This window comes from Rhodoferax saidenbachensis, assembly GCF_001955715.1.
Taxonomy (GTDB): Bacteria; Pseudomonadota; Gammaproteobacteria; order Burkholderiales; family Burkholderiaceae_C; genus Allorhodoferax; species Allorhodoferax saidenbachensis.
Genome location: NZ_CP019239.1, coordinates 1,926,732 through 1,982,302 on the forward strand (window position 1 = coordinate 1,926,732; position 55,571 = coordinate 1,982,302).

The following is a 55,571-nucleotide window of genomic DNA, read 5'->3' on the forward strand; positions in this document are numbered from 1 at the left end:
ATGTGCTCGATTCGGACGACTACTACCAGTTCCAGGGCGGCATGGCGGTGGCCGTCCAGGCCCTGACCGGCGAGGCGGCTGCGCTGTACCACGGCGACTTCAGCGTGCCCGGCGCGCCGCGCATCCGCACGCTGGGTGAAGAGGTGGCGCGCGTGGTGCGCTCGCGCGCCGTCAACCCCAAGTGGCTGGAGGGCGTGCGCCGCCATGGCTACAAGGGCGCGTTTGAGATGGCCGCCACGGTGGACTACCTGTTTGCGTTTGACGCCACCACCGGCGTGGTGGGCGACCACCAGTACGCGCTGGTGGCCGATGCCTATTTGCACGACGACACGAACCGCGCGTTTTTGCAAGAGCACAACCCCGGCGCGCTGCGCAGTATTGGCGAGCGCCTGCTCGAAGCCATGCAGCGTGGCTTGTGGGAGGCGCCGGGCGACCAGCGCGAACGCATTGAAGACCATTTGCTGGCGCTGGAGCGCCGCGTGGAAGAACACGGAGAAGGACCTTTGGTATGACGACTTCTACAAACAATATTTCTCTGGAACCCGCCACGCGCGCGGCTTTTCCCTTTACCGCGTTGGTGGGCCAGCCGCAATTGCAGCGGGCGCTGCAGCTCGCCGCCATTGACCCCGGCATTGGCGGGGTGTTGATCAGCGGCCCACGCGGCACGGCCAAGTCCACCGCGGCGCGTGCACTAGCGGCGCTCTTGCCTGGCGCGCCGTTTGTGACATTGCCGCTGGCTGCCAGCCTGGAGCAACTGGTGGGCACGCTGAATGTGGAAGACGTGCTGCGCGACGGCCAGGTGCGCCTGGCGCCCGGTCTGGTGGCGCGTGCGCATGGCGGTGTGCTTTATGTGGATGAAGTTAATTTGCTGCCTGACGCGCTGGTGGATGCACTGCTGGACGTGGCCGCCAGCGGCGTGAACACGGTGGAGCGCGATGGTATTTCGCAGCAACACGCCGCACGTTTTGTGTTGGTGGGCACCATGAACCCGGAGGAGGGCGAGCTGCGCCCGCAGCTGCTGGACCGATTTGGCCTGTCCGTGGCGCTGGCCAACCCGGTGGATGCCGCACAGCGCACCGCCATCCTGCGTGCGCGCCTGGGTTTTGATGAAAACCCCGCAGCCCTGGCGGACCAACATGCAGAAGAACAACGTGCCTTGAGCTCTGCCCTGGTAGCAGCCCGAGCCGCATTGCCGCGTTTGACTTGGTCTGACGAAGTTTTGAATCACGCGGCAGCCTGCGCGATTGAAGCCGGTGTGGACGGCATGCGCGCCGATCTGGTGATGCTGCGTGCCGCGCGTGCGTTGGCGGCACTGGAAGGGCGCAGCGAAGTGACCGTGGCGCACGTGGACGCCGTGGCCGAACTCGCGCTGGCACACCGCCGACCCGAAGGTGGTGCTGCGCAGCCGCCAAGCACCACCAGCGCACCGCAGCAGCCCCAACAAAACCCACAGCGCCCGCAAGACCAGCAAACCGCTGCCCCTGCGCCCCAAGGCGACTGGGGCGCAATGCCCGCCCAGCCCGAAGGCACCACCAAGGTCCAAAAAATCGCCGGGTGGCCGCCAAAAAAAGCCTAGGCCACCCCAGCCGCCGCCCGCGCAACGGGCCTGGCAGCTGGCGGTGGCCTCCACCCCAGACCTCTTCTACAACCACTGCGCCGGGCGCACGGCAGCGCAGTGCCTCCATTGCCTGGCTTCCCACCGTGGTGGCCAAAGGGCCGGCGCCCCTGCACCGCGAACATCTGCGTCGCCAGCCCGTGGCACTGCGTGCCGGTCGCCTGCACTGCATCGTGCTGGACACCTCGGGCTCCATGCGCCAGCGCGGCCGCCTCGCGCTGGCCAAGGGCCATGCGGCTTTCATGATTGAACAGGCCGCGCGCCAGGGCGACGATGTGGCTCTGCTGTGTTTTGGCGGGCAGGGCGTGGAGCTATTGCTGCCACCCGGCCGCGCGCGCGCCTCCGGTAGTCAGCGCCTGCGTCCGGTGGGTGGTGGTGGTGGCACGCCGCTGGCCGAGGCTTTGGCCCAGGCCGACCGCCTGTTGCAGCGCACGTTGCGAATCGGCGGTCCGACCGAATGCTGGCTCTGGCTACTGACCGATGGCCGCACGTTGGAGCAACCGCAGGCGCCTCTGACGCCGCAGCACCTGGTCATCGTCGACTTTGACGACCCTAAAAAGAACCTGGGCCGCTGTGCCGCCTGGGCCACGCGCTGGGGCGCGGAGCACCAGCTGGCGCTGGCCTGACCCATCCATTGAAAAATACATCCATGTCCGATACCGAAATCATTGTCTGCACCACCTGCCGCCCGCCCGGCGCTTCACGCGAGCTGCCAGCCGAAGGCCTGGCCCTGTTCGAGGCTGTGCAGGACGCGCTGCTGAACTGCGAGCTGGACACCGGCGAGCACAAAGGCCTGCAGGTGCGCGGCCTGGCCTGCATGAGCGGCTGCTCGCGCGCTTGCACTGTCACACTGCAAGCCCAGGGCAAGTTCACTTATTACTTTGGCGATCTGGCGCCCGATGCCGAGACTGCCGCCCAGGTGATTGCCTGCGCGCAGTTGCATAAGCACAGCGCCGACGGCAACCTGGCCCGTAACAGCCGGCCCGAACGCCTGCGCAGCGGCATCCTGGCGCGGCTGCCACCGATCCTGGCCAGTACCGCCTGAGCGTGGATTTTCACGCCCCGATTTTTTCACCCGTAACCCAAAGGAGATAACGATGACCGATCCGACGACTTTGACCCACAGCCCCTCTGAGGGCGCCCATCTGACCCTGTCCCTGGTGGGCCCGCTGCTGGCGGCTGCCGCACTTGGCCTGGTGGTGCTTTACGGCGTAGCCTTTGCCGAGAGCCCGCTGGCGCACAACGCGGCGCATGACGTGCGCCACATCACCGTCAAACCTTGCCACTAAGTCGGCAATTCAAGGAGATTCCCATGGTTTTCCAACGATTGATCTGGTCGGCGCTGGTCGCCGCCGTGGTGGTGGGCAGTGTGCAAACCGGCGTGCAACGCTGGCAGGCAGCGCCATTGATTTTGGCGGCCGAGGTGTACGAAGAGCAGAAGGCAGAGGCACCTGCACCGGCGGAAGCGGCTGTTCCGGCAAATGCGGTTGCCGCCCACGTGCATGCCGATGCGGCAGCTGTGCACGAACATGAGCACGACGCCGCAAATGCGTGGGAGCCCGAAAACGGTGCCGAGCGCATTGGCTGGACCTGGGTGGCCAACACCCTGCACGCCTTCAGCATGGCGTTGCTGGTGTTCGCGGTGATGGGTGTGTGGCTTTATCAGCGCGGTGGTGTCGTCGCGACCCTGCGCCTGGCGGGCTGGGTGGCTGCTGCTGGTTGGCTCAGCTTTCATTTCTGGCCTTCGCTGGGTCTGCACGCGGAAGTGCCCGGCATGGAGGCCGCGCCCTTGCACGCGCGCCAGGTCTGGTGGGTGCTGGCGGTGGGCAGTGCGGTCTCTGCCTGCGCCGTAGCCGGTTTTGCCCGTGGATCCTGGCGTTGGCTGGTCGCTGTTGCGCTGTTGGCCGTGCCGTTTGTGGTGGGGGCACCGCAGTTGCAGGGTGATGCGCTGGCCGGCTTTGGCCCCGAGGCGCATGCCGCGCTGGAGAAACTGGGCACGCAGTTCATCTGGGCCACCACCTGGGTGTCGTTGTCGTTCTGGGTCAGCTTGGGCCTGGTGGGCGGCTTGGCGTTTCAGCGCTGGGTACGTCCAGCCCTGCTTGCGGTGCTGGAGAGCGCGGGCGCAGGTACTGCGGGCACGGCCAACGCCGCCTCGTAAAACACGGCAGCATCGGATATGACCCCGTGGGCCCTTTCCATGGCAGTGGCCCTGCCAGTCGCGCTGGCGGTTGACCGCTGGTGGGGCGAGCCGCCGGTGCGCCTGCACCCGGTGGTGTGGATGGGGCACGCACTGGGCGGGGCGGGGCGCTGGGTGCAGCGCCACACCGTGCAGCAGCCGGACACCGTGGATTACAAGGCTTTTTGGCTTGCAGCCCTTATGTGGTGTGCGCAAGCAGCTATTGTTTTGGTAGCGGCTGGCGCGCTGCAGTGGCTGTTGCATGGTTTGCCATGGTGGTGTGCCGGGCTGTTGCTGGGCCTGCTGCTGAAACCCCTGCTGGCCTGGACCATGCTCAAGAGCGAGGTGCAGGCGGTGGAAGACGCATTGGGCCAGTCGCTGGCTGACGGGCGTGCGCGCCTGGCCTGGCTGGTGAGCCGCGACGTGGCGCAGCTCACCGACACCCAGGTGCGTGAGAGCGCCATCGAGTCGCTGGCCGAGAACCTCAATGATTCCGTGGTGGCGCCGATTTTCTGGTTTCTGTTGCTGGGCCTGCCGGGCGCGGCGCTGTACCGCTTTGCCAATACGGCCGATGCCATGTGGGGCTATCGCGGACTCTACAAAGGGCAGAACTGGGAATGGGCGGGCAAGTGGGCCGCGCGGGCCGACGATGTGCTCAGTTTTATACCTGCACGCATCACGGCGGTGCTGTTGCTGCTGGCCGGTGGTACCAAAGGTTGGGCACGGGCGTGCCGTTTGCCGGCCGAAGCGAGGCAAACCCCGTCGCCCAACAGCGGCTGGCCCATGGCGGCCATGGCGCTGAATCTGGACGTGGCGCTGCGCAAGCCCGGCGTTTATGTGCTCAATGCAACGGGGCGTACTGCGCTGGCCGCTGACACGGCATCCGCTCTGGTTTATGCGTCCAAAGCGGTTCTAGCCCTTGTGGTGCTTGCGCAAGCAGCTATGGTTTTGATAGTGATTGGAGGTGCGGTGTGAAAGCTGTACCCCGTATCCATGGCGGGCCGGACGCGCTGGGCGCGCCGTTGTATGACTTTTCCACCAACAGCAACGCCTGCGGCCCGTGCCCGCAGGTGCTGGCTGCTGTGCAGGCGGCCGATGCCACGCGTTATCCCGATGCTGGCTACACAGCAGTGCGTGCCGCGTTGGCAGTTTTCCACGGCGTGGCGGCCTGGCGCATTGTGTTGGCGGGCAGTGCCAGCGAGTTTATTTTCCGCATCACGGCCTGGGCTGTGCAGCAAGGCGCGCGCAGCGTGTGCCTGCCTGCGCATGCCTATGGCGATTACGCCCATGCGGCGCGGCCCTGGGGTTTGGATGCGCTGACGGATGTTGATGCCGCGGCGCTGGTCTGGGCGTGTGAGCCGTCCAGCCCGCTGGGCCAGGCGCATGGCCAGTGGCCTGCAGAGTTAAGCCATGTGGTGCTGGACAGCGCCTACGCGCCGCTGCGCCTGAGTGGCGCATCCAGCCTGAACGATTCGCAGCGTGATGCGCTGTGGCAACTGTTTTCCCCCAACAAGGCACTGGGCCTGACCGGCGTGCGCGCGGCTTATGCGATTGCACCGCACGATGCCGCGCAGGCCGTGCAGCAGCTCGACGCGCTGGCACCCTCGTGGGTGCTGGGCGCACACGGCGTGGCGATGCTGCTGGCCTGGACGCAGTCCGACACCCAAGCCTGGTTGCAGCAAAGCCTGCACACCTTGCGTGGCTGGAAGCGGCGGCAGGTGGAGTTGCTGCAAGGTGCGGGCTGGGAAGTATTGCCTAGCGACACGCCGTTTTTCTGCGCTCGCCCCCCGGTAGATGCGGTTGCCCTGTGTGCCCGGCTGCGCACGCAAGGCATCAAGCTGCGCGACACCACTTCGTTTGGCCTGCCGGGCCAGGTGCGCCTGGGTGTGCTGTCACCGCAGGCGCAAGATGCGTTGCTAGCTGCTCTGACAAAGAACACCACTCTGACCATGGAAACCACCTGATGACCGCCAAATGTGTGATGGTGCTGGGCACGACCAGCGGCGCGGGCAAAAGCTGGCTCACAACCGCACTGTGCCGCTACTACGCGCGCCAAGGCTTGAAAGTCGCGCCGTTCAAGGCGCAGAACATGAGCAACAACGCGCGGGTGGTGGCGTCTGAAAACGGCCAGGGCGAGATTGGCTCCGCCCAATACTTCCAGGCCCTGGCCGCCAATGCCGTACCCGATGTGCGCATGAACCCGCTGTTGTTGAAGCCTGAGCGCGACACGCATAGCCAGGTGGTGCTGATGGGGCAGGTGAGCGCGGAGCTCAGCGCCATGCCATGGCGTGGCCGCAGTGCCCACGTCTGGCCACAGATCGCCGCGGCGCTCGACGCATTGCGTGCTGAGAATGATGTGGTGGTGATAGAGGGCGCAGGTTCTCCGGCCGAGATCAACCTGCATGCCAGTGACATCGTCAACATGCGCGTGGCGCTGCACGCCAATGCAGCATGTCTGCTGGTGACCGACATTGACCGTGGCGGTGCGTTTGCGCACCTTTACGGGACCTGGGCGTTGTTGCCCAAAGAAGAGCGCGCACTGATCAAAGGCTTTGTGCTCAACAAGTTCCGTGGCGATGCGGCGCTGCTGGCGCCCGCGCCGCAGATGCTGCAGGACTTGACCGGCATTCCCACGGTGGCCACGCTGCCGATGTGGTGGCAGCACGGTTTGCCCGAGGAAGACGGTGTGTTTGATGACCGCAGTGTGACCAAGGGCGCGGTGAATCTGACGGTGGCTGTGATTGCCTACCCACGCATCAGCAACCTCGATGAATTCCAGCCACTGAAGAACATTCCGGGTCTGCGTTTGCAGTGGGTGCGCAGTCCTTCCGAGCTGGCGGGTTTGAAGGCTACCGACTGGATCATCCTGCCGGGCTCCAAACACACCAGTGGCGATCTGGCCTGGCTGCGTTCTCAAGGGCTGGACGCGGCCATTGCACGCCATGCGGAGCAGGGTGGTGCGGTGTTGGGCGTGTGTGGGGGTTTGCAGATGCTGGGTGAGGCATTGATTGATCCGCATGGCATTGACGGTAATGCACCGGGCCTGGGACTGTTGCCGCTGGTGACCGTGTTTGACCAGGATAAGACGGTGCGGCATACGCAGACCCGTTTTGGTCTCGGCGTTTCTTCTGGCGTCAGTGGGCCCCAAGCCGGGGGGCTCATGGTGCCAAATGCGCACAAATCGCCCCCCGACTTGGGGCCCACTGACGCTGGCCAACGGGCTGGTGGTCCTGCAAGTCCTTGGGCATCCTTGGCGGGCGTATCGGTCAGTGGCTATGAGATTCACCACGGCCAGACCCAACAACACGTGGCTATGGCCGCTGCGGGTGATGTGGCCCACGCTGTTTTGCCCGATGGCCTGGGCTGGTGCAACGCCTCTGGCAATGTGCTGGGCTTGTACCTGCACGGCATGTTTGAAGACGCTGCGGTGTTGCAAGCCCTGTTTGGCGCGCAGCTCGGCGGCGCCGTGCCCACGCTGGAGACCGTGTTTGACGGGCTGGCCGACTACATCGCAACGCACTTTGCCCCCGGTGTGTTGCAAGATTTTGTGAACTGATTTTTGAAAGAGACTGCTATGACTACTTTTTTGCCCACCCTCGCCAACATTTCCGACGCCACGCTGAACGACGCGCTGCACCACACGCTCAACAACAAGACCAAACCGCTCGGTTCGCTGGGCCGTCTGGAAGACCTGGCCCTGGCGATTGGCCAGATCCTGGGCAGCACCGCCCCGGTGCTGGAACAGCCGCAGATGGTGGTATTTGCAGGGGACCATGGGCTGACGGCGCGCGGTATTTCGGCCTTTCCGAGTGACGTGACCTGGCAGATGGTAGAAAACTTTTTGGCGGGTGGCGCGGCGGTCAGCGTGTTGGCGAAGCAAAACGGCATTGCGCTGACGGTGGTGGATTGCGGTGTGAAGCGCGACTTTCTGGCGGGCCTGCCTGCAGGGGCGCAGCGCACGGGCTTGCAGGTGCGTAAGGCGCAGGGCGCTGACCTGGGTACAGCGGATTCGTCGGCCCAGGCCGCCATGACTGCAGCCCAGCGGGACGAGGCTTTGCAACATGGCATCGACCTGGTGAAGGCTTTGCCGGGCAACGCGCTGTTGTTGGGCGAAATGGGCATTGGCAATACCTCGGCCGCCTCCTTGCTGCTGTCGCGCCTGGCGGGTCTGGACATTGCGGTGTGCACGGGTGCGGGCACCGGGCTGGATGTGCCCGCAGTGCAGCGCAAGACCGAGGTGTTGCGCGAAGTGTTGGCGCTGCATGCCAACGCCACCGCACCGCTGGATGCGCTGGCCGCCTTCGGTGGTTTTGAGATTGCGACCATGGTGGGCGCGGTGTTGCAGGCCGCGCAGGAGCGCCGCGTGATTGTGGTGGACGGCTTTATCGCCACGTCGGCGGTGTTGGTGGCGCATGCGCTGCAGCCGCTGGTGTTGCAGCGTTGCGTGTTTGCGCACCGCTCGGGCGAGCGCGGCCATGAGTTCATGTTGCAGTACCTCGGTGTGCAGGCGCTGCTGGACTTGGGCTTGCGTCTGGGCGAGGGGTCCGGTGCGGCGCTGGCCTGGCCGCTGCTGCAGTCGGCTTGCACCATCCTGCGCGACATGGCGAGTTTTGCGTCGGCTGGAGTCTCGGAAAAATCGGCATCTGCCACCACTGTTTGATGTTCTCCGCCTTGCTTCGCCTGCCCGTGCAGTTCGTGCGCCACTACCTGCTGGCGCTGCAGTTCTTCACGCGCATTCCGGTGACGGGGCGGCTGGCGGAGTGGGTGGGCTTTAGCCCGGCCATGCTCCGCGCCAGTGCGGCGCATTTGCCGGGCGTGGGATGGTTGCTGGGCGGGCTGCTGGCCGGACTCACCGCCTTGCTGCTCAAGGGCCTGCCCGCCAATGCCTTTGCGCCGCTGGTGGCTGCCGTGCTGGGCACGCTAGTGGGCGTTCTGCTCACCGGTGCTTTTCACGAAGACGGACTGGCCGATGTGGCCGATGGGCTGGGCGGCACGCTGGACCGGGAGCGCGCGCTGGTCATCATGAAAGACTCGCGCGTGGGGGCCTTTGGCGCCATCGCCATCACGCTGGTCCTGCTGACCAAGGTGTCGCTGCTGGCGCTGTTGGGTGCCGTGAGCACCACGACGTTGTGCAGTGCCTTGTTTCTGGCGCATGTGGTGTCGCGCACCTGGCCGCTGCTGGTGATCCGGCTGCTGCCGCATGTGGGCGATGCCGCAGGCTCCAAGTCCAAGCCGCTGGCAGACCAGATCAGCGGGAGCAGCCTGTCCATTGGCTTTTTATGGTGTTTTGGGGCTCTAGCCCTCGTAGCGATTGCGCATCCAGCTATTAAAGTTGTAGCAATTGGGAGTGCGGTGCTGGCCTCTGCGCTGGCTTTTGTTGTGCTATGGCGCTGGTTTGCACGGCGCCTGCAGGGCTTCACGGGAGACTGCCTGGGTGCCACACAGCAGCTGTGTGAGCTGGCGTTTTACCTGGGCTGGGCGTTGGCGTTATGAGGACGGGGCCGTGACCTTGTGGCTGGTGCGCCATGCCAGGCCGTTGGTGGACCCAGGCGTTTGTTACGGTGCGCTGGATGTGGCTGCCGATGCCGCAGAGACCCAACAGGCGGCCCAGGCGCTGGCTGCCGTGTTGCCGCAGGGCCTGACCGTGCACCACTCAACGCTACAAAGATGTGAGCAGCTTGCGCAATCTCTGTGCGGGCTGCGGCCCGATTTGATACCCAAACCTGATACGCGGCTGGTGGAGATGGACTTTGGTGAGTGGGAGGGCGTGCCCTGGGACCACATCCCGCGCGCCGCGGTGGATGCCTGGACGGCGGACTTTGGTGACCACCGCTTTGGCGGTGTGGAGAGCGCCAACGCCGTGCTGCAGCGTGTGGCCTCAGCCTGGCAGGACACATGGAACCAGATGGGCGAGGGGGACGCGGTGTGGATCACCCACGCCGGGGTGATACGTGCCGCAATGCTGATTTCACAGGGCGTACCAGCGGTGCAGGTGCCGAGTCAGTGGCCGCGTCTTGCAGTGGACTGGGGGCAGTGGTGCTGCCTGGCGCCAACCCGCCCGGGAACTGCGCCAGATTAGCCAGACCAGCGTCCAGCTCCACGCGGTTGCGGCCCTTGGCCTTGGCACGGTACAGCGCAGCGTCGGCGCGTGCCAGCAGCATATCCACGGAGAGGTCTTCCGGCACCAGGGTGGTCAGCCCCATGCTCACGGTGAATGGGGCCACGCTCTGGGCGTTTTGCACGGACAGGCGAATACGTTCGGCCACACTGGCGGCTTCCTGCAGGCTGGTTTCGGGCAGCAGCAGCACGAACTCTTCGCCCCCCATGCGGCCAAACTGGTCGTGGCGGCGCAAATGCCGGCCCACCAGGCGCGCAAAGTCCAACAGTGCCTGGTCGCCGGCCAGGTGGCCGTGGCTGTCGTTGATGCGCTTGAAATAGTCCAGATCCATGGTCGCCAGCGACAGCGAGCGGCCGTGGCGTTGGCTGCGCTCCATCTCGGTCTGGGCCACGCTGTTCCAGGCGCGGCGCGTCAGGATGCCGGTGAGGGAGTCGCGGCTGGCGAGTTTTTCAAACTCTTCGCGTACCCGTTCACTGGCCAGCAGCACAAAACCGATCAGCGTGAGCAAGGTGGCGGCAGTCTGGCTGGCATTGAGCAGCGTGTTGAAGGTGTTGTCGGCAAACAGTTGGCCATTCATATAACCGCCAAAGTGGCCTATCGTGCGTGCCACCCAGGTGCTGGCATTGCCTAGCAGGGCCAGCACCAGGAAGCGGCTGGCAAAGCGGTATTTGCTCTGGCGCATCAATGGCCGGGCGCAGGCCAGCAGGAACAGGCACATGGTGGCGCTGACGATCAACGAGCGGGCTTCATAACTCGGCTGCACCATCAGGTACCAGGCCAGCAGCACCAGTGAGAAGACCAGTACCTGCATCCAGCGGCTGGTGTGGGTGGGGACGCCCAGAAAGCGGCGGGTGCCCAAAAGCCACTGCACCATGCCCAGCATCATCAGCCCGTTGCCCACCACCACCGACCAGAACGGTGGAAGTGTTCCGCGGCCGGTAATCAGCAGCACGCCCACAAAAGCCCAGCACGCACCTTGTGCCCACCAGCCCAGCCCGCGGATGGCAGTGGGATAGTTGCTGCGCATGGCCAAGAGCACCATGGCCATCAGCGGCCCCATGCAGGCCGTGATGATCATGATGGTGCGCGAGTCCAGATTCACGTGTGTGGAGCCTTGTCGTTCAGCCTAACAAGGCAGAAATATCGCTGAAGGATTCAGCGCTGGGAATGTCGGCCGACAGCTTCTCGATATCGAGCTTGAGCGCCTGGACGATCGGCGTGGGCAGGGCGCTCAGGTCCTGGATCGCCGGTGACGGGTCATCGGCCATCAGGCCGGCCAGGTGCAACACGGCACCCAGACGCGAGAAGGTGGCGGCTTGCATGGGCGCGCCGCTGGCGTGCAGGCCGCGCACCAAGGCGTCGGGGAAGTCCCAGCGTTTGGCGATCTCGGCGGTGATCTGGCCTTCGTCAAAACCCAGCAGGTCACGCTCACGGCGCCAGCGCTCACCCGGTTGGCTGGGCAGGGCCTCAATTTCTTCCAGCAGCACCGTGCTTTTCTGGGCAATCGTCAGTTGGCCCAGGCGCAGCATCATGCCGCTGAGCCAGGCCTGCTGCTCGTCAATGCCCACGTGGCCGGCCAGCCACTTGGCATACCCGGCGCTGACCATGCAGTGGCGCCAGAACTCCAGGCGGTTCAGGGGTGGCGGCATGACAAAGGCATTGGCCAGGCAGATCGAGAGGGCGCGTGCGCGTACCTGCGACATGCCGACCACACTCATGGCACTGTCCAGGCTGTTGACGCTGCGCGACAGGCCAAACAGAGCGCTGTTGGCAATGCGCAAGAGCGTAGCGGTGAGGGCTGGGTCTTTGGCAATGACGTTGCGCACGCTGGTGACGTCAGCGTCTTCGTCATTGAGCGTGCGTATCAACGCGTGGGCCACCTCGGGCATCACCGGAAGCTTGACGGACTGCAAAAAGGGGGCAATGTCGGCCATGGTGCGGGTAAAAAAGGGAGCGGTGGCCGGGAAATGTTATTTCGGTGCGGGAGTCTTGAGTTTAAAGCCACAAACCTTTTCCACACCGCACTGCCAGCACAAAGGTTTGCGCGCCTGGCACACGTAACGCCCGTGCAGGATCAGCCAGTGGTGCGCATCGACCATGTAGGCCTTGGGTATCCGCTTGAGCAAACCCATTTCCACGGCCAGCGGCGTCTTGCCCGGCGCCAGCCCGGTGCGGTTGCCCAGGCGGAACAAATGCGTGTCCACCGCCATGGTGGGCTCGCCAAACGCCACGTTGAGCACCACATTGGCCGTCTTGCGACCCACGCCGGGCAAGGCCTCCAGCGCTTCGCGGGTGCGCGGCACCTGGCCGCCATGCAGGTCCACCAGCATCTGGCAGGTCAACATCAGGTGCTTGGCCTTGCTGCGGTACAGGCCGATGGTCTTGATGTGCTGTTCCAGCCCTTCCACTCCCAGGGCCAGGATCTTCTGTGGGGTGTTGGCCACCACAAACAGGCGGCGCGTGGCCTTGTTGACGCCGACATCGGTGGCCTGGGCCGACAGCAGGACGGCAGCCAGCAACTCGAACACCGAGGCAAATGCCAGCTCGGTTTGCGGGTGCGGGTTGGCGGCCTGGAGCGTGGCGAAGAAGGTCTCGATGTCGGCAGGCGTCATCAGGCCGTTACGTCCATGAAGCTGCTGGTGTCTGGCAGTTTGCTGCGCATCCAGTCCATGTCCAGCATCAGGGCGGCGATCACCTCCTTGGGCAGCTCATCGACGGCGGCGATGCCGGCGTGGTCGGTCTCGGCCAGCAGGCCTGCCAGATGGACCACGCCGCCCAAGCGGGAAAACGCCTGGTCGGTGATGGGATCGGCCGAGCGTTGCAGGGCCTGCACCATCTGCATGGGGAAATTCCAGCGGCGTGCCAGTTCGGCGGTGATTTGGCCTTCGGTAAACCCCAGCAGGCGCTGCTCGCGCTGCCAGCGCACACCGGGCAGGTGGGGCAGTTTTTCAATTTCGTGCAGGGTGACCGGGTCGGCTTGGGCGATCAGCAGTTCGCCTAGACGCAGCATCATGCCGGTGAGCCATGCCAGTTGGCCATCGATGCTCAGACGCGTGGCCAGCCACTGGGCGTAGCCTGCGCAGGCCATGCTGGTGCGCCAGAATTCCTTGCGGTCCAGGTCGGGCAGGGACGGAAACGATTCGCTGAGGCAGGCGCCAAGCGCCAGCGTGCGCACCTTGGCCATGCCGACCATGGTGATGGCATCGTCCAGCGTGCCCACCCCGCGGGGCAGGCCGAACTGGGCGCTATTGGCCAGGCGCAGCAGCTTGGCCGAGAGGGCCGGGTCCTGGGCAATCAGGTCACGCACCTGGCCGACGGAGACGTCATCGTCACTGAGCGTCTGGATCAGCGCATGCGCGACCTCAGACATGGAAGGCAGTTTGACGGACTCAAAAAACGAATCAAGATTGGCCATGGGGTCTCCGGGAAGGTGTATCGGTGCAATCGGTGACAATTTACCCCAAAGACCGCCGCCCGAGCGCCCGGGTTTGTGCGGGGCGCACCTATTTTTTTTGCCCGCATTTTTGAAAGCCGCATTCCATGCAATTTGCCGATCGCCTCAACGCCATTGAAACCTCCGCCATCCGCGAACTCTTCAAGCTGCTGGGCAAGCCCGGCATCATCAGCTTTGCCGGCGGCTTTCCCGACCCGGCGCTGTTTGATGTGGAAGGCATCCGCGAATCCACCGCCGCCGTGCTGGCCAGCAACCCTGGCCCGGTGCTGCAGTACGGTGCTACTGAGGGCTACCAGCCACTGCGAGAGCAACTTAGCGTGTTCATGAAAAACAAGGGTGCCACTGTGGCGCCAGACGGCCTGATCGTCACCACCGGCAGCCAGCAGGCGCTGGATCTGATTGGCAAGACGCTGATCTCCCCCGGTGACAAAGTGATTGTGGAGGCTCCCACCTTCCTGGCCACCATCCAGTGCTTCCGCCTGTATGGCGCCCACCTGATTGGTGCACCGATTGATGCGGACGGTGTCAATGTGGACAAGCTGGAACAGCTGATCGAAGAGCACAAACCCAAGCTGGTGTACCTGATTCCCACCTTCGGCAACCCCAGCGGCGCGACCCTGAGCCTGGCGCGGCGCAAACGTATTCTGGAAATCGCAGTGCGTACCGGTACCGTGATCGTGGAAGACGACCCGTATGGCGAGTTGTACTTTGGCGATGCGCCACCCGCCAGCCTGCTGGCCCTGAGCGACAGCGTGCCCGGCAGCCGCGACTGGCTGGTGCATTGCGGGTCTTTAAGCAAGATTCTGAGTCCCGGCCTGCGTGTGGGCTGGATGATTGCGCCGACCGAGCTGCTGGCCCGTGCCACCATGTGCAAGCAGTTCAGCGACGCCCACACCAGCAATCTGACGCAAGCCGCTGCGGCCCACTACCTCACACTGAACCGTCTGGACGGCGCGCTGGCCGTGGTGCGCAAGACCTACGCCGAGCGTGCGCGTGTCATGGGCGAATCGCTGCGCAGTGCGCTGGGCGATGCCATCACCTTCAACGCGCCGCAAGGTGGCATGTTCTTCTGGGCACGGCTCACGGGCGCGCAGGGCAAGGAAACCAACGCCACGGTGTTCGCCCAGCGCGCCATCGAGAAGCTGGTCGCCTTTGTGCCCGGTGCGCCGTTTTACGCCCACGACGCGGATGCGTCCACGCTGCGCCTGAGTTTTGCCACGGCCGATGTGGCGAAGATTGAAGAAGGCGTGGCCCGCCTGGGGCAGGCTTTGTGAAACTTGGCTGGACCGACATTCAGCGGTCTGACCAAGCCAACCGCGGCCTGGGGACTACCCTGGCCTTCGTGGCGGGTGCCATCAACGCGGGCGGCTTTCTGGCGGTGGGCACCTATACCTCCCACATGACCGGGGTGGTGTCGTCGGTGGCCGATAACATGGTGTTGGGCCATTGGATAGCGGTGCTGGTGGGTGTGGTGTCTCTGATGGCCTTTGTGGGGGGGGCGATGACCACGGCATGGATGGTGAACTGGAGTCTGCGCCGCAACCTGCACAGTGCATTTGGCCGCCCGCTGCTGCTGGAGGCGGCGCTGTTGCTGGTTTTTGGCGTTTTTGGCTCGGCCATCAATGTGTTCGGCGCTGCCTTCGTGTCCTTGACCGTGCTGGTGCTATGTTTCATCATGGGTCTGCAAAACGCCGTGATCACCAAAATATCCCACGCTGAAATCCGCACCACCCATGTCACTGGCCTGGTCACAGATCTCGGGATTGAACTGGGCAAGCTGGTCTATATCAATGGCCGGGACAACACCGGCGTGCGCGTGGAGGCCAACCGGCGCAAGCTGGGTATCCACCTGCAACTGATTGCGGGTTTTTTTGCCGGTGCCCTGTGTGGTGCGCTGGGCTTCAAATGGGTGGGCTACAGCACGACATTGCCTTTGGCTCTGGTACTGGTCTTGCTAGCTTGGCGCCCGGTGGCCTACGACTTTGTGCACTGGTGGCGGGGCGCGCCATAACACTGGGGCCTGCCGGGTTGCCTGGTCTAAAAATGGGACTTCTCACCGCGCCTGTGCAGCACCGCCCAGACCTCGCTACAGTGGCGTCTACTCCTCTGGAATTCACATGACCAAGCCTCTCAAAATCGATTTTGTTTCCGATGTGTCCTGCCCCTGGTGCGCCATTGGGCTGCAGTCCTTGCAAACCGCGCTGGGCCGCCTGGAAGGGCAGGTGCAGGCGGACATCCATTTCCAGCCGTTTGAGCTCAACCCCAACATGGGCCCCGCTGGCCAGGACATCACCGAACACCTGAGCGAAAAATACGGCTCCACACCCGAGCAGGCCCAGGCGGCGCGCGAGAACATCCGCGCACGCGGTGCAGCGCTGGGTTTTGAGTTCGCCATGGACAAACGTGGCCGCATCTACAACACCTTTGACGCGCACCGTCTGCTGCACTGGGCGGGCGAGGTGGACCCCACGGGCGCCAAGCAGATGGCTCTGAAGAAGGCCATGCTCAAGGCCTATTTCACAGATGGCAAAGACCCGTCCAAACACCTGACGTTGGTCTCACTGGCGTTTGAAGTTGGCCTGGATTCTGTCGCGGCGCAAGCCGTCCTGACCACGGGGCGTTATGCCGACGAAGTGCGCGAACAGGAGCAGTTCTACCAAAGCCAAGGCATCCACTCGGTGCCGGCCATCATCATCAATGACCAGCACTTGATTTCTGGCGGCCAGCCACCCGAGGTGTTTGAGCAGGCGCTGCGCCAGATTGCCGCCGAATAGGACATGAGCGCCATGCGCATGGACCGCCGCCACCTCTTGCAACTGGCGGGCAGTGTGGCCGGCACGCTGTGGCTGCCGCGCAGCGCCTGGAGTCAGCCGCGTTTTGAGTCCGACCCGTTTGCGCTGGGTGTAGCCAGCGGTTCGCCCACCCATGATTCGGTGGTGTTGTGGACACGTCTGGTGCAGCCGGATGCGGCGGCTCTGGGCAAAGCCGACATCACCGTGCGCTGGGAGATGGCGCATGACGCACAGTTCAAACAGGGCTTGCGCACAGGCCAGGCCACTGCGTCTGCGCAACTCGCCCATTCAGTCCACGTGGAGGTTCCCGACCTGGAGCCGGACCGCTGGTACCACTACCGTTTCATGGTGGGCCAGGCGGTAAGTGCGACCGGGCGCACGCGCACGTTCCCCGCGCCCGGCACCGCTGCCAAAAAGTTGCGCCTGGCCTATGCCTCCTGCCAGCACTGGGAACACGGCCACTACAGCGCCTACCGGCACATGCTGGAGGAGCAGCTCGATGCGGTGCTGTTCCTGGGCGACTACATCTATGAATACGCGGGCACCAGCAAGGCTGTGCGTCCCGTTGCGGCAGGGACGGCCATCACGCTGGACGAATACCGCGCACGCTATGCACTCTACAAGGGCGATGTGCACCTACAGCGCATGCACGCTGCCTGCCCCTGGCTCATGACCTGGGACGACCACGAGGTGCAAAACGACTACGCGGGCACTACTCCCGGCAGCCGTGGCCCGGACGTGGCCGACTTTGCCGCGCGCCGCGCTGCCGCCTACCAGGCCTATTACGAACACATGCCCCTGCGTGCCCATGTGTTGGGCCGCGCATTGGCCGGGCTGGCGCAAGGCGCCGAATTGCGGCTTTATGGGCGCATTGCCTATGGCGATCTGGCCACCCTGTACCTGCTGGACGACCGGCAGTACCGCGACCCCCAGGCCTGCACCAAAGGCGGCGTGTACGGCGCTGGCACCGTCAACCCGGCCAGTTGTGGCATCTGGAGCGACCCGCGCCGCACGCTACTGGGCGCTGCACAGGAGCAGTGGCTGGATAGTGCACTGGGCCAGGACCGGGCGCGCTGGAGTGTGCTGGGCCAGCAAACGCTGTTTGGCCAACGCGACTTCAAGAGCGGGCCCGCGCAGCATTTGTCCAACGATGGCTGGGACGGCTACGCCCCGGCCCGCACCCGCCTGACGAACAGCCTGCAGCGCCATGCCGTGGCCAACCCGGTGTTCCTGGGCGGCGACATCCACGCCAACTGGGTCGGGCAGGTGAAAGCCGACTACGCGCGCCCTGACAGCGCGGCTGTGGGCGTGGAGTTTTGCGGCACCAGCATCACCTCGCGTGGTGGCAGCAACGAACATTTGCCCGAACTGCTGGTAGAAAATCCGCACTTTGTTTTTGCCGACCGCGAGCGCCGCGGCTATGGTGTGGTGGAGTTCACCCCCCAACAGCTCACCACCACGCTACGCACCGTGACTGACGTGACCCGGCCCGATGCCGGCATTGAAACACTGGCCCAGTTCACTGTGGTGCAGGGGCGTACCGTGCTGGAAAAACATTGACCCCGGAAACAGACACACCATGCCCGCTACCGAATTGATCGTGACCTCCGCCGGAAAAATTGCCGACAAGGAACTGCTGGTCCCCACGGGAAAAGAAGGGCAGTTTTACCCCCATGTGCAGGACTGGGTGACCGCCAAGCTCAGCGCCAAAACCCCGGTGAAAGACATCAGCAACAAGGTGCTGGTCAAAGGCATCAAGCAGTGGTCCGTATTTGAGGAAAAGTCCGGTGGCAAGACCATCCGGACGGTGTTCAAAATTACCTAGGGTCTGTCTCAGGCCTGATTGCTGGCCGACATACTGCGTTCCTGCGCGTCGATAAAGGCTTTGCGAAATTCCATGGGGTTGGAGATGCCCGGGATCGGTGTTTGGGGCGTGCCTGCGCCAGAGATGACAAGGGAGCCGTAGTTGAAGATGCGCCCCATCACACTCTGGTCCACCTGGATGGATTCGATCTTTTGCAGGTTCATCTCTATGGTGCGCCGGCTGACCAGGCCTACCTTGGAGATGACGCGTTTGTTCGTGATCGCGAGCTCGGTGGTCTTGTATTTGATGTAAACCGACAGCAGGATGATGAGACCCACGACGATGGGGATCAGCACGATGCCGAAGAAGATCCACCAGCCCAGGGGCCACAGGCTGGTGTGCCCCAGGTACACAACTTTCTCATTGTTGGTCAAAGCGCCATCGACATAACTGCTCATTGCATCCCCCTGGTTGGACGCTATCGGACAAGCGTTTGAATCGGATTATGTCTTGGCCAGCAGGTCTGAAACGGACCGCTCAACCCGTCCGCAGCACATCCTCAAAGCGCTGCAGCTCTTCCTGCAGCGTGCCCCGGCTGCGGAAATGGCGGTTGGCTTTGCTGTACCAGTACTCGGCATCCTCCAGATCACCTTCTTGGATGTGCAGGATGCCGTGCAACCAGGCGGCCAACTCGGAGCCATCCTCCTGCACGAGGTCGTGCGCCTCGCGCCAGCGGCCCGCACGCATGTGCGCCAAGACGTCGTGAAGCAAGGTCATGAAGAGTTCCTTTGAGTGGCTGCAGCGGATTTTTCAGGCCGCTGCAATGTGGCTAAGCAAACTGTCAAAGCTGCCATACAACGCATTGCCACGCAGCAGCCGGCTGCCATTGTCATCGGTCACGATCAGCGTTGGCACACCTTGCGCATCAAAGCGCTGCATCAGCCCTTGTGCCTTGCGGATACGTTCGGCGTTGGCGGCCAGGAGTTCTGCGTCACCCGCCACCAGGCGGTCCGCGGCAGCAGCCAGGCCCATGTCGCGCAACAGCTTTTCCACCACGGGCACGGCGCTGGTATCCAGCGCGTGGACATAACGGCCTTCCTGCAAGACCTTCAAGGCCTCCAGTTCACGCTCCGGTGTAGTCAACGCCACGGCCGTGAGTGCCAATGTGGTGGTGGCCGAATCAAAGCGGCTACCGGGTTTGCCCAGCACCTGCGTGCGGTAGGCCTCAGAGAAGCGCTGGCCGGTCAGCTTTTCGATGCGCACGTCGTTCGACCACGCATAGTCCGCAAACGCGGCGTCTAGGGTGCGCCCACCGCTACCTGCAAACAGGCCCGTTGGCGCCAACTCCAGTTGGATGCTGGTGTGTTGTCCCAGTTGCTGAACTGTGGGGGAGGCACCGTAGCACCAGCCGCACAGTGGGTCGAACAGGTAGGTCACGGTGGTGTGTGTCGGGGTGCTCATGGTGTTATCTCCTTACTGGTTCATTGTTACCACTTCATCTCGCCCTTGTTGACCTTGGCGCCAATGTCCAGCGACAGCGCACCATCGGTCACCTGTGGGTAAGACTGCTTCATCGCGTTGATCAGCTCGGCGCTGTTTTTGCTGGCGGCCAGATTCTTCTCAAATGTGAGCAGGTAATCTTTGGTGAAACCAATCGTGCTCGCATCGACCTTGGTGCCCGCCTTCATGTGGCCGGGAATCACCAGCTCAGGCTTCAGCGCAGCCATCTCGTCCAACTGCGCCACCCAGGCGGCGCGCTCAGCAGCGCTCTGCGTATCCGCAGTCCACACATGCATATTGCCGAACACGCCGATGTTGCCGACGATGGTTTTGATCGATGGAATCCACGCATAGGGCCGGTGTGCCAGCAGCCCTTGGGTTCCGCGGATCTCAATCGTCTGACCTTCCAGCGTCAGCGTAGTGCCGTCCAGCGCGCGTGGGACCACGGGTTTGCGCGGTGCATTGGCGCCCATCTTGGGGCCCCAGAACGCGACCTTGCCTGCCAGCTTGGGCGACAGCTTCGCCAATACCGCGGGCGTTGTCACCACATCGGCGTTGGGGAAAAATTCTTTCAGCGTCTCCACGCCAAAGTAGTAGTCCGGGTCGGCCTGGCTCACGTAGACGGTGGTGAGCTGTTTGCCGCTGTCCAGCACATTGGCCGCAATGCGCAGCGCATCGGCGCGGGTAAAGCCGGCGTCAATCACCATGGCTTCCTTCTCGCCCACCACCAAAGTGGAGTTGACGTTGAAGCTGTTGCCGTCGGCGTTGTAGACCTTGACGGTGAGCGGCTGGGCGGCCTGTGCGCTGGTGAAGGCGATGGCGAGGGATGCGGCGAGTAGGGTGGTGCGGATCATGGGGAACTCCAGTAAGGTGGGTGGTGAAAAGGAACGCTCTTGGCGCTGGAGTGAACTTTAGTTTCAATATCCGCGCAGATAAACCCGATAATTCGGCCATTACTGTTTCATAAATTGAGCAAATCATGGACCGATTGACTGCCATGCAGGTGTTTGTGGAAGTGGCCCAGAGCGGCAGTTTCAGCGCCACGGCCGACAAGCTGGACATGTCGCGCGCCATGGTGACGCGCTATGTGGGCGAGCTGGAGCAGTGGCTGGGCGCTCGTCTTTTGCAGCGCACCACGCGCAGCGTCACGCTCACCGACGCGGGTGAAAACTGCCTGCGCCGCAGCCAGCAAATGCTGGCGCTGATGGAAAACGTGGAGGAAGAAACCCACAGCCACGACGGCGCTTTGCGCGGGCAGTTGCGCATCACTTGCAGCATGTCATTTGCCTACGCGCAGATGGCTGCGGCCGTGGCCGTTTTTTTGAAGCAGTACCCGCAACTCAAGATCGACCTCAATGCCAGCGAGGGCGCGCTGAATCTGGTGGAGGCGCGCATTGATCTGGCCATCCGCATCAGCGCGGAGCCCGACCCTACGCTGATTGGGCGCGTGCTGGCACCGTGCACGTCGGTGCTGGTGGCGTCCCCGGACTACTTGCGTGCGCAGGGCACGCCCCAGCTACCCGTCGACCTGGCCGCGCACCGCTGCCTGAGCTATGCCAACTTTGGCAAAAGCGTGTGGAAGTTGCAGCGCGGGGACGCGCACGCCGAGGTGAGTGTGGGCAGCCATTTCAGCGCCAACGAAGCCACGGCTTTGCTGCAGGCCGCATTGGCGGGCGGCGGCGTGGCCCTGCAGCCCACCTACTTGGCCAATCCGCATCTGCGGGATGGCCGCCTGAACGTGGTGCTGCCAGACTGGAAGCTGCCCGATATGGCGATTTACGCGCTGTACCCCTCGCGCAAGCTTTTGTCACCTGCGGTGCGCACATTTCTGGATTTTTTGGTGGAGCGGTTTGCCAAGGTGCCCTGGAATTAAACGCATTGGTGCGCAGCGCTGTCACACAATGGGGTTGCCAAACGTCTAGCTCTCCATGAACGACGCCACCACCACCTTCAACCGCCTGCGCCCCCGGCTGCAGGGTATTGCCTACCGCATGTTGGGCTCTTCGGCCGAGGCGGAGGACGTGGTGCAGGATGCCTGGCTGCGCTGGAACGCGGCCGACACGGCGCAGATGGACAGCACGGAGGCTTGGCTGGTGTCCGTGACCACACGCCTGGCGATTGACCGGCTGCGCTCGGCCAAGATCCAGCGCGAGCACTATGTGGGCACCTGGTTGCCCGAGCCCCTGATGTCGGATTCGCCTGTTTCTCCCGAGCAACTGCTGGAGCGGGTGGACGATGTGTCGGTGGCATTCATGACCTTGTTGGAGCGCCTGGCACCCGAGGCGCGTGCTGCGTATTTGTTGCGCGAGGTGTTTGATGCCGACTACGGCGAGGTGGCCGAAGCCCTAGGCAAGACCGAGCCCGCCTGCCGCCAACTGGTGCACCGTGCCAAGTTGCAACTGCAGGACCAGCGCCCGCGCTACACGGTGGCGCGCGAGACCCAGCTGCGGTTGCTGCGCGGTTTTGCCGACGCGGCGGCGCGTGGCAATTTCCATGTACTGAAGGATATGCTGGCCGACGATGCGCAGTTGATTGGTGACGGCGGCGGCAAGGTGCCCAGCTTTGGTGTGCCGCTGGTGGGCGGGGCGCGCATTGCGCAGTTGTACCTGGCTACATTCCTGCGTTTCCCCGGTGTGGTGCGGTTTGAGGTGGTGGTGCTCAATGGGCAGTGGGGCTTGCTGCGCTTCATTGACGGTGTGCTGGAGTCGGCGCAGTCGTTGGAGACCGATGGCGCGCGCATCGTGCGTATCCACTCCCAGCGCAACCCGGACAAGCTGGCCCGCATTGCCGCCACGCTGGGCCGCGACTTGGTTGTCACAAAGGAATCGCCTGAAACGTCTTGAGTGTGTACATCCCGTACAGCAACCAAGGCAACTCAAAATGAACCAAGCCCGTCTCCCCTGGACCACCATTTCCCCCAAGTCTTACCAAGCCATGGCCAGCGTCGGCGCCAGCATCGCCAAGTCATCCATCGGCCCCGTGCTGATGGAGCTGGTCCACACCCGTGTATCGCAGATCAATGGCTGCGCCTTTTGCCTGGACATGCATGTGCGCGACCTGCGCAAAGCCGGCGAGGGCTGGCAGCGCATCAACAGCCTAGCCACCTGGCGCGAAGTCGGCCTGTACAGCCAGCGTGAACGCGCCGCGTTGAACTGGGCCGAAAGCATCACCCGCCTGTCAGACAACCACAGCAGCCGCGATGCCGATTTTGAAGAACTCAAAGGCCAGTTCAGCGATCAGGAGATCGTCGAGCTGACATGGGCGATTGCACAGATCAACACGTGGAACCGCATGGCGATCGGCATGCAGGCGCCGGTGGTTGAAAAGGCTATTGATTGACAGCAGACGCTGCCTGGTCTGCATCCGGTGCCCGGTAGACCAGCACCTTGAGTGCGCGGTCTTCCGACACGTCCGCAAACACGGACGGGTTGGACACGCGCTCTACAAATGACAGCTCCGGCGCCAGTTCCTGCATCGCGTCCCGCAGGAAGCCGACGCCCAACTCGGGCGCGTTCAGGCACAGCAACACGTGCCCGCCATGCATCAGCAGGTCGGGCAGGCGGCGCATCAGGCGTGCATAGTCCTTGGTGGCCACAAAGCTGCCCTTTTGGTAGCTGGGTGGGTCCACGATGATCAGGTCATAGGGCCCGCCGCGCGTGATCTTGCCCCAGGTGCTGAAGATGTCATGCGGCAGAAAACTGGCCCCGGCCCTGAGGCCATTGAGCTGGTGGTTTTGCTGCCCGATGGTGATGGCGCCGTGGCTCATGTCCACATTGACCACCTGTTTCGCGCCTGCCTGCAGCGCCACCACAGAGAACGCACAGGTGTAGGCAAACAGGTTGAGCACGCGGGCACCCGGCTGGTTCGCCACGTGCGTGCGCACCCAGCGCCGGCCCTCGGCCATGTCGGGGAAAAAGCCGTGGTTTTGCCCCTTGAGCAAATGCAGCAGGTAACGCGCGCCGCTTTCGGTCACCACATGCGGCGTGGGTACTTCGCCCGCCATGAGCCGGGTTTCGGTCTGACCTTTGCTGCGGCATTGGTAGACCCAGTTCAGCGTTTGCCCCGGCGCCAGTTGCTCCAGGCGCTGCGCCAGGGCGGTGTGGACCGCGGCCAGCTCTTCTTCCGTGGACGGTTCAAAACTGGTCAGTACCCAGACTGGCGGGAAGGCATCCAGCACCCAATGCTCACAGCCCGGGTACATGCCACCGCGGCCGTGGAAGATGCGCTGGGCGTCGGTGGCCAGCTCCATCTGGGCGATGGCGTTCAGCAGGGCTTGCATGGGCGGTGGGGTCCGGCGTTCAGCGGGGGCTCAGTGCCTGCAGTGCGGCAACCTGCGCGCGCAACATGGTGTTTTCTGCCTCCAGCGCGGTGACGCGGGCTTTGAGCTGCGTGACTTCATCTGTTTCTGCACCATCAACGTCATCAGCCTTGGGGCGTTTGCGGGTGTCGCGCACGCGTTTGGCGGCTTGTTGCAACTGTTCTTTGCCGCCCATGGCTGCCTCCACTTGTTCCTGCGCGGGCAGGCTGGACACGGCCGCGGCGGCGTTGATGGAGATCACGCCCGATTTCACGGCGGCCACCACTTCGGGGGTTGCCTGTTTCTGGATCTTCTCGATCATGACCACCTGGCTGCTGCTCAAGCGGGCCGCTTTGGCCAGACCTTCCCGGGTTTTGATGGAGGAGGGCGCAACTGCTTCGGTCGCACCCTGTGCTGCTTCTGGTGCAGCAGCGTCTGCGGCGGGTGTGGCTTCGGTCTGGCGCGCCTTGTCCGCCAGAATCTCGCGCTTGCGCAGGGCCAGCACGCCGCGCTGGAAGTCCGACACACTGCGCCGCCCCAGATGCTGGTCAATCATCCACAGGTGTACGTCTTCGATGCTGTGGAAAAGCGTGCTTTGCAGCGTCTGGAAAGGAATGCCGTGTTTCTGGCAGATGCCGTACCGGTTGTGGCCGTCCACCAGCACATCGCCCCACAGCACCAGCGCATCGCGGCAGCCCTCGGCCAGCAGGCTGCGCTCCAGCGCCTCGTGTTCCTCGGGTGTCAGGGGATCAATATAGGCTTTGAGGTCTGCGTTAACAACGATGTTCATGTCCGGGGTGCGAGGTGCTGGCAAAGGGCGTGATTGTGCCAGCCTATCAATCGGTATCTGTAGCCTGCTTCTGGCCCAATTGGTAGGGCGTCATGACATTCGCGGCCACCATGTCCAGCGCGGGCTTGGTATTGCCTTGTTTGTCGCTCCAGACCTTGGGTGTCAGGCTACCGGTCAGCGCGACCGGGTCACCATCCTGCAGGGCCATGAGGGCTGCGCAGGCCTCGGGGGCGAAGGCAATCACGTTGACCAGCACCTGGTCACCATCGCCCGCGGCAGCCTTGACCTTGGCCACGGCAAACTTGCTGGCGTTTTTGCCGTCGCGCATTTCTGCGTCGCCGACCAGTTTGCCGGCTACCAGTCCATCAATCATGCTGCTTGCCCCATCGTGGAAATCAATAAACACCCATGTAATCGCGCTTGCCGACGGGCAGCCCGTTGTGGCGCAGCAGCGCGTAGGTGGTGGTGACGTGGAAGAAGAATTGCGGCTGGCCGTAATGCGACAGGTAGGCCTGCCCGCTCAGCTTCTTTTCTTTCGGTGTGCCGGGGCGCAAGACGATTTCCTTGCTTTCGCTGCCTTCGAAGGCGGCGGCATCCAGGCTGCCCAGAAACGCCAGGGTGTTGGTCAGCAGGGCGTCCAGATCGGCAAAGTTCTTCTCGTTGCCTTCATAGACAGGAACCTCCACGCCCGCCAGTCGCGCCGACACACCGCGCGCAAAGTCGGCCGCAATCTGCACCTGTTTAATCAGCGGGAACATGTCGGGGTACAGGCGCGCTTGCAGCAGGGCGTCGGGCGTGATCGATTTTTCCGTAGCGTATGCGCCAGCCTGCGCCAGGATGGTCTGGAGCGCCTTGAGCATTTGCTGGAAGGCCGGGACTGAGTGGGTGTACATGGGGCTGGTCATAAAGAGGCTTGGTTGGGGAGTGAGAAGTCGGGCGTGTGCCCGGGTTTCCAAATAAAAAAGGCCTCTGCGGTGTGCGGAGGCCTCGGCTACCTGGCGGTGGCGATAGTCTACAGCGCTCTGGAGCTTACGCAGGCTTCAGCACCTCCAGCAAGCGGTCCAGCCCGCCGCTGTTGATTGCCACTTGGGCTTTCTCGCGCACGGCGGGTTTGGCGTGGTAGGCCACGGACAGACCTGCGACGCCCATCATGGGCAAGTCGTTGGCGCCGTCACCCATGGCAATGCACTGGGCGGGGGATATGCCCAGTAGGGATGCCACTTCGAGCAGCGTGCGGCGCTTTTCATTGCCGTCGCAAATGTCGCCCCAGGGCTGGTCCACCATGGCACCTGTGAGTGCACCGTCTTTTTCTCCGAGCACATTGGAGCGCGCAAAGTCGATGCCCAGGCGCTCGCGGATGCGGTCGGTGAAGAAGGTAAAGCCGCCCGAGACCAGCAGCACCTTGAGTCCGGCTTGTTTGCAGGCTGCCACCAGCGCCGCGGCACCGGGGTTGAGCTGCAGACGCTGGTCGTACACCTGCTGCATGCTGGCCACGCTCACACCCTTGAGCAGCGCCACGCGTTTGCGCAGGCTGTCCTTGTAGTCGGTGATCTCGCCGCGCATGGCGGCTTCGGTAATCGCGGAAACCTCGGCCTTGCGGCCGGCGGCGTCGGCAATTTCGTCCACACACTCGATGTTGATCAGTGTGGAGTCCATGTCAAAGGCGATGAGTTTGTAGTCGGCCAGCTTCAGGGCTGCGGGCAGGTTCTGGACAATCAGGCCGGGGGAGATTTCGTTTGCAGGCATGTGATTTTGCTATTTATTTAGTAGCTGCTTGCGCAGTTTCTATAAGGGCTAGAGGCCATTTTTGTACAAATTTCGCTGTGCACAGGGGTTTGTTGTCCCCATTTTCTGTCCGCTTGCCAGCGCTAGGGGAGCGTGGGGAGGATTTTGGCATATGCCCCAGCCTGTAGCCCTTGTTGGACAGAGCGTGCCGTGCCCTCAGTCATCAATCGATTACTGGCAAAAAGCCTAGGGCTATGTCGGTTCGCTTTGTGGTTTGGCGCCGACGCGACCTAGAATCCACAGCATGTCCTCCCCCATTCGTTCCTCATGCAATGACGCGGCTGTTATCGCTGATGTCGTTGTGCGGGCGCGAAAAGTCGCGGGTGCGGCCTGTATGCGCCAGCCGGCCGCAGATTCTTAAGCCCGGCGATTCCCCCTTTCCTTTTTAGCGCAAACCAATAATCGCCGGGCCCCAAGCCCAGCGCGTTAGCGGCCGCCGCACTCTGTGGGCCAGGTCGCGCTTATTGGAGTGTTTTATGAATTCAGCCCTGAACGGTGAACGTGTCCTCACCGAGTTGGATTTCGCCCGCTTGCGTCTCAAAAATGGGCAATTGCCCGTTGCGCTGAAGGAGCACTGCGAGTCCGCTGACCTGGTTCCCTCGCAGGACATTCCGCTGGACGTCATCACGATGTATTCCCAGATAGAAATCGTCGATTTGAATTCGCATCGCACGCAAAAACTCACGCTTTGCTACCCCAGAGATGCCGAACCCAGCCTTGGATTCATTTCCGTGCTGTCGCCGGTGGGCGCCAGTCTGCTGGGCCTCCGTGTGGGCTCTGTGGCCCACTGGCGCACACCGAATGGCGATGCGTGCTCGGCACAGGTGTCGGCGCTTCTGTTTCAACCCGAAGCCAGCGGCGACTACACCATCTGATCGATGGCCCATTTGTCTTGTTTTGTTCCTGGCCTTTGCGCCAGGGGCCTGCATCCGTCCGTCTGGGAGTTGCCATGAACATCCAATTCATACTTGCTGTCACCGACTTTTCAACCGCGGCGGAACACGGGCTGGAGCGTGCTGCGCTGATCGCGGCAAGTCACCGAGCCCGATTGCGCATCATTTACGGAGCTGAAGTGCCCAACCTGGGTCTGTCAGATCCGTCAGCGCGCCTGCGACAGCGTGGGCGACAGCTTGCCCGGCGTCATGGCATCACGGTCGAGGCGATAGAGCACACACCGCATATGCTGGATGACGTCGTGCGGCTTGCCCGCGGCGCCAACTTGCTGGTGATGGACCCTCGACGCCATCGCGCACTGCACACTTTTTGGCGTGGTACGACGCTCGACCAATTGCTGCGGCGCGTCCAGTGCCCTATGCTGATCGTCAAGAACGCGCCTTCGGGGCGGTACCAACGTATGTTGGTCGCCGTTGACTTCACGCTGGAATCGGGAAATCTGGTGCGATATGCCAGCGGATTGGAAGCCGACTCAGCGCTTGAGTTGTTTCACGCATTGGATGCACGCTGTTCAACGGGGCGACCCCAAGACATGGCCCCGGAAGATGCCATGGCCTATTACCGAAAGCTGGGCCGTCAAGACGCGCAGGGGCGGCCGCTTCGGTTCTCAGAGAGCCTCGACACACGCAGAAATCGGGTGAGTTCGATCACCGGACGCAGCGCGCCTGCCCGAGAAATTGCAGTGCAGCAGTGCTTCGCTGCTGCAGATTTGGTCATCGTGGGCGAGAAAAGAAACGCGACGTTGGTCGATTTTTTGTTTGGCAGCATGGCCAGACAACTCATTCCCTTGGCGAGCAGTGACGTTCTCGTTTTTCCCCATGCTTACCAAGCCCCTTCAGGGGCCATCGCAAAAGAGCGCATACGCACGGTACTGAATGGGGTGCGGCTGACATGAATCCTGCTGCGGTTCCATGCGGCCGTGCGTTACGGTCATTCCCGGAATGATTGGTGCCACATGCTGCTGCAGTGGCACCCCATTGCCGCGTTATTGGCCAGTAGTCACCGCCTCTACCACGGGCTGTCCCAGGCTCTTGAGAATGTCGCGCACCATTTGCGCACGGTCTTTCACCTCGGGCAGCTCGCGCTCGATGCGCAGCTTTTCATTGCCGGCCAGCTTGATGTGTTTGTTCTTCTGGATCAGGCCGATGATCTTCATCGGGTCGATCGGCGGGTTTTTCTTGAAGGTGATGCTGATCACGCCGGGCGCCGCGTCCACCTTGACCACGCCATAGGGCTTGGCGATGACGCGCAGGCGGTGCACGTCGATCAGCGTCTGCGCCTGGGGTGGCAGCTTGCCAAAACGGTCGACGATTTCTTCGAGCAGGCTGTCGATCTGGTCGGGGTTCTTCGCCGTGGCCAGCTTCTTGTAGAACGACAGGCGCAGGTGTACATCGCCGCAGTAGTCGTTGGGCAACAGCGCTGGCGCGTGCAGGTTGATTTCGGTGGTGACGTTGAGCGGGCTCAACAGGTCCGGTTCCTCGCCGTTCTTGAGGCAGCGCACGGCCTCGGACAACATCTCGTTGTAGAGCTGGAAGCCCACTTCCAGCATATTGCCGCTCTGGTTGTCACCGAGCACCTCACCGGCACCGCGAATCTCCAGGTCGTGCATGGCCAGGTAAAAGCCGCTGCCCAGTTCTTCCATGGCCTGGATGGCGTCCAGACGTTGGGTTGCTTGTTTGGTCAGGCCTTCAATGTCGGGCACCATCAGGTAGGCATAGGCTTGGTGGTGGCTGCGGCCCACGCGCCCGCGCAATTGGTGCAACTGCGCCAGACCGAACTTGTCGGCACGGCTCATGACGATGGTGTTGGCCGTGGGCACGTCAATGCCGGTCTCAATAATCGTGGAGCACAGCAGCAGGTTGTAGCGCTGGGCGATGAAGTCGCGCATCACGCTTTCCAACTGCCGCTCCGGCATTTGGCCGTGGGCCACGGCAATGCGCGCCTCGGGCAACAGTTCTTCGAGCTTGGCGCGGCGGTTTTCAATCGTCTCCACCTCGTTGTGCAAAAAATAGACCTGCCCACCGCGTTTCAGCTCGCGCAGCACGGCCTCGCGGATTACGCCTGCGCCTTCGGTGCGCACAAAGGTCTTGATGGCGAGGCGGCGTTGCGGTGCGGTGGCTATGACGCTCAAATCGCGCAGGCCTTCCAGTGCCATGCCCAGTGTGCGGGGGATGGGCGTGGCAGTCAGCGTGAGCACATCAACTTCGGCGCGCAATTCCTTCATCGCTTCCTTGTGGCGCACGCCAAAGCGGTGTTCTTCGTCAATGATCAGCAGGCCCAGGTCCTTGAACTTGGTGTCCTGGCTCAGCAGTTTGTGGGTGCCGACCACGATATCGATGGTGCCGTCGGCCACGCCCTTGAGCGCAGCAGTAATTTCCTTGCCAGAGCGAAAGCGGCTCATCTCTGCCACCTTGACCGGCCACTTGCTGAAACGGTCCACCAGCGTCTGGTAATGCTGCTCGGCCAAGAGCGTGGTGGGTGCCAGAAACGCCACCTGCTTGCCACCGGTGATCGCGATGAACGCAGCGCGCAGCGCCACCTCGGTCTTGCCAAAGCCCACATCGCCGCAGACCAGGCGGTCCATCGGGCGCGGGCTGATCATGTCCTGGATGACGGCGTGGATGGCGGCCTTCTGGTCGGCGGTTTCTTCAAAACCAAAGTCGTTGGCGAAGGTTTCGTAGTCGGAGGGGCTGTAGCGGAAGGCATGGCCTTCACGCGCAGCACGGCGGGCGTAGATGTTCAGCAGCTCGGCCGCACTGTCGCGCACCTGTTCGGCGGCTTTGCGTTTGGCTTTTTCCCATTGGCCGCTGCCCAGCTTGTGCAGCGGTGCCTCGTCTGCGCTGACGCCGGTGTAACGGCTGATCAACTGCAACTGGCTCACCGGCACATAGAGCGTGGCTTTGTCGGCGTATTCCAGGTGCAGGAATTCCTGCAGCTCGGGTTCGCCCTGGGCGTTTTTGTTGCCCAGGTCCAGATTGACCAGCCCTTTGTAACGACCAATGCCGTGCGCGCTGTGCACCACCGGGTCGCCCAGGTTGAGTTCGCTCAGGTCCTTGATCAGCGCCTCGACGTCGCTGACCTGCTCCTGCTTCTTGCGTCGGCGTGTGGTGGGGCCAGTAGCAAACAGTTCGGTTTCGGTGACGAAGTCGATGCCGGTCTCTAGCCAGCCAAAGCCGACCGTCAGCGCGGCGGTGGCAATGCCGAATTTTTCATCGCTGGCCTCAAACTCGGCGAGCGAATCAAACGCCGGCGGGTTGATGCCGCTGGCGCGCAAGAAGTCCAGCAGACTTTCGCGCCGACCATCGCTCTCGGCCAGCACCAGGATGCGGTGCTGGGTGTTGCGCGCGTGGGTTTTCAGCGCAGCCAGCGGGTCTTCGGCACCGCGCACCACGCTCAAGGGGGGCAATGTCTCGATATCCACATAGTCCGTTCGCCCTGAGCCATCCAAGTCCGTTCGGTCTGAGCCTGTCGAAGACCTCGCGAGCCCTTCGACAGGCTCAGGGCGAACGGGGATTGGTCGGATCGCCAGTTGTGCATGCGCATTGGCGCGGGCGTAGAACTGCTCGGTACCCAGGAACAATGTCTCAGGCGGCAGCGCCGGGCGCTCGGGGTCGCCCTGCACCAGGCGGTAGCGGTCCTTGGTGTCCTGCCAGAAGCGCTGGAAGGCCGGTTCCAGGTCGCCGTGCAGCACCACGGTGGCATCGGCACCCACGTAGTCAAACACGGTGGCCGTTTCTTCAAAGAAAAGCGGCAGGTAGTACTCGATGCCGGCGGTCGCCACGCCGTTGCCCATGTCCTTGTAGATGCGGCTTTTGGTCGGGTCGCCGTCCAGCAGCTCGCGCCAGCGGCTGCGGAACTTGGCGCGTGCGTCGTCGTCCATCGGGAACTCTCGCCCGGGCAGCAGGCGGATTTCGGGCACGGGGTAGAGGCTGCGCTGGCTGTCGGGGTCAAACGTGCGGATGCTGTCGATCTCGTCGTCGAACAAGTCCACGCGGTAGGGCACGGGGCTGCCCATGGGGAACAGGTCGATCAGCCCGCCACGTACCGCGTATTCACCGGGGCTCACCACCTGGGTCACATGGCTGTAGCCAGCCAGCGTCAATTGCGCTTTGAGCTTGGCTTCGTCGAGCTTTTGCTTGACCTTGAACTGGAAGGTGTAGCCCGCCAGAAAGCTGGGCGGCGCCAGGCGGTACAGCGCGGTGGTGGCGGGCACGATGACCACGTCGGCACCGGTTTCCTTGTCGCGCTGGCTGATACGCCACAGCGTGGCCAGACGTTCGCTGATCAAATCCTGGTGCGGCGAAAACGTGTCGTAGGGCAGGGTTTCCCAGTCGGGGAACAGCGCGCAGCGGAGCAGGGGGGCGAAGAAGGCGATTTCTTCGAGCAGGCGCTGGGCGTCATTCGCGTCTGCGGTGACGATAACCAGCGGCAGACCGGCAGCTTTTTCGCGTTCGCCCAGGCGGGCCAGGAGCAGGGCATCGGCCGAACCGGCCGGGCGCGGCAGGGTAAACCGCTTGCCGCCTGTGAGTTTAGGTAAATCCATGGATAGCTTGATTTTAGAATGGGGCAAGCACCATGACTCCTTCTCCCTCCCATTCCCCCGAATCTTCATCTTCGCCAGACCGCCTGTGGGCCTTGATTCCCTGTGCCGGCACCGGTTCGCGCTCAGGTGCCGATGGCCCCAAGCAATACCAAGTGGTGGCGGGTCGGCCCATGGTGCTGCACACACTCGCAGCCTTTGCACAAGTGGAGCGTCTGGCAGGCACCTTGGTTGTGGTGTCTGCAGAGGACACCTTCTTTGACGCCGTCAATGCTACTGTTTTGGTAGCTGCTTGCGGAGGACCCACGCGGGCTGCAAGCGTTTTTAATGGCCTAAACGCCTTGCTGGAGCAGGGCGCAGCGCCCACCGACTGGGTGCTGGTGCACGACGCCGCGCGTTGCCTGATCACGCCCCAGCAGATCAACGCTTTGATAGATGCCTGCCTGCCCGATGCGGTAGGCGGCCTGTTGGCCCTCAAGCTGCCCGACACCCTGAAAAGCGAACGCGGTGGCCGCGTGGCGACCACGGTGGAGCGCCACGACAAATGGCTGGCCCAGACACCGCAGATGTTCCGCATAGCCGCGCTGCAACAGGCCCTGCTGGCCGCAGGCGACGCGGTGACCGATGAATCCAGCGCGCTGGAGTTCATGGGCCAGCAACCGCTGCTGGTGGAGGGCAGTGCGCAGAACTTCAAGGTGACCTACCGCCAAGACTTTGCGTTGGCCGAGGCGGTGCTGCACTCCCGTGGTGCAGCCTTGGGAAGCGGAGCTGAACGTAGCTGACTCTTTTCTGACTCTGCGTCGACTTCGGGGGTTTGCCCTTAGCGTTTTACCCGGGCTTTGCGCGCAACATCGGCGGGATGACGACAGACTTCATTCTCCAGACGCAAAAGCTCACCAAAGAGTTCAAGGGCTTTGTAGCCGTGGACAAGGTGGACTTGCAGGTGCGCAGGGGGTCTATCCATGCCCTGATCGGCCCCAACGGCGCCGGTAAAACCACTTGCTTCAACCTGCTGACCAAGTTCATCCGGCCCACGTCGGGCACCATCCTGTTCAACGGGCAGGACATCACCAATGAGGCGCCCGCGCAGACCGCACGGCGCGGCATCATTCGTTCATTCCAGATTTCGGCGGTGTTCCCGCATCTGAGCGTGCTGGAAAATGTGCGCGTGGCCCTGCAACGCAAATTGGGCACGTCGTTTCACTTCTGGCGCTCCGAAAAATCGCTGGACAGCCTGAACGAGCGCGCGCTGGAGCTGCTGCGTTCGGTCGATCTGGAGCCCTATGCCTACCTGCCCACGGTGGAACTCAGCTACGGCCGTAAACGCGCGCTGGAGATTGCCACCACCATGGCCATGGACCCTGAACTGATGCTGCTGGACGAACCCACCCAGGGCATGGGCCTGGAAGATGTGGACCGCATCCGCCAATTGATCAAGAAGGTGGCTGCCAACCGCACGGTGCTGATGGTGGAGCACAACATGAGTGTGGTCTCCAGCATTGCCGACACCATCACGGTGCTGCAGCGCGGTGCCACGCTGGCCGAAGGCCCGTACGCCGAAGTTTCGAAGAACCCCGCCGTGATTGAGGCCTATATGGGCAGTACGGACACCGAACTGGTAGGGGCCCACTGAATGAGTGCAACATTTTTGGAAGTACGCGACCTGCACGCCTGGTACGGCGAATCGCATGTATTACACGGCGTCAATTTCGACGTCAAAGAAGGCGAAGTCGTCACGTTGCTGGGTCGTAATGGCGCGGGCCGGACCAGCACCATGCGCGCCATCATGGGCCTGACTGGCAGCCGCAAAGGCTCCGTCAAGGTAATGGGCACCGAGACGATTGGTTTGGCCACGCACAAGATTGCGCGGCTGGGCATTGGCTATTGCCCGGAAGAGCGCGGCATCTTCTCCAGCCTGTCGGCGGAAGAAAACCTGATGCTGCCGCCTGAGCTGTCCAAAGGCGGCATGAGTGTGGACGAGATCTATGCGATGTTCCCCAATCTCAAGGAACGCGCCAACAGCCAGGGCACGCGCCTGTCCGGCGGCGAGCAGCAAATGCTGGCGGTCGCGCGCATTTTGCGCACCGGCGCTCGCCTGTTGCTGCTCGACGAAATTTCCGAAGGCCTCGCGCCGGTGATCGTGCAAAAGCTGGCCGAGATGGTCAAGATGCTGCGCGCCAAGGGCTACACCATCGTCATGGTGGAACAAAACTTCCGCTTCGCAGCGCCACTGGCCGACCGCTTTCTGGTCATGGAGCACGGCGAAATCCAACAGGAATTCACGCAGGCCGAATTGCCCGCGCGCTTGGCCAAGTTGCATGAGTACCTTGGCGTTTAACTTTTTCGTACCCATCTACAACGAGGAGACATCCATGAAACTGAAGAAACTGGCGAAACTGGTAACGGCATCCGCATTGACCTGCACCGCTGCATTGACATTCGGCACCTCCGCCCAGGCGCAAGTCTCGGGTGACGTGATCAAGATCGGCTTCATTACCGATCTGTCCGGCCTCTACGCCGACATCGACGGTCCTGCCGGTGCAGAAGCCATCAAGATGGCCATCGCCGATCTGGGTGGCGCGGTCAATGGCAAGAAGATTGAAATTCTGGTGGCTGACCACCAAAACAAGCCTGACGTTGCTGCCTCCAAGGCCCGCGAATGGTTTGACCAGCAAGGTCTGGACATGCTGGTGGGCGGCACCAACTCGGGCACGAGCTTGGCCATGGCCAAGGTCGCACTGGAAAAGAAAAAGCCGTTTCTCGCTATTGGTGCCGGCTCCTCTGCGCTGACCAATGACCAGTGCACGCCCTACACCATCCACTATGCGTATGACACCGTCGCGCTGGCCAAGGGCACTGCGCCCGCCGTCGTGAAGTCTGGTGGCAAGAGCTGGTATTTCCTGACGGCAGACTATGCCTTTGGCACCGCGCTGCAAGCCGATGCCACCACCGCGGTGACCAAGGCAGGCGGTACCGTTGTCGGCTCGGTGCGCGCACCGCTGGCGTCCAGCGATTTCTCGTCCTTCCTGTTGCAGGCACAAAGCAGCAAGGCCCAGATTCTGGGCCTGGCCAACGCCGGTGGCGACACCATCAATGCGGTCAAGGCGGCCAATGAATTCGGCCTGACCAAAACCATGAAGCTGGCCGGTCTGCTGATGTTCATCAACGACGTGCACTCGCTGGGCCTCAAAGCCACGCAAGGCATGTACCTGACTGACAGCTGGTACTGGAACCAATCGCCCGAATCGCGCGCCTGGAGCAAACGCTTCTTTGACAAGTTCAAACGCATGCCTTCCAGCCTGCAAGCCGCAGATTACTCGGCCGCGCAGTTCTACCTGGCCGCCGTCAAGGCCGCTGGTACCGATGATGGTGACAAGGTCATGGCCCAGATGCGCAAGTCCAAGGTCAACGACATGTACGCCAAGGGTGGCTGGATCCGTGATGACGGCACCATGATGCACGACATGTACCTGATGCAGGTGAAGACACCTGAAAAGTCCAACACACCTTGGGACTACTACAACGTGGTTGCCACGACCAAGGCCGAAGACGCGTTCCTGACCAAGGCCGAGTCCAAGTGCGCCTTGTGGAAGTAATCTGATCTTGAACTGAACTGCGACTGAACACGATCCCCATGGAAATCTTCGGCATCCCGATACAGGCCTTTCTGGGCCAACTCCTGCTTGGCCTGGTCAACGGCTCGTTTTACGCGATGCTGAGCCTGGGTCTGGCAGTCATCTTCGGGCTGCTGGGGATCGTGAATTTCGCGCACGGAGCGCTGTACATGATTGGCGCCTACGTGGCGTTTGTTGCGCTGGACAAATTTGGCATCAACTTCTGGTTTGCGCTGGTCATCTCGCCGCTGGTGGTGGGCGCGCTCGGTGTGGTCATCGAGCGTACGCTGCTTAAGCGCTTGTACAAGATTGATCCCATCTACGGCTTGCTTTTGACCTTTGGTCTAGCGCTGATTGCCGAGGGTGTATTCCGTTACTGGTTTGACGTATCGGGCCAGTCGTATCCGGTGCCCGATTTGCTGCAAGGCGCCACCAATCTGGGCTTTATGGTGCTGCCGAACTACCGCGCGTTTGTGGTGTTCGCCTCCGTCGTGATTTGCCTGTCTACGTGGTTTGTCATCGAGCGCACTCGGCTGGGTGCTTATCTGCGTGCTGGCACCGAAAACCCGACGCTGGTCCAAGCCTTCGGTATCAATGTGCCGATGATGGTGATGCTGACCTATGGCGGCGGTTGCGGTCTGGCTGCGCTGGCCGGTGTGCTGGCTGCGCCCATCATTCAGGTCACGCCGCTGATGGGCAGCAACCTGATCATCGTGGTGTTTGCCGTCGTTGTGATCGGTGGCATGGGCTCCATCCTCGGATCAATATTGACAGGCCTCGCGTTGGGCCTCATTGAGGGTTTGACCAAAGTGTTTTACCCGGAAGCTTCGAGCATCGTCGTGTTCGTGATCATGGCCATCGTGCTGATGATCCGGCCTGCCGGTCTGTTCGGTAAGGAAAAATAATGAGCACGGCTCCCGACAAAACCCAGAAACTTGGCCGTGTGGTGCTGTGGATCGCACTGGCATTGCTGGTGGCGGCGCCGTTCATTGGCCTGTACCCCGTCTTCATGATGAAGGCGCTGTGTTATGCCATCTTCGCCTGCGCGTTCAACCTGCTGCTGGGTTACACCGGCTTGCTGTCCTTCGGGCACGCGGCCTACCTGGGCGCGGCGGCTTACACCACGGGTTACCTGGTGCGATCGGTTGGCCTGTCGCCAGAACTTGGCATCATCGCCGGCACGCTGATCGCGGCGCTCTGCGGTCTGGTCATCGGGCTGATCGCCATCCGCAGGCAAGGCATTTACTTTGCCATGGTTACGCTGGCCATGGCGCAGATGATCTACTTCGTCTTCCTGCAGGCACCTTTCACCGGCGGTGAAGACGGCCTGCAAGGCGTGCCGCGCGGCAACCTTTTTGGTTTGTTTTCGCTGGCAAACGATACGGTTCTGTACTACGTGGTGCTGGCGGTGTTTGTGGCGGTGTTCCTCTTCATCATCCGCATCGTGCACTCGCCCTACGGCCAGGTGCTCAAGGCCATCCGCGAAAACGAACCGCGCGCTGTGTCTCTGGGCTACGACGTAGACCGCTACAAGTTGCTGGCCTTTGTGTTGTCCACCGCGATTGCCGGACTGGCCGGTTCGCTCAAAACCCTGGTGCTCGGCTTTGCCACGTTGAACGACGCGCACTGGTCAATATCAGGCGAGGTGATCCTGATGACCCTGCTGGGTGGCCTGGGCACCTTTGCCGGCCCGGTCATTGGTGCCTTCACCATCATCGGCCTGCAGGACTTCTTGTCCGACCGCGTAGGCTCCTGGATCAACGTGATCATCGGCGTCATCTTCGTCGTCTGCGTGGTTGCCTTCCGCAAGGGCATGGTGGGTGAGCTGCAGGCTTGGCGGCAGCGTAAGCGCGCTGGCTGATCGGGCTGTGTTGCCTGAAATTGCGGGTGCAACGCGCCCGTGGTTTGCGCTGACAGGTTTTGGGGCAATGACACCTGACTCATACTGTCAGATGTCCGGAAATCGACGGAATCCATGGCCCAAAAGCCCGCAGCATTGAACGGCCAGTCTTTGTGTAGTCGAGAGGTCCGGTTTGCGGCGGAAGCAGACGGCCGCGTCCGATGTGCGAATTGGTACTATCGGCCACAACCTGACTTTCATCATTCGCTATGTTTGGTATATCGAAGCCAAAGAAAGAACTCCTGCCGTCACCCGGCCGCTATTGCGACCTGGAGCCGCGTAGCCTCATGGATCGCCGTGAAACCCTAAATGAGATGCTGCGCCATTGGCAGCAGATTGAGCTCCGCGTAGCAATATATGCCTATGGCGAGGAATGCTTTTTGATCAGCGCAACCACCGGTACTGCTGAGGCTGGCGCGCCCATCAAACTTCAATTCACTGCCGCTGACTCAGATCTCGGCCATGCCATCTATGATCTGCTTCTGCAGTGTTATGCCCATCCTAAGGATGCCGCAGATGGATCTCTCAAAAATTGGGCAGTATTTGCCGCATCGGGAGCAAAGACGGGCAAGGCATTTGAGTCGAAATGCACTTATGTCACAGCCAAAACGATCAACACGGCCATCGTCGTTGAGGCTATCAGGCGATCGCCTCCTTCCGACACTTACGTCGGCCAACAGCTTTCTATCACCGGCGCTCCCGCAGTTCTCGGCTCTGCTGTAAAGAAGCTTGTTGCAACATTGAGGCTCTTAGACTCCCAAGATGCGCTCTAACATTCATTCGCAGCTTCACTGCGCGGCTTAATTCAGGCATTAACGACTGCTTTAAAGCGATGTGAAAGTCGGCTATCAGTCTGTAGATGCCTTAATCGCAAATTTCGAACGGAGGACACCATGGGACTCTTGACCTTCAGTATCAACGTCACCCTGGACGGTTGCGTCGACCACCAAGAAGGAATCGCCGACGACGAGACACACGACTTCTTCACCCGCCTTATGGACGAGAGCGGGGCGATGTTATGGGGCCGCGTCACCTACGAGATGATGGAGAGCTACTGGCCTGCAGTCGCACGCGGCGACGTGGAGGCACCGCCGGCGATGCGCGACTGGGCGGTCAAGCTGGAGGCCCAGCCGAAGTACGTGGTGTCCTCGACGAGAAAAGACTTCCCGTGGAACAACAGCCACCACATCGCTGGCGAACTGCGCACGGGCGTACAGAAGCTCAAGGACGCGACCCCAGCGGGCGTACTCCTCGGCAGCGGTAAGCTCGCGACCGCGCTGGACCGACTGGATCTGATCGACGAGTACAAGTTTCTCGTCCACCCCAGGATATCCGGTCACGGCCCGACCCTTTATCAGGGCGGGCTACCTAGTACTCGGCAGCTCGAGCTGGTCTCGTTAGCGCCACTTCGTAACGGTGCGGTCGCCATGCATTACCGGCGCGCCCGGCTAACAACGGATTGAAGCGAACCGTCCGCGGTGCGGTACGCCGCTAAACCTGAACGTTAAGGACCGCTATGGAGCGCTTTGAATGAGCGCTGGCAGTCTATTTCAAACCAATGGCGGTGCCCGTTCATGCGCTAATTGCTATTAATTTAGAAGCTACCTGCGCATATCCCATAAGGGCTGGAGCCCGATTTGTCTCTTGGTTGATAATTTGCCCCATCAAACCCCAAGAGTTTCAGAAAGACAAAAATCCATGAACATCCGCATTGGTGAAGGCTGGGACGTCCATCAACTGGTTGAAGGGCGCAAGCTTATTTTGGGTGGGGTGGAGATTCCCCATGACAAGGGCCTCCTGGGCCATTCCGATGCCGATGCGCTCTTGCATGCGATTACCGATGCGCTGCTGGGCGCTGCGGCCATGGGGGACATTGGCACTTTGTTCCCCGATACCGACGCGCAATTCAAGGGCGCAGACTCCACCGTGCTGCTGGCCGAGGCTGCGCGCCGCGTGCGGGCGCAGGGTTACGAGATTGGCAATGTGGACAGTACCGTGATCGCCCAGGCGCCCAAGTTGGCGCCGTACAAGGCGGCGATGCGGGACCGCATTGCGCAGGTGCTGGGCATCACGCCCGAACAGGTGAACGTGAAGGCCAAGACGGCCGAGAAGATGGGCCCCGTGGGCGAGGGGCGTGCCATGGAAGCGCGCGCTGTCATCTTGCTCACCAAAAATACCTGACCCGCGCCATGACTATGACCATGACCGCGACCCAACATCCCCATCTGCTCCAGCCCCTGGACCTGGGTTTCACCACGCTGCGCAACCGCGTGCTCATGGGCTCCATGCATACAGGCCTGGAAGACCGCTTCTACAACTACGGCAAGCTGGCTGCATACTTTGGCGAGCGAGCCAAAGGGGGCGTGGGTCTGATCGTGACCGGCGGCATATCGCCCAACCGGCGCGGCTGGCTGCTGCCGTTTGGCGGTACGCTCAATTCCATCTTCGATCTGCCCAACCACCGCAAGGTGACACGCGCCGTGCATGCCGAAGGCGGCAAGATACTCATGCAAATATTGCACAGCGGGCGTTATGGCTACCAGCCGTTTGTGGTGTCGGCATCCGCCAAGAAGTCACCCATCTCGCTGTTCAAACCGCGTGCGCTGACCGAGCGCGGTATCCGCTCCACCATTGCCAGCTACGTGCGCTGTGCCACGCTTGCGCAAAAGGCGGGCTACGACGGCGTGGAGATCATGGGCAGCGAAGGCTACTTGCTCAACCAGTTTCTCTGCGCCCGCACCAACCAGCGCACCGACCAGTGGGGCGGCAGTATCGACAACCGCATGCGCTTGGCCGTGGAAATCGTGAAGCAGGTACGTGCGGCCGTGGGGCCTAACTTTATCTTGATGTACCGCCACTCCATCCTCGATTTGGTGGAGGGCGGCAATAGCTGGGAAGAAGTGGTGCAGGTGGCGCAGGCGCTGGAGAAGGCAGGCGTCACGCTGTTCAACACCGGCATTGGCTGGCACGAGGCGCGCATTCCCACCATCGTCACCTCTGTTCCACGCGCGGCGTTTGCCAGCGTGGCGGCGCGCCTCAAGGCCGCGGTGTCGGTGCCGGTGATTGCGTCCAACCGTATCAACATGCCCGACGAAGCCGAGGCGCTGATTGCCAGTGGCGGTGTGGACATGGTGTCCATGGCCCGGCCGTTTCTGGCCGATGCCGACTGGGTCAACAAGGTAGCGGCCGGACGTGTGGACGAGATCAATACCTGCATTGGCTGCAACCAGGCCTGCCTGGACCACACGTTCCAGAACAAGCGCGCGAGCTGTCTGGTCAACCCGCGCGCGGCGTTTGAGACTGAACTGGTGTACCGCAAGACGGCTGCACCCAAACGCGTGGCTGTGGTGGGTGCCGGGCCGGCTGGTTTGTCCGCAGCGACGGTGGCGGCCGAGTGTGGGCATGACGTAACACTGTTCGATGGCAGCGACCGCATCGGTGGCCAGTTCAACGTCGCCATGCAAGTGCCGGGCAAGGAAGAGTTTGCGCAGACGCTGCGCTACTTTGGCCGCCGCCTGCAGATTACGGGTGTGAAGCTGCAGTTGAACCAGCGCGTGGCGCGCGAACAGTTGCTGGCGCAAGGTTTTGACGTGGTCATCTTGGCCACTGGCATCGTGCCCCGCAAACCCGGCATTGAAGGCATCAACCACACCAAAGTGGTGTCGTATTTGGATGTTTTGCAGCGCAAGGTGATACCGGGCAAACGCGTCGCCATCATTGGCGCGGGCGGCATTGGGTTTGACGTGGGCGAGTTCCTGCTGCATGACCCGGCCATCCCGCTGCCCGTGCCGGTAGACAACTGGTGTGCAGAGTGGGGCGTGGACCTGCAGGCCCAGTCCAACGGTGGGCTGGTGCAGCCCGCAGCGGCCGAACCCTACCGCCAGCTTTATCTGTTGCAGCGCAAGACCACCAAGCCCGGTGCAGGCTTGGGCAAGACCTCGGGCTGGGTGCACCGCGCCGTCTTGCAGCGCAACGGTGTGGAGATGCTGGCCGGTGTGGAGTACCGCCGCATAAACGACGCAGGTTTGCACATCACGGTGGGTGGCGTGGGGCGTGTGCTGGATGTCGACCAAGTGGTGCTGTGCGCGGGCCAGGAGTCGTTGACCGAGCTGATGCCCAGCGACGCGGAACGCCAGCAGCCCGGCATGCCTGCCTTTCACTGTATTGGTGGTGCAGCACTGGCGTCGGAGTTGGACGCAAAGCGGGCCATCCGCGAAGGTGCGGTGCTGGCGGCCAGCTTGTAGCTTGCTTGGGGCAACGCTGAAAAATTATTCCCGTTCGGGCTGAGCCTGTCGAAGCCTTGGCAGGTTCTTGCGTTGTGAAGGATGCGTTTCGCCCCTTCGACAAGCGCAGGACAGGCCAAGCGCAACGCGAACGGACTTGTTCCGCGTAATCTCAGGCGCGTACGGAGCGCTGCAGCTTGATGTGCGCCGACAGGCCTCCGTCAGATGCATTGGTCAGCACAAAGGCGCCGCCCATGCGTTGCACGGTCTTGTCCACAATCGCCAAGCCCAGACCCGCGCCGTTGGCGGCGGTGCGCGCGGCCTCCCCGCGGTAGAACGGCTTGGTCAGGTTGCTGAGCTGTTCATCGGCAACACCCATGCCATGGTCACGGATCTTGAGTAGCACCCATTTTTCATGCGACTTGGCGGCAATGCTGATGCGCGCGATACCGGTGTCGGGTGATTTGCCATAGCGCCGCGCATTCTCCAGCAGGTTGGAGATGATGCGGCCCAGCTCCACCTCTTCGGCCAGCACCAGCAGGTCGTCTTCCAGGCGCACCTGGATGCGCACATCGGGCTGGTCTTTGAAGGCGTAGATGCAGGCGTCCACCACATCGGCCAGCACCACGGTGCCGAGCTTGACGTTGTCGGGCCGCGCGTAATCGAGAAACTTGTCGATGATGGCGTCGAGCTGGGCAATGTCGGCCGCCATGTGGGCGCGGGCGTCCAAATCGGCCACGCTCATTTCAGTTTCCAGCCGCAAACGCGCCAGCGGGGTGCGCAGGTCGTGCGAGATGCCGGCCAGCATCACGGCGCGGTCCTGCTCCACCTTGGCCAGGCGTTGGGCCATGCGGTTGAAGCCGATGTTGACCTCGCGGATCTCGCTGGTGTGTACATCTTCATTGAGCCGGCTGGCAGCGAAGTTGCCTTCGCGCACATGGCTGGCGGCAAACGACAGCTCTTTCAGCGGGCGGTTGATCAGGCGCGCGATCAGGGCTGCACCGGCCAGCGACAGTGCGGCGGCAACCACCAGCCAGATCATCCAGGTGCGGCCGCCCGCGGCGTTGAACCGTTGCTGGTCGGTAATCAGCCAGTAGGCGTCACCATCGATGTCGAAGCCAATCCACAACCCGGCTTGCCCGTTGACCTGGGCTGCCACCACGGTGTTTTTGCCCAGTCGGCTGGTGACTTCACGGCGGACTACATCGGAGTCATACGGAGTTACCTGGTCGGTCGCTTCGCGCGGAACGATGCGCAAGCCTTCTTCGTCGCTCATGGTCTTGAGCAACGAGATGCGGGCAATGGCGTCGGCATGCACCAGTGCGGCACGGCTCAGGTTGACCTGTGAGGCGAGTTGTTGCGCCATCTGCACGGCACGCGGCTCGTACTCCAGCGCGCGCAGGGTTTGCAGCCAAGCCAGGATGCTGCCAAGCAGCAAGAGCGCGAGGAGAAAGAAGGTGCGCCAGAACAGGCTCAGGTCAGCCAAGGGCAGGGCGCTGCCGGCGGATGTCGGTGCTTCCAGCGGAGCTGCTGCGCTGCCCCCGAAATCCTGAACCTGGGTTTCAGTCAAGACGGAAGACCCCGGTTTCAAGCAGCGTCGTCCGGCACAAACACATAACCCACGCCCCACACGGTCTGGATAAACCGTGGCGTGGTCGGGTCGGTTTCTATGAGCTTGCGCAGGCGCGAGACCTGTACATCCAGGCTACGGTCAAACGGTTCGAATTCGCGGCCGCGTGAGAGCTGGGCCAGTTTCTCGCGCGACAGCGGTGTGCGCGGGTGGCGCACCAGCGCCTTGAGCATGGCGAACTCGCCCGTGGTCAGCGTGATATCATCGCTGCCCTTGTGCAGCGTGCGTGCGCCCAGGTCAAAGACAAACTGGCCAAACTTCGCCACCTCGTTGTCGCTGGACGGTGCTCCCGGCACTTCCTGCACCGGTTTGCGCCGCAGGACTGCATGGATGCGGGCCAGCAGTTCGCGCGGGTTGAAGGGTTTGCCCAGGTAGTCGTCGGCGCCTACCTCGAGGCCGACGATGCGGTCAATGTCTTCGCCCTTGGCGGTGAGCATGATGATGGGCGTGAGGTCGTTGGCGGCGCGCAGGCGGCGGCAGATCGAGAGGCCGTCTTCACCCGGCATCATCAGGTCCAGCACGATGAGGTCGGCGGTGTCGCGCTGCATCACGCGGGTGAGTGCCTTGCCATCTTCGGCCAGAAGCACATCAAAGCCTTCCTGGGTCAGGTAGCGGCGCAGCAGGTCACGGATGCGGGCATCGTCATCTACCACCAGAATTTTGTTGGGTCGGGAAGCCGGGTTCTGCATAGGAGTGTGAAATTTGTAACAGGCGAATTTTGCGCGGCTTGTGGCCCGTATGGACTGCAAATGAAGATGGTTTGACACAATGTTACAAATAAGCGGCTAACCGTACACTCGCTGCTCCAACAATGTGAACCGTGCCCGATCATGGGCCGTTGAGGTGTGATGTTGCGACGTATTTCCCTATTTCTGCTGTTAAGTTGTTGCCTGGTGACTGCCTTTGCACAGTCGCCTCCGCCACGGCGCGCGCAGGGTGCGGCAGACAGTGAGGCACTGCAACGCCGTGCTGCGCTTCGGGCCGCCCTGCAAAACCAGCCGGAGGCGCCCCCCAGGCCCGCCGACGGGGCAGGGCAGGGACGCCAACTCAGCCCGCAGGAGCGCCAGGCGCTGCGCGAACAATTGGCACAACAGCGGCGCGAGCCCCTGCGGACGTCTCCTTGACTTTCAGTTTTTCTGCAATTCGTTCTTCTTGTTTTTGTTTCTTTATATAGGATTCCATAGTGAAAATTGCTATCAAAATAGTAGCTGCTTGCGCTTTTCTGGTGGGGGCTAGCGCCCTGTTTGCCCAACAAGTTCCGGTGGAACTGCGCAATGTGGTGCAGCTCTCCTCCAGCGGTACCGTGGAGGTGCAGCAGGACCTGTTGACGCTCACGCTGTCCAGCACACGTGACGGCGCGGACCCTGCAGTCATCCAGACCCAGCTCAAACAAGCGCTCGACGCCGCGCTGGTGCAGGCCAAACCTTCCGTGTTGGCGGGCGCCATGGACCTGCGCACCGGACAGTTCAGCCTGCAGCCACGCTACAACCGCGACGGCAAGATCACCGGCTGGTCCGGCACCACCGAGCTGGTGCTGGAGGGGCGTGACTTTGCCCGCATTGGGGCCGCCGCTGCCAAGATCCAGACGCTGGTGATTGCCAATGCCAGCTTCGGACTGAGCCGCGAGCTGCGCGCCAAGGTGGAGGCCGAGGCCCAGCAGATCGCCATCGACAGCTTCAAAGCCAAGGGCAATGACATTGCCCGCGGTTTTGGCTTCACCGGCTACAGCCTGCGCGAAGTGTCGGTCAACAGCAATGACCAGGGCTTTGTGCCCCGCCCCCGCATGGCGGCGATGGAAATGAAAACCATGGCGGCGGATGCTGCCGTGCCCATGGAGGCTGGCAAATCGGCGGTGGTGGTTTCTGTCTCGGGATCGGTTCAACTGAAATAATGACGTCCCCGTCATAATCTCCCGACATGTCTATGCGGGAGGGACGGGCAATGGTTGTGGTGGTGCACGGTGTCTGACGCCCTGGTCCTGTGCCAGGACGGGCTGGCTTTGCTCGCCTCCCAAAGCGCCCGCCGTCCGTGCGCCTGGCAAGCGCACGTTCTTCAAAGCGGTTTTACACTCTGTTGCACGCCATGACAGACACTCACCGCACTTCCACCAGCAATCCGCTGACCGCATTACACGTGCGCCGGGTGCGCATGATGTTGTGGATGGGCGGCTATTTGCTGATTACGGTGGGCTTGTGCTGGGGCGTGTATTTCGCCATGCAGCACGAGTGGTTCATCGTGGCGCTGGATGCGCTTATGTTTGGCGTGGGTGTGCAGATTCTGGTGTGGACCCGCCGCAAGCGCACCCGCCGCGCGTTTTACCTGCTAATGGGCAGCATTTTTTGGGTGGTGTTCGGCATCTCTGCCGTCTTTGACATCCCCAGTGCGGCGGCCCCACGCTCGACCCATTTATTCCTGCTGACGCTGGCCGTGTGTGCCCTGCTGTTTTTGCGCGATGAGCGCGGTCCCCTGCGGCATCTGATGGCGGGCCTGTGTTTTATTGCCTTCGTGGCGCTGGCCAGTACCAACCACGCCTGGATTGCGGGTTACGCGTTGCCCGACACCGTGCGTGTGGGCGGTACCTGGGTCAATGTGATCTTCTCCATGGGTGCGGTGTACGCCATGGTCTACATCATGATGAGCGACGTCGCTGGGGCGTCCGAGCAGGAGACGGAGTTGCGCAAGGGCATTGCCAACGGCGAATTTTTTCTGGTCTACCAGCCGCAGGTTGCGTCGAGCGGTCAGGTGTTGGGGGCAGAGGCCCTGCTGCGCTGGAAACATCCCAAGCGCGGGCTGGTGGGGCCTGCGGAGTTCATCGGGCTGGCAGAGGAGAGCCGGCTTATCCTTCCGCTGGGCCTGCTGGCGCTGGAGATGGCCTGCGAGGAACTGGTGGCCTGGAGCCAGAAGCCCGCGCTCTCGGAGCTGACCCTGTCCGTTAACGTGAGTGCCCAGCAGTTCCACGAGCCTGACTTTGTCAACGCCGTGCGCACGGTGATGGAGCGTTGTGGCGTACAGCCCAACCGGCTCAAGCTCGAACTCACCGAAAGTTTGCTGGCCAACGATCTGGATGACATCGTGGCCAAGATGGAAAGCCTCAAGGCGTTTGGGGTGGGCTTTTCGCTCGATGACTTTGGCACCGGTTATTCATCACTCAATTACCTCAAGCGCCTGCCGCTGGACCAGCTCAAGATTGACCAGTCTTTTGTGCAGGATGTGCTGACCGACCCGAATGACGCCGCCATTGCACGCACCGTGATCACGCTGGGCCAGAGCATGGGTTTTGCCGTGATCGCCGAAGGTGTGGAAACCATAGGCCAGCGGGATTTCCTCATGGCCAATGGCTGCCACACCTTTCAGGGCTATTTGTTTGGCAGGCCGATGACGGCTAAACATTTCGCGGAGTTTGTCACCCGCGGTCCGGTGGGGTGAACCATACAGCCGCGAGATACGCCATCTGCGTCTCGGGCCATGCTTCCAGATGGGAAACGCAAGCCTATTCTGGAGCCTGCGAATAGGTTTTTTTGTAGGGCATGCTGGCCTGGACGGTGTCATACTCCGCGCCATACGCTGGAAAAAGTGCGCGCATGACGCACCCTGAGCATGTCCGAACCTACACCGTTCTCCCCAACCCTCCCACTCAGCGGGGCGGCAGCTTCGCCTGCATCGGAAAACCTGGGGCGGTTTGAGTTGCGCAAGGTGCTGGGGCAGGGTGCACAGTCCACCGTGTGGCTGGCATTTGACCCGCGCCTGGAGCGCGAGGTAGCCATCAAACTGATGCGTCCTGGCCAAGGCTCCAACGATGAGGCCGTTGCCCATTGGCTGCAGGAGGCCCGCAGCGTGGGACGTGTGAACCACCCCAACATCATTCAGGTGTTTGAGGCTGACATCCACGACCACCAGCCCTACCTTGTTTTTGAATACGTCGCGGGCAACACGCTGGACAAGATCCTGCGCGAGCGCGGCGCGCAACCTGCCCAGCAGGCCGTGGCCTGGATGATTGATGTGCTGGACGCCGTAGCTACAGCACACGCCGCAGGTGTGGTGCACCGCGACCTCAAACCTTCCAATGTGCTGGTGGATGGCGCCGGCCGCGCGCGGGTGATGGACTTTGGCATTGCCGCACGTATCCATGACAGCAGTGACAGTGGTCCGGTGCTGGCCGAAGGCACGACCGGGTATCTGTCGCCCGAGGCAGCCAACGGCGCGCAGCCTGCTGCGTCCATGGATATTTTTTCTGCCGGCGTGGTGTTGGCCGAGTTGCTGATGGGCCGGCGCCTGATCGACGAGGCTGACCCCTTCCGCGCGATCTACCGCGTGATGCACGAGCAACTCGTGCTGCCCGAAGACCTGGGCAACGAGGTCGATGACCGCCTGCGTTCCATCGTCAACCGCGCGCTGGTGCACGACCCGCGCCAGCGTTTTGTCAGTGCCCGCATCTTCCAGAGCGAGCTGGAGCAGTGGGCCAGCTCCGCCTCCAGCGATGCGCTGGAAGCGGCGGGTGCTGTGCCGGTGACCAGCGGTACGCTGGAGTTTTTGCTGCGCCGCATGCGCCACCGCAGTGATTTCCCCGCCATGTCGGATTCGGTGGTGCGTATCCAGAACATGGCCGCGTCGGAAACCGAGAGCGTGGGCAGCATCACCAACGAAATTCTCAAGGACGTGGCGCTGACCAACAAGCTGCTGCGTCTGGTCAACAGCGCACACTTCGGGCGTGGCGGCAGCATCAGCACGGTGTCACGTGCCGTGCATCTGGTGGGCTTCAACGGCATACGCAATATGGCGCTGAGCCTGGTGCTGCTGGAGCACATGCAGGACAAGGCCCATGCAGCGCAGCTTAAGGAGGAGTTTTTGCGTTCGCTCTTGGCCGGCACCATTGGCAGCGAGTTGTGCCCGGTGGTGAGCGAAAGTGAAGAGGCGTTTATTGGCGCCATGTTCCAGAACCTGGGGCGTTTGCTGGTGCAGTTCTACTTTCCCGAAGAGGCCACGCGGGTGCGCGGCATGATGCACAGCCCGCGTCAGCCGGTGACCGAGATATCGGCTTCCATCAGCGTGCTGGGCCTGAGTTTTGAGGCGCTGGGCATTGGCATTGCCAAGGCCTGGAACCTGCCCGATGAGATTCAGCGCTGCATGCGCAAACCTGCGGGTGACCCGCCGACGCGTGTGCCGCTGGACGATGGCGAGCGCGTGCGATGGATCGCGCTGGCTTCCAACGAAATTGCCGACGTGCTGTTGCACAGCGACCCGCAGGAGCGCGAAGGCAAGCTGGCCCAGGTCACACGCAAGTACATGCAGGCCATGGGCGTGACGGCCAAGGACATCCAGATCGCCACCAACCGGGCGCGCCAGAAGCTGGGTGACCTGGCCACGGCGATGGAAATCCGTGTGGCGCCGGGTTCGGCAGCGGCCAAGCTGCTCAAGGGCGGCGAGCCGCCCCCCGAGCCGGTACGCCGGGTGTCAGCGCCGGATTCAATGTCGCAGTTTGGCGGTCTGGAGTTGCAGGCTACGCCCAACGAGATGGGTGACGACCAGGATGCCCTGCAACACCGCCAGGTGGCGGAAACGCTGGCGGCGGGCATTCAGGACATCACCAACGCGATGGTGGAAGACTTCAAACTCAGCGACGTGTTGCGCATGATTCTGGAGACCATGTACCGCGCCATGGAGTTTGACCGCATCATTTTCTGCATGCGTGATTCCAAAACCGAAATGGTCACAGGACGTTTTGGCCTGGGGCAGGGTGTGGAGCGTTGTGTGAAGGTCTTCAAGACCCACTTGAAGGCGCCCACGCCCGACCTGTTTGGCGTGGTGTGTATCAAGGGGGCCGACACCATGATCAGCGACGCCTCGGAGGCGCGCATCGTGCAGCGCCTGCCCGACTGGTACCGCATGACCATCAATGCGCCGACCTTTCTGCTGCTGCCGCTGCAGATCAAGGGGGCGCCGTTTGGCCTGATCTACGCGGACAAGACGGTGCGCGACTCGCTGGCGCTGGATGACAAGGAACTGGCCTTGCTGCGCACCCTGCGCAACCAGGCGGTGATGGCGTTCAAGCAGTCAACGTAAACTGATTTGCTATTGAAAATATAGCTGCTTGCGCAGTCTATATGAGGGCTAGCGTGTAATTACGCATAAAACACTGCAGGGCGCGTGTTCTATCAACGCCCCCGAGATCGAGCCACGCCACCAGCGTGCAGCCCAACTGTCCAGGTGTTTGTGGCCCACCACGATGAGGTCTGCCTGGACCTTGTTTGCATACCCCGTGATTTCTTCTACCGACTCTCCTTTGAGCAACTGGCCGCTAGCGGTGTAACCCGCATCGGCCAGTCGGCGCAGGCCGTCGGCCAGGATTGCCTCAAACCGCTGGACTTCGCGCGCCTCCAGCTCGGGGTTGTAGAAGTTACCTTCCACCGCCGCCATGCTCATGGTGAAGGGCATCACGGCGACCAGCGATAAGGTGGCGTGGCTCCACTGCGCCAGCTCGCTGCAGTCCAGCAGGGCTTTTTGCCCGGTGTCGGAGCCGTCATAGGCAAGTACGATGTTCTTGTACACGGTGTAGCCCTCCAGAGTCTGTACAAAGCATAGCCCGGTGTCGCACACATGACAAGAGCGCTGCGCAAGTCGTATCCGGCGCTGGCAACCCCGCTGCAGCGCAGGGGAATGCCGTCCCGGAACCCTGCAGTGCGGGTTGCCTGCGAGAATCGCGGGCTTGGCACACGCCTGCACCCTGCAACCTCACCACCATGACATCCACTCCCGCCAAGTCGTCCTCTGCGGCATTGCCTAAAGTTCTCTGGCCCCTGCTGTTTGGCAACTTTGTCATCGGCACGGGCGTGATGATCGTGCCCGGCACGCTCAACGAGATCAGTACGTCGCTGGGTGTCTCCGTCGCTGTGGCCGGGCAACTGATTGCCGCCGCTGCGGCGGTCATGTGTATCGGCGCGCCGCTGTTTGCCACCTTTGTGGCGGGCTGGGACCGGCGCCGCCTGCTGGCGTTGTCCATGCTGTGGTACGCGGTGTTCCTGGGCTTGAGTGCGCTGATGCCGGACTTCGGTTCGTTGCTGGTGGTTCGCGTGCTCACCGTGGTGTCGCCGGCCATCTTCACGCCCCAGGCCGCGGCCTGTGTAGGGCTGCTGGTGCTGCCGGAGCAGCGGGGGCGCGCCATTACCTTTGTGTTTCTCGGCTGGTCGGTGGCTTCCGTGTTGGGCATGCCTATCGGCGCATTGATTGGCGGCATGTTCGGCTGGCGCAGCGCGTTTGGTTTTGTGGCGCTGCTGAGCCTGCTGAGCGCGGTGTGGGTCTGGCGCTCCATGCCCAACGGTGTGAAACCACCCGCGCTGTCGCGCGCGGCCTGGGCCGAGACGTTCCAGTCCCGCGCGCTGATGCTGTGTGTGGCGGTGACGCTGCTGTATTCCGCCGGCCAGTTTGTGCTCTTCTCGTACTTCGCGCCGTATTACAAGGCCATGCTGAACATCACGCCGCTGCAGCTGAGCCTGCTGTTTGCCTGGTTTGGCGCGTTCGGGCTAATCGGTAATATCTTCATGTCACGCCAGATCGACCGCATCGGCGCGCCGAGCGCGGTGATGTGGGGTGTGGGCAGCATGGCGCTGAGTCTGCTGATCTGGCCGCTGGGGACCAGCCTGGTGTTGGTGGCGCTGGTCATGGTGCCGTGGGGTTTGGGCTGCTTTTCATCGAACTCGGCGCAGCAGGCGCGGCTGGTGGGCATTGCACCGGCGCTGGCCTCGGGCTCCATTGCGCTCAACTCCTCCGCCATGTACGCCGGCCAGGCGCTGGGTGCGGGCAGCGGTGGCTGGCTGATCGCCCATGGCGGCATGTACTCGCTGCACTGGTTTGGCCTGGTGGGGCTGCTGGCCGCCATGGCCATGAGCTGGTGGGCGACGCGTCAGCGCGCCCACGGCACGGTTTAATAACGCTAATGTGCTACTAAATTAGTAGCTGACCGCGCATGTTCCATGAGGGCTAGGGGCCTAAAAGGCTCCTAATTTTGCTTATTGCGCTGTCCAACCACCGTCCATGTTCCAGGCCACACCGCGCACGTTGTTGCCGGCGGGGGAGCAGAAGAACACGGCCAGTGCACCCAGTTCTTCGGGGGTGGTGAACTGCAGCGAGGGTTCTTTTTCACCGAGCAATTGTTTGGTGGCCTCAGCGTTGCTGATGCCTTGTGCGGCGGCTTTTGCATCCACCTGCTTTTGCACCAGCGGGGTGAGCACCCAGCCGGGGCAAATGGCGTTGCAGGTCACGCCGGTGGTGGCGTTTTCCAGCGCGGTGACTTTGGTCAGGCCCACCACGCCATGTTTGGCCGCCACGTAGGCCGATTTTTCTGCCGAACCCACCAGGCCGTGGACCGAGGCCACGTTGATGATGCGGCCCCAGTTGGCGGCCAACATGCCGGGCAGCGCCAGGCGCGTGGCGTGGAAGGCGCTGCTCATGTTGATGGCGATGATGGCGTCCCATTTCTCCACCGGGAAGTTTTCCACCCGCGCCACGTGCTGGATGCCCGCGTTGTTGACCAGGATGTCCAGGCTGCCAAACGTCTTGGTGGCGAACTTCACCATGTCTTCAATCTCGGCGGGTTTGCTCATGTCGGCGCCGTGGTAGGCCACCTGCACGCCCAGCGCGGCCACTTCGGCCTTGGGGCCGTCCACATCCCCAAAGCCGTTGAGCACGATGTTGGCACCCTGCGCGGCGAGCGCCTTGGCGATGCCCAGACCGATGCCGCTGGTGGAGCCGGTGACGAGCGCGGTTTTGCCTTTCAACATGGTGCTTCTTTCAAAAAGGGGAAGGGGGATTGAATTAGGATGGAGTCATTATCAAACAGGCATTCAAACCATGGCTGACCCCAAGCTGAATTACCTTTCCTGCTCCGATTCTGGTGCCGGCCACCGCATGGCGTACTGGGAGTGGGGCGCGCCCGATGCGGCCCACACGGTTGTCTGTGTGCACGGCCTCTCGCGCCAGGGGCGCGACTTTGACGTGCTGGCGCAGGCCCTGGTGGCCCAAGCCGGTGGCAAGCTGCGCGTGGTTTGCCCTGACGTGGTGGGCCGCGGCCAGAGCGACTGGTTGGCCGACCCCATGGGTTACCAGGTGCCCGCCTATGCGGCCGACATGCTGGCCCTGCTGATGCACCTGAAGCCGCAAACGCTGGATTGGGTCGGCACCAGCATGGGTGGCTTGATCGGCATGGCGGTGACTGCGCATGCGGCGTCGGTAGGCATGAAAGTGCGCAAGCTGGTGCTGAACGATGTGGGGCCTACGGTGCAGTGGGATTCCATCGTGCGCATCGCCGCCTACCTGGGCAAGTCCATGCAGTTTGAATCGCTGCAGCAAGCGGCCGATGCCATGTGGTCCATCTCCACCAGTTTTGGCCCGCATACACCGGCGCAGTGGCTGGAGCTGTCGCGCCACATGGTCAAACCTGCGACTCAGGGCGGTGTCACGCTGCACTACGACCCCGCCATTGCCGTGCCGGTGCGCGCCATGACGCAGGAGATGGCGGCCGGCGCAGAGGCCATGGTCTGGCAGTTGTATGACGCGATCCAGGCCGACACGCTGCTGCTGCGCGGCGCGGTGTCTGATCTGCTCTCGCCCCACACCGCCCAGCAAATGACCGAACGCGGCCCCAAGGCACGCCTGGTGGAGTTCGCCGGCATCGGCCACGCGCCCACGCTGATTGCCGACGACCAGGTACAGGCTGTGGCCTCGTTCTTGCTGGACTAAACCCGACCCCGAATATAGAGACTCCATGAAAAGTTTGTCGGCCGAGCACCCCAGCCTGGCCCCCCCACAAGTCATTGCGGCCACGTCGGAAAACCTGCCCGAGCAGGTTGGTGCGCTGGCGCGTGCCCGCGCGTTTGCAGAGCCACTTCTGGCCAGCGAAACGCTGGACACCGGTGAAAACGTGCTGGCGCATGCCGACGCCGTGGCCGCCATCCTCAAATCCATCGGTGGCTCCGAGGCCATGCAGACGGCCAGCTACCTGGTCTACGCCTGCGACCACCTGAACAAACCGCATGAGGTGATCGCCAAGGCCTTTGGTGAGAACTTTGCCGATTTGGCGGTGGAAACCACCAAGCTGGTGCGCGTGCAACGCATGGCACGCATTGCGCAAACGGCGGCGGGCAATACAGCCGCACCCATGGCGCAGACTGCCGCTGCGCAGACCGAGAGTGTGCGCAAGATGCTGTTGGCGTTCTCCAAAGACCTGCGCGTGGTGATGCTGCGCCTGGCCTCACGCCTGCAGACGCTGCGCCACTTTGCCGCGACCAAGCTTCCGGTGCCCGAGAACCTGGCGCGCGAGTCGCTGCAGGTGTTTGCGCCGCTGGCCAACCGCCTGGGTATCTGGGAAGTCAAATGGGAGATGGAAGACCTGTCCTTCCGTTTCCTGGAGCCCGATACCTACAAACAGGTGGCCAAGCTGCTCGACGAAAAACGCGCCGAGCGCGAGGCCGCCGTGGAGCACTTGCGGCAGCAACTTGCGACCGAGCTGGCCGCGCAGGGCATCACCGCCACCGTGCAGGGCCGGCCCAAACACATTTACAGCATCGTCAAAAAGATGCGTGGCAAGTCGCTGGGTTTTGACCAGGTCTACGACATCCGCGCGCTGCGCATCGTGGTGCCCAACGTGCCTGACTGCTACGCCGCCCTGAGCTGGGTGCACAGCCAGTTTGCGCCGGTGACCGAAGAGTTTGACGACTACATCGCACGCCCCAAAGCCAACGGCTACCAGTCCTTGCACACCGTGGTGCGCGACGCAGCGGGCCAGCCCATCGAGGTGCAGGTGCGCACCCAGGCCATGCACGACCATGCCGAACACGGCGTGGCCGCGCACTGGGCCTACAAGGAGGCCGGTGCGAAGGGCTATGCGGGTAGTGTGACCGCGGCCGGTGAATACGACGCCAAGATCGCCGTGCTACGCCAGTTGCTGGCCTGGGAGCGCGACCTATCGGGCGGGCAGGATGCTGCGGTGTTTGACGACCGTATTTATGTACTGACACCTGACGCAGCCATTGTGGAGTTGCCCAAGGGCGCCACCGCGGTGGACTTTGCCTACAGCGTGCACACCAGCCTGGGCCACCGCTGCCGCGGCGCCAAGGTCGACGGCGCCATGGTGCCGCTCAACACCCCACTCAAAAACGGCCAGACCGTGGAAGTGACCACGGTGCGCGAAGGTGGCCCCTCGCGCGACTGGCTCAACCTCGAACTCGGTTTTCTGGTCAGCCACCGCGCGCGTGCCAAGGTGCGTGCCTGGTTCAACGCGCTTGCCATGGGCGAGACGGTGGCCAAGGGCCGTGAGGCGGTGGAAAAACTGCTGCAGCGCGAAGGCAAGACCGCCATCAAGCTCGACGACCTGGCCAGCCAGTTGGGCTTCAATAACGCGGAAGCGCTGTTTGAGGTGGTGGGCAAAGATGAGTTTTCATTGCGCAACATCGAAACCCTGCTGCGTCCCCCCGAACCCGCGCCTACGCAAGACGACTACATGCCGCTCAAGAAGCCGCGCGCGGCCGGTGGTGGCAAGGGCGGCGTGCTGGTGGTGGGCGTGGACTCGCTGATGACGCAACTGGCCAAGTGTTGCAAACCCGCACCCCCCGACCTGATCAGCGGTTTTGTCACGCGTGGCAAGGGTGTCAGCGTGCACCGTTCGGATTGCTCCAACCTGCGCAACATGGTGACACGCAGCGGTGACCGCGTGATCGACGTGGAGTGGGGCACACCCGGTGCCAAGGACGGCAATGTCTATCCGGTGGATGTGGCCGTGCAGGCCAACGACCGCCAGGGCCTGCTGCGCGATATTTCCGAAGTGTTTGCCAAGGAAAAAATGAACGTCATTGGTGTGCAGACGCAAAGCATCAAGGGCATGGCCTGGATGACATTTACCGTGGAAGTGGCCGAGTCCGGGCGCCTGGCCAAGGTGCTGGGTATCGTCAACGAACTCAGCGGCGTACGCTCGGCGCGGCGGCGCTAGGGCGGCGGCTCAGGGTTTGGTGTCTTCGGCCGGGGCCGACATCTCGCGCATGCTTTTCTCGATGTCATCGTCCGCCGAGGGCTGCGCCGCAGTGGCCGCAGGCGGCGGGGCATCCAGGCCATGCACAGCGGATGGCATGGCAAACACCACGGCACTGACCAGCACCTGCGCACACCAGTAGGGCAGCAGGGCCGTGAGCAAAGCGCGGGTGCCGACCCGCCCCAGGCCACCCTGGGTGCGTGCCATCATGACGGCATAACCCATGGGCGGAATCAGAAAGCTGATTTGCAGCACCAGCAAAAGCAGTACGGCAGCCTGCTGCGCGTCCCCAAGACAGAGCACCAGCGGCGGCGCCACGATGGGGATGATGACAAAAATCATTTCAAACGCATCGAGCACCCA

57 protein-coding genes and 1 pseudogene (2 of these 58 cut by a window edge) are annotated in these 55,571 nt (G+C 62.6%); 38 read left to right on the forward strand and 20 right to left on the reverse strand.

Translation table 11 applies throughout. The features are described from left to right. The 12 genes in view from cobN to RS694_RS09255 are tightly spaced (at most 52 nt apart) and all read left to right on the forward strand, a layout consistent with a single transcriptional unit that may run on beyond the window. A protein-coding gene (gene cobN / locus RS694_RS09200; protein WP_029707614.1) for a cobaltochelatase subunit CobN crosses the window boundary here: on the forward strand, positions 1–512 show its final stretch. 3,436 nt of this gene lie to the left of the window's left edge; only the last 512 of its 3,948 coding nucleotides appear in the window; its start codon lies off the left edge, out of view; it ends in the stop codon at positions 510–512. After that, a complete protein-coding gene (locus RS694_RS09205; RefSeq protein ID WP_029707613.1) occupies positions 509–1,576 on the forward strand; it encodes a magnesium chelatase ATPase subunit I in 1,068 nt (355 codons plus the stop codon). Before cobN ends, RS694_RS09205 begins: the two co-directional genes overlap by 4 nt. Continuing rightward, a complete protein-coding gene (locus RS694_RS09210) occupies positions 1,555–2,241 on the forward strand; it encodes a vWA domain-containing protein (protein WP_029707611.1) in 687 nt (228 codons plus the stop codon). Before RS694_RS09205 ends, RS694_RS09210 begins: the two co-directional genes overlap by 22 nt. A gap of 23 nt (positions 2,242–2,264) precedes the next feature. Further along, a complete protein-coding gene (locus RS694_RS09215; protein ID WP_029707609.1) occupies positions 2,265–2,660 on the forward strand; it encodes a DUF1636 family protein in 396 nt (131 codons plus the stop codon). Positions 2,661–2,712: 52 nt separating this feature from the next. Further along, positions 2,713–2,904, forward strand: coding sequence for a CbtB domain-containing protein (locus RS694_RS09220; protein WP_029707608.1), 192 nt, complete (start codon positions 2,713–2,715; stop codon positions 2,902–2,904). A 23-nt stretch (positions 2,905–2,927) separates the two neighbouring features. Continuing rightward, a complete protein-coding gene (locus RS694_RS09225; protein ID WP_029707607.1) occupies positions 2,928–3,773 on the forward strand; it encodes a CbtA family protein in 846 nt (281 codons plus the stop codon). 18 nt (positions 3,774–3,791) lie between these two features. Next, complete coding sequence (gene cbiB, locus RS694_RS09230; RefSeq protein WP_029707606.1) at positions 3,792–4,766, forward strand: adenosylcobinamide-phosphate synthase CbiB; 975 nt, start codon at positions 3,792–3,794, stop codon at positions 4,764–4,766. Next, positions 4,763–5,755 carry an aminotransferase class I/II-fold pyridoxal phosphate-dependent enzyme gene (locus RS694_RS09235; RefSeq protein ID WP_029707605.1) on the forward strand — a complete coding sequence of 331 codons (993 nt, stop codon included), beginning with the start codon at positions 4,763–4,765 and terminating at the stop codon, positions 5,753–5,755. The genes cbiB and RS694_RS09235 overlap by 4 nt, the downstream gene beginning before the upstream one ends. Next, positions 5,755–7,347: a cobyric acid synthase gene (locus RS694_RS09240; protein ID WP_029707604.1), complete on the forward strand. Its 1,593-nt coding sequence runs from the start codon at positions 5,755–5,757 to the stop codon at positions 7,345–7,347. The genes RS694_RS09235 and RS694_RS09240 overlap by 1 nt, the downstream gene beginning before the upstream one ends. An 18-nt stretch (positions 7,348–7,365) precedes the next feature. Continuing rightward, entirely contained in the window at positions 7,366–8,451 is a 1,086-nt protein-coding gene (gene cobT / locus RS694_RS09245; protein ID WP_029707603.1) for a nicotinate-nucleotide--dimethylbenzimidazole phosphoribosyltransferase, read from the forward strand. Further along, positions 8,451–9,284 (forward strand): adenosylcobinamide-GDP ribazoletransferase, encoded by an 834-nt coding sequence (locus RS694_RS09250; protein WP_081708618.1) that lies wholly within the window; start codon positions 8,451–8,453, stop codon positions 9,282–9,284. Before cobT ends, RS694_RS09250 begins: the two co-directional genes overlap by 1 nt. Before the next feature lie 10 nt (positions 9,285–9,294). After that, positions 9,295–9,870, forward strand: a complete 576-nt coding sequence (locus RS694_RS09255) for a histidine phosphatase family protein (RefSeq protein ID WP_076069538.1) — start codon at positions 9,295–9,297, stop codon at positions 9,868–9,870. Positions 9,871–9,895: 25 nt separating this feature from the next. On the opposite strand, the pseudogene RS694_RS21045 reads toward RS694_RS09255, so the two are convergent. The 4 genes and pseudogenes from RS694_RS21045 to RS694_RS09275 form a co-directional block, all read right to left on the reverse strand. Next, positions 9,896–10,987: pseudogene (locus RS694_RS21045) on the reverse strand (GGDEF domain-containing protein); the annotation flags it as partial. A 43-nt stretch (positions 10,988–11,030) separates the two neighbouring features. Continuing rightward, positions 11,031–11,843, reverse strand: a complete 813-nt coding sequence (locus RS694_RS09265; RefSeq protein WP_029707600.1) for an HDOD domain-containing protein — start codon at positions 11,841–11,843, stop codon at positions 11,031–11,033. A gap of 36 nt (positions 11,844–11,879) precedes the next feature. Beyond that, positions 11,880–12,521: an endonuclease III gene (nth, locus tag RS694_RS09270; protein ID WP_029707599.1), complete on the reverse strand. Its 642-nt coding sequence runs from the start codon at positions 12,519–12,521 to the stop codon at positions 11,880–11,882. After that, positions 12,521–13,324, reverse strand: coding sequence for an HDOD domain-containing protein (locus tag RS694_RS09275; RefSeq protein WP_029707598.1), 804 nt, complete (start codon positions 13,322–13,324; stop codon positions 12,521–12,523). Before RS694_RS09275 ends, nth begins: the two co-directional genes overlap by 1 nt. A gap of 125 nt (positions 13,325–13,449) precedes the next feature. On the opposite strand from RS694_RS09275, the gene RS694_RS09280 reads away from it, so the two are divergent. The 5 genes from RS694_RS09280 to RS694_RS09300 all read left to right on the forward strand — a co-directional run bounded on the left by RS694_RS09280 (position 13,450) and on the right by RS694_RS09300 (position 17,980). Continuing rightward, entirely contained in the window at positions 13,450–14,637 is a 1,188-nt protein-coding gene (locus RS694_RS09280) for an aminotransferase-like domain-containing protein (RefSeq protein WP_029707597.1), read from the forward strand. Then, the gene (locus RS694_RS09285) at positions 14,634–15,374 is read left to right on the forward strand and encodes a YoaK family protein (protein WP_029707596.1); all 741 of its coding nucleotides are present in this window, start codon (positions 14,634–14,636) and stop codon (positions 15,372–15,374) included. Before RS694_RS09280 ends, RS694_RS09285 begins: the two co-directional genes overlap by 4 nt. A 106-nt stretch (positions 15,375–15,480) precedes the next feature. Beyond that, positions 15,481–16,137, forward strand: a complete 657-nt coding sequence (locus tag RS694_RS09290) for a DsbA family oxidoreductase (protein WP_029707595.1) — start codon at positions 15,481–15,483, stop codon at positions 16,135–16,137. Between the two features lie 3 nt (positions 16,138–16,140). Then, entirely contained in the window at positions 16,141–17,715 is a 1,575-nt protein-coding gene (locus tag RS694_RS09295; RefSeq protein ID WP_029707594.1) for an alkaline phosphatase D family protein, read from the forward strand. A 19-nt stretch (positions 17,716–17,734) separates the two neighbouring features. Next, positions 17,735–17,980 carry a hypothetical protein gene (locus tag RS694_RS09300; RefSeq protein WP_029707593.1) on the forward strand — a complete coding sequence of 82 codons (246 nt, stop codon included), beginning with the start codon at positions 17,735–17,737 and terminating at the stop codon, positions 17,978–17,980. An 8-nt stretch (positions 17,981–17,988) separates the two neighbouring features. On the opposite strand, the gene RS694_RS09305 is transcribed toward RS694_RS09300, so the two are convergent. The 4 genes from RS694_RS09305 to RS694_RS09320 form a co-directional block, all read right to left on the reverse strand. Beyond that, the gene (locus RS694_RS09305; RefSeq protein ID WP_029707592.1) at positions 17,989–18,417 is read right to left on the reverse strand and encodes a PH domain-containing protein; all 429 of its coding nucleotides are present in this window, start codon (positions 18,415–18,417) and stop codon (positions 17,989–17,991) included. Between the two features lie 79 nt (positions 18,418–18,496). Next, on the reverse strand, positions 18,497–18,736 hold the full coding sequence (locus RS694_RS09310) for a hypothetical protein (RefSeq protein WP_029707590.1): 240 nt from the start codon (positions 18,734–18,736) through the stop codon (positions 18,497–18,499). Positions 18,737–18,769: 33 nt separating this feature from the next. After that, positions 18,770–19,420, reverse strand: coding sequence for a DsbA family protein (locus tag RS694_RS09315; RefSeq protein WP_029707589.1), 651 nt, complete (start codon positions 19,418–19,420; stop codon positions 18,770–18,772). 26 nt (positions 19,421–19,446) lie between these two features. Then, positions 19,447–20,313, reverse strand: coding sequence for an MBL fold metallo-hydrolase (locus tag RS694_RS09320; RefSeq protein ID WP_029707588.1), 867 nt, complete (start codon positions 20,311–20,313; stop codon positions 19,447–19,449). A 125-nt stretch (positions 20,314–20,438) separates the two neighbouring features. Here RS694_RS09320 and RS694_RS09325 point away from each other — a divergent pair, with 125 nt between their 5' ends. From RS694_RS09325 to RS694_RS09335, 3 genes are read left to right on the forward strand one after another with little or no spacing between them, the layout of a single operon-like run. Continuing rightward, entirely contained in the window at positions 20,439–21,332 is an 894-nt protein-coding gene (locus RS694_RS09325) for a LysR family transcriptional regulator (RefSeq protein WP_029707587.1), read from the forward strand. Positions 21,333–21,387: 55 nt separating this feature from the next. Next, complete coding sequence (locus RS694_RS09330; RefSeq protein WP_029707585.1) at positions 21,388–22,302, forward strand: RNA polymerase sigma-70 factor; 915 nt, start codon at positions 21,388–21,390, stop codon at positions 22,300–22,302. Between the two features lie 37 nt (positions 22,303–22,339). Further along, the gene (locus tag RS694_RS09335) at positions 22,340–22,798 is read left to right on the forward strand and encodes a carboxymuconolactone decarboxylase family protein (protein ID WP_029707584.1); all 459 of its coding nucleotides are present in this window, start codon (positions 22,340–22,342) and stop codon (positions 22,796–22,798) included. Here RS694_RS09335 and RS694_RS09340 read toward each other — a convergent pair. From RS694_RS09340 to serB, 5 genes are all read right to left on the reverse strand, one after another. After that, positions 22,788–23,738: a class I SAM-dependent methyltransferase gene (locus RS694_RS09340; protein WP_029707582.1), complete on the reverse strand. Its 951-nt coding sequence runs from the start codon at positions 23,736–23,738 to the stop codon at positions 22,788–22,790. The two genes, RS694_RS09335 and RS694_RS09340, sit on opposite strands and share 11 nt — an antisense overlap. Positions 23,739–23,757: 19 nt before the next feature. Continuing rightward, the gene (locus RS694_RS09345; RefSeq protein WP_029707581.1) at positions 23,758–24,546 is read right to left on the reverse strand and encodes a ParB N-terminal domain-containing protein; all 789 of its coding nucleotides are present in this window, start codon (positions 24,544–24,546) and stop codon (positions 23,758–23,760) included. A 46-nt stretch (positions 24,547–24,592) separates the two neighbouring features. Then, complete coding sequence (locus RS694_RS09350) at positions 24,593–24,919, reverse strand: single-stranded DNA-binding protein (protein WP_029707580.1); 327 nt, start codon at positions 24,917–24,919, stop codon at positions 24,593–24,595. Between the two features lie 22 nt (positions 24,920–24,941). Further along, positions 24,942–25,451 (reverse strand): DUF1993 domain-containing protein, encoded by a 510-nt coding sequence (locus tag RS694_RS09355; RefSeq protein WP_029707579.1) that lies wholly within the window; start codon positions 25,449–25,451, stop codon positions 24,942–24,944. Positions 25,452–25,575: 124 nt separating this feature from the next. Continuing rightward, on the reverse strand, positions 25,576–26,292 hold the full coding sequence (gene serB, locus RS694_RS09360; RefSeq protein WP_029707577.1) for a phosphoserine phosphatase SerB: 717 nt from the start codon (positions 26,290–26,292) through the stop codon (positions 25,576–25,578). Between the two features lie 515 nt (positions 26,293–26,807). Between serB and RS694_RS09365 the strand changes: the two genes are divergently transcribed. Together RS694_RS09365 and RS694_RS09370 are read left to right on the forward strand one after the other, a co-directional pair. Continuing rightward, entirely contained in the window at positions 26,808–27,206 is a 399-nt protein-coding gene (locus tag RS694_RS09365) for a GreA/GreB family elongation factor (protein ID WP_029707576.1), read from the forward strand. Between the two features lie 74 nt (positions 27,207–27,280). After that, complete coding sequence (locus RS694_RS09370; RefSeq protein ID WP_029707575.1) at positions 27,281–28,180, forward strand: universal stress protein; 900 nt, start codon at positions 27,281–27,283, stop codon at positions 28,178–28,180. 90 nt (positions 28,181–28,270) lie between these two features. Here the strand turns inward: RS694_RS09370 and mfd are convergent, their stop codons facing one another. Then, complete coding sequence (mfd, locus tag RS694_RS09375; protein WP_029707574.1) at positions 28,271–31,828, reverse strand: transcription-repair coupling factor; 3,558 nt, start codon at positions 31,826–31,828, stop codon at positions 28,271–28,273. Between the two features lie 32 nt (positions 31,829–31,860). Between mfd and ispD the strand changes: the two genes are divergently transcribed. From ispD to RS694_RS09425, 10 genes are all read left to right on the forward strand, one after another. Beyond that, positions 31,861–32,607, forward strand: coding sequence for a 2-C-methyl-D-erythritol 4-phosphate cytidylyltransferase (gene ispD / locus RS694_RS09380; protein ID WP_037247227.1), 747 nt, complete (start codon positions 31,861–31,863; stop codon positions 32,605–32,607). Positions 32,608–32,684: 77 nt separating this feature from the next. After that, positions 32,685–33,458 (forward strand): ABC transporter ATP-binding protein, encoded by a 774-nt coding sequence (locus tag RS694_RS09385; RefSeq protein WP_029707571.1) that lies wholly within the window; start codon positions 32,685–32,687, stop codon positions 33,456–33,458. After that, a complete protein-coding gene (locus RS694_RS09390; protein WP_029707570.1) occupies positions 33,459–34,163 on the forward strand; it encodes an ABC transporter ATP-binding protein in 705 nt (234 codons plus the stop codon). It begins immediately after the preceding gene. A gap of 34 nt (positions 34,164–34,197) precedes the next feature. Continuing rightward, on the forward strand, positions 34,198–35,421 hold the full coding sequence (locus tag RS694_RS09395) for an ABC transporter substrate-binding protein (protein WP_029707569.1): 1,224 nt from the start codon (positions 34,198–34,200) through the stop codon (positions 35,419–35,421). Between the two features lie 38 nt (positions 35,422–35,459). Further along, complete coding sequence (locus RS694_RS09400) at positions 35,460–36,344, forward strand: branched-chain amino acid ABC transporter permease (protein ID WP_029707568.1); 885 nt, start codon at positions 35,460–35,462, stop codon at positions 36,342–36,344. Beyond that, positions 36,344–37,300, forward strand: coding sequence for a branched-chain amino acid ABC transporter permease (locus tag RS694_RS09405; protein WP_029707567.1), 957 nt, complete (start codon positions 36,344–36,346; stop codon positions 37,298–37,300). The genes RS694_RS09400 and RS694_RS09405 overlap by 1 nt, the downstream gene beginning before the upstream one ends. 326 nt (positions 37,301–37,626) lie before the next feature. Then, positions 37,627–38,112: a hypothetical protein gene (locus RS694_RS09410; RefSeq protein WP_037247225.1), complete on the forward strand. Its 486-nt coding sequence runs from the start codon at positions 37,627–37,629 to the stop codon at positions 38,110–38,112. Positions 38,113–38,232: 120 nt separating this feature from the next. Next, complete coding sequence (locus RS694_RS09415; RefSeq protein ID WP_029707564.1) at positions 38,233–38,802, forward strand: dihydrofolate reductase family protein; 570 nt, start codon at positions 38,233–38,235, stop codon at positions 38,800–38,802. A gap of 235 nt (positions 38,803–39,037) precedes the next feature. Then, positions 39,038–39,520: a 2-C-methyl-D-erythritol 2,4-cyclodiphosphate synthase gene (gene ispF / locus RS694_RS09420; protein WP_029707563.1), complete on the forward strand. Its 483-nt coding sequence runs from the start codon at positions 39,038–39,040 to the stop codon at positions 39,518–39,520. 20 nt (positions 39,521–39,540) lie between these two features. Continuing rightward, positions 39,541–41,583, forward strand: a complete 2,043-nt coding sequence (locus RS694_RS09425) for an NADPH-dependent 2,4-dienoyl-CoA reductase (RefSeq protein ID WP_029707562.1) — start codon at positions 39,541–39,543, stop codon at positions 41,581–41,583. A gap of 151 nt (positions 41,584–41,734) precedes the next feature. Here RS694_RS09425 and RS694_RS09430 read toward each other — a convergent pair whose 3' ends face one another. From RS694_RS09430 to RS694_RS21010, 3 genes are all read right to left on the reverse strand, one after another. Continuing rightward, positions 41,735–43,132 carry a sensor histidine kinase gene (locus RS694_RS09430; RefSeq protein WP_081708617.1) on the reverse strand — a complete coding sequence of 466 codons (1,398 nt, stop codon included), beginning with the start codon at positions 43,130–43,132 and terminating at the stop codon, positions 41,735–41,737. Positions 43,133–43,149: 17 nt separating this feature from the next. Beyond that, a complete protein-coding gene (gene ompR / locus RS694_RS09435; protein ID WP_029707560.1) occupies positions 43,150–43,881 on the reverse strand; it encodes an osmolarity response regulator transcription factor OmpR in 732 nt (243 codons plus the stop codon). A 358-nt stretch (positions 43,882–44,239) separates the two neighbouring features. Further along, on the reverse strand, positions 44,240–44,374 hold the full coding sequence (locus tag RS694_RS21010; RefSeq protein WP_276328880.1) for a hypothetical protein: 135 nt from the start codon (positions 44,372–44,374) through the stop codon (positions 44,240–44,242). Between the two features lies 1 nt (position 44,375). Between RS694_RS21010 and RS694_RS09440 the strand changes: the two genes are divergently transcribed. The 3 genes from RS694_RS09440 to RS694_RS09450 all read left to right on the forward strand — a co-directional run bounded on the left by RS694_RS09440 (position 44,376) and on the right by RS694_RS09450 (position 49,252). Beyond that, positions 44,376–45,083 carry an SIMPL domain-containing protein gene (locus RS694_RS09440; RefSeq protein WP_029707559.1) on the forward strand — a complete coding sequence of 236 codons (708 nt, stop codon included), beginning with the start codon at positions 44,376–44,378 and terminating at the stop codon, positions 45,081–45,083. Between the two features lie 191 nt (positions 45,084–45,274). Further along, positions 45,275–46,618: an EAL domain-containing protein gene (locus RS694_RS21050; RefSeq protein WP_051391868.1), complete on the forward strand. Its 1,344-nt coding sequence runs from the start codon at positions 45,275–45,277 to the stop codon at positions 46,616–46,618. Between the two features lie 171 nt (positions 46,619–46,789). Continuing rightward, positions 46,790–49,252: a serine/threonine protein kinase gene (locus RS694_RS09450; protein WP_029707557.1), complete on the forward strand. Its 2,463-nt coding sequence runs from the start codon at positions 46,790–46,792 to the stop codon at positions 49,250–49,252. Between the two features lie 48 nt (positions 49,253–49,300). On the opposite strand, the gene RS694_RS09455 is transcribed toward RS694_RS09450, so the two are convergent. Next, entirely contained in the window at positions 49,301–49,738 is a 438-nt protein-coding gene (locus tag RS694_RS09455; RefSeq protein ID WP_029707556.1) for a universal stress protein, read from the reverse strand. Positions 49,739–49,929: 191 nt separating this feature from the next. On the opposite strand from RS694_RS09455, the gene RS694_RS09460 reads away from it, so the two are divergent. Further along, entirely contained in the window at positions 49,930–51,114 is a 1,185-nt protein-coding gene (locus RS694_RS09460) for an MFS transporter (protein ID WP_051391867.1), read from the forward strand. Positions 51,115–51,195: 81 nt separating this feature from the next. On the opposite strand, the gene RS694_RS09465 is transcribed toward RS694_RS09460, so the two are convergent. Continuing rightward, entirely contained in the window at positions 51,196–51,966 is a 771-nt protein-coding gene (locus tag RS694_RS09465; RefSeq protein ID WP_029707554.1) for a 3-hydroxybutyrate dehydrogenase, read from the reverse strand. A 70-nt stretch (positions 51,967–52,036) separates the two neighbouring features. Here RS694_RS09465 and RS694_RS09470 point away from each other — a divergent pair, with 70 nt between their 5' ends. Beyond that, positions 52,037–52,924 carry an alpha/beta fold hydrolase gene (locus tag RS694_RS09470; protein WP_029707552.1) on the forward strand — a complete coding sequence of 296 codons (888 nt, stop codon included), beginning with the start codon at positions 52,037–52,039 and terminating at the stop codon, positions 52,922–52,924. Between the two features lie 25 nt (positions 52,925–52,949). Further along, positions 52,950–55,169: a RelA/SpoT family protein gene (locus RS694_RS09475; protein WP_029707550.1), complete on the forward strand. Its 2,220-nt coding sequence runs from the start codon at positions 52,950–52,952 to the stop codon at positions 55,167–55,169. 9 nt (positions 55,170–55,178) lie between these two features. Here the strand turns inward: RS694_RS09475 and RS694_RS09480 are convergent, their stop codons facing one another. Then, positions 55,179–55,571 carry the 3' end of a TRAP transporter large permease subunit gene (locus RS694_RS09480; RefSeq protein WP_029707549.1) on the reverse strand. The gene runs 1,071 nt beyond the window's last position, so only the last 393 of its 1,464 coding nucleotides appear in the window; the start codon falls outside the window, past its right edge; its stop codon occupies positions 55,179–55,181.

Bases quoted from the DNA above. Each gene is read 5' to 3' on its own strand.
- cbiB (WP_029707606.1), top strand. From the start codon at position 3,792: ATGACCCCGTGGGCCCTTTCCATGGCAGTGGCCCTGCCAGTCGCGCTG.
- RS694_RS09475 (WP_029707550.1), top strand. From the start codon at position 52,950: ATGAAAAGTTTGTCGGCCGAGCACCCCAGCCTGGCCCCCCCACAAGTC.
- RS694_RS09250 (WP_081708618.1), top strand. From the start codon at position 8,451: ATGTTCTCCGCCTTGCTTCGCCTGCCCGTGCAGTTCGTGCGCCACTAC.
- RS694_RS09425 (WP_029707562.1), top strand. From the start codon at position 39,541: ATGACCGCGACCCAACATCCCCATCTGCTCCAGCCCCTGGACCTGGGT.
- RS694_RS09385 (WP_029707571.1), top strand. From the start codon at position 32,685: ATGACGACAGACTTCATTCTCCAGACGCAAAAGCTCACCAAAGAGTTC.
- RS694_RS09280 (WP_029707597.1), top strand. From the start codon at position 13,450: ATGCAATTTGCCGATCGCCTCAACGCCATTGAAACCTCCGCCATCCGC.
- RS694_RS09450 (WP_029707557.1), top strand. From the start codon at position 46,790: ATGTCCGAACCTACACCGTTCTCCCCAACCCTCCCACTCAGCGGGGCG.
- RS694_RS09275 (WP_029707598.1), bottom strand. From the start codon at position 13,324: ATGGCCAATCTTGATTCGTTTTTTGAGTCCGTCAAACTGCCTTCCATG.
- mfd (WP_029707574.1), bottom strand. From the start codon at position 31,828: ATGGATTTACCTAAACTCACAGGCGGCAAGCGGTTTACCCTGCCGCGC.
- RS694_RS09365 (WP_029707576.1), top strand. From the start codon at position 26,808: ATGAATTCAGCCCTGAACGGTGAACGTGTCCTCACCGAGTTGGATTTC.
- RS694_RS09330 (WP_029707585.1), top strand. From the start codon at position 21,388: ATGAACGACGCCACCACCACCTTCAACCGCCTGCGCCCCCGGCTGCAG.
- RS694_RS09400 (WP_029707568.1), top strand. From the start codon at position 35,460: ATGGAAATCTTCGGCATCCCGATACAGGCCTTTCTGGGCCAACTCCTG.
- RS694_RS09345 (WP_029707581.1), bottom strand. From the start codon at position 24,546: ATGAACATCGTTGTTAACGCAGACCTCAAAGCCTATATTGATCCCCTG.
- RS694_RS09355 (WP_029707579.1), bottom strand. From the start codon at position 25,451: ATGACCAGCCCCATGTACACCCACTCAGTCCCGGCCTTCCAGCAAATG.
- RS694_RS21010 (WP_276328880.1), bottom strand. From the start codon at position 44,374: ATGGAATCCTATATAAAGAAACAAAAACAAGAAGAACGAATTGCAGAA.
- RS694_RS09320 (WP_029707588.1), bottom strand. From the start codon at position 20,313: ATGATCCGCACCACCCTACTCGCCGCATCCCTCGCCATCGCCTTCACC.
- RS694_RS09305 (WP_029707592.1), bottom strand. From the start codon at position 18,417: ATGAGCAGTTATGTCGATGGCGCTTTGACCAACAATGAGAAAGTTGTG.
- RS694_RS09215 (WP_029707609.1), top strand. From the start codon at position 2,265: ATGTCCGATACCGAAATCATTGTCTGCACCACCTGCCGCCCGCCCGGC.
- RS694_RS09225 (WP_029707607.1), top strand. From the start codon at position 2,928: ATGGTTTTCCAACGATTGATCTGGTCGGCGCTGGTCGCCGCCGTGGTG.
- RS694_RS09290 (WP_029707595.1), top strand. From the start codon at position 15,481: ATGACCAAGCCTCTCAAAATCGATTTTGTTTCCGATGTGTCCTGCCCC.
- RS694_RS09395 (WP_029707569.1), top strand. From the start codon at position 34,198: ATGAAACTGAAGAAACTGGCGAAACTGGTAACGGCATCCGCATTGACC.
- serB (WP_029707577.1), bottom strand. From the start codon at position 26,292: ATGCCTGCAAACGAAATCTCCCCCGGCCTGATTGTCCAGAACCTGCCC.
- RS694_RS09390 (WP_029707570.1), top strand. From the start codon at position 33,459: ATGAGTGCAACATTTTTGGAAGTACGCGACCTGCACGCCTGGTACGGC.
- ispD (WP_037247227.1), top strand. From the start codon at position 31,861: ATGACTCCTTCTCCCTCCCATTCCCCCGAATCTTCATCTTCGCCAGAC.
- RS694_RS09240 (WP_029707604.1), top strand. From the start codon at position 5,755: ATGACCGCCAAATGTGTGATGGTGCTGGGCACGACCAGCGGCGCGGGC.
- RS694_RS09205 (WP_029707613.1), top strand. From the start codon at position 509: ATGACGACTTCTACAAACAATATTTCTCTGGAACCCGCCACGCGCGCG.
- cobT (WP_029707603.1), top strand. From the start codon at position 7,366: ATGACTACTTTTTTGCCCACCCTCGCCAACATTTCCGACGCCACGCTG.
- RS694_RS09460 (WP_051391867.1), top strand. From the start codon at position 49,930: ATGACATCCACTCCCGCCAAGTCGTCCTCTGCGGCATTGCCTAAAGTT.
- RS694_RS09295 (WP_029707594.1), top strand. From the start codon at position 16,141: ATGAGCGCCATGCGCATGGACCGCCGCCACCTCTTGCAACTGGCGGGC.
- RS694_RS09265 (WP_029707600.1), bottom strand. From the start codon at position 11,843: ATGGCCGACATTGCCCCCTTTTTGCAGTCCGTCAAGCTTCCGGTGATG.
- RS694_RS09405 (WP_029707567.1), top strand. From the start codon at position 36,344: ATGAGCACGGCTCCCGACAAAACCCAGAAACTTGGCCGTGTGGTGCTG.
- RS694_RS09465 (WP_029707554.1), bottom strand. From the start codon at position 51,966: ATGTTGAAAGGCAAAACCGCGCTCGTCACCGGCTCCACCAGCGGCATC.
- ispF (WP_029707563.1), top strand. From the start codon at position 39,038: ATGAACATCCGCATTGGTGAAGGCTGGGACGTCCATCAACTGGTTGAA.
- RS694_RS09410 (WP_037247225.1), top strand. From the start codon at position 37,627: ATGGATCGCCGTGAAACCCTAAATGAGATGCTGCGCCATTGGCAGCAG.
- RS694_RS09300 (WP_029707593.1), top strand. From the start codon at position 17,735: ATGCCCGCTACCGAATTGATCGTGACCTCCGCCGGAAAAATTGCCGAC.
- RS694_RS09325 (WP_029707587.1), top strand. From the start codon at position 20,439: ATGGACCGATTGACTGCCATGCAGGTGTTTGTGGAAGTGGCCCAGAGC.
- RS694_RS09315 (WP_029707589.1), bottom strand. From the start codon at position 19,420: ATGAGCACCCCGACACACACCACCGTGACCTACCTGTTCGACCCACTG.
- RS694_RS09350 (WP_029707580.1), bottom strand. From the start codon at position 24,919: ATGATTGATGGACTGGTAGCCGGCAAACTGGTCGGCGACGCAGAAATG.
- ompR (WP_029707560.1), bottom strand. From the start codon at position 43,881: ATGCAGAACCCGGCTTCCCGACCCAACAAAATTCTGGTGGTAGATGAC.
- RS694_RS09470 (WP_029707552.1), top strand. From the start codon at position 52,037: ATGGCTGACCCCAAGCTGAATTACCTTTCCTGCTCCGATTCTGGTGCC.
- RS694_RS09415 (WP_029707564.1), top strand. From the start codon at position 38,233: ATGGGACTCTTGACCTTCAGTATCAACGTCACCCTGGACGGTTGCGTC.
- RS694_RS09340 (WP_029707582.1), bottom strand. From the start codon at position 23,738: ATGCAAGCCCTGCTGAACGCCATCGCCCAGATGGAGCTGGCCACCGAC.
- RS694_RS09335 (WP_029707584.1), top strand. From the start codon at position 22,340: ATGAACCAAGCCCGTCTCCCCTGGACCACCATTTCCCCCAAGTCTTAC.
- RS694_RS09220 (WP_029707608.1), top strand. From the start codon at position 2,713: ATGACCGATCCGACGACTTTGACCCACAGCCCCTCTGAGGGCGCCCAT.
- nth (WP_029707599.1), bottom strand. From the start codon at position 12,521: ATGACGCCTGCCGACATCGAGACCTTCTTCGCCACGCTCCAGGCCGCC.
- RS694_RS21050 (WP_051391868.1), top strand. From the start codon at position 45,275: ATGACAGACACTCACCGCACTTCCACCAGCAATCCGCTGACCGCATTA.
- RS694_RS09310 (WP_029707590.1), bottom strand. From the start codon at position 18,736: ATGACCTTGCTTCACGACGTCTTGGCGCACATGCGTGCGGGCCGCTGG.
- RS694_RS09370 (WP_029707575.1), top strand. From the start codon at position 27,281: ATGAACATCCAATTCATACTTGCTGTCACCGACTTTTCAACCGCGGCG.